This is a genomic window from Proteus myxofaciens ATCC 19692, from assembly GCF_001654855.1.
Classification (GTDB): domain Bacteria; phylum Pseudomonadota; class Gammaproteobacteria; order Enterobacterales; family Enterobacteriaceae; genus Proteus; species Proteus myxofaciens.
Genome location: NZ_LXEN01000038.1, coordinates 1 through 54283, shown reverse-complemented (window position 1 = coordinate 54283; position 54283 = coordinate 1). Strand labels below are relative to the sequence as shown.

The following is a 54283-nucleotide window of genomic DNA, read 5'->3' as shown; positions in this document are numbered from 1 at the left end:
AAAAGCATTATCTGAGCACGGTGTTGTTTTTGGTGCACCTAAAACCGATATTGATAAGATTCGTATCTGGAAAGATAAAGTTATTTCTCAGCTAACTGGCGGCTTAGCAGGTATGGCTAAAGGTCGTAAAGTAACAGTGGTTAATGGTGAGGCTCGTTTCACGGGTTCACACACTCTGTCAGTTGAAGGCACTGAAGGTGCAACAACAATTACTTTCGATAATGCTATCGTAGCCGCGGGTTCTCGCCCAATTGAATTACCCTTTATTCCTCATGAAGACCCACGCGTATGGGACTCAACAGATGCGCTAGAACTGAAAAATGTTCCTGAGCGTTTACTGATTATGGGGGGCGGTATCATCGGTCTAGAAATGGGGACTGTATACCATTCTCTGGGTTCTCAGATTGACGTTGTTGAAATGTTTGATCAAGTGATCCCAGCTGCCGATAAAGATGTTGTTAAAGTTTTCACTAAACGTATCAGCAAAAAATTCAACCTGATGCTAGAAACCAAAGTCACAGCAGTAGAAGCCAAAGAAGATGGTATCTATGTGACAATGGAAGGGAAAAAAGCACCAGCAGAACCACAACGTTACGATGCAGTCTTAGTTGCTATCGGTCGTGTACCAAATGGTAAGCTATTAGATGCAGGCCAAGCAGGTATTGAAGTTGACGATCGTGGTTTTATCCATGTTGATAAACAAATGCGTACTAACGTGCCTCACATCTTTGCTATTGGTGATATCGTTGGTCAACCAATGCTAGCACATAAAGGTGTTCATGAAGGTCACGTTGCTGCTGAAGTTATTGCAGGTAAGAAACATTACTTCGATCCTAAAGTTATTCCATCAATCGCTTATACTGAACCAGAAGTTGCATGGGTTGGTCTGACTGAAAAAGAAGCGAAAGAGAAGGGAATTAGCTATGAAGTGGCTTCTTTCCCATGGGCCGCATCAGGTCGTGCTATTGCTTCAGATTGTGCTGATGGTATGACTAAACTGATTTTCGACAAAGAATCTAACCGTGTTATCGGTGGTGCAATTGTTGGTTCTAACGGTGGTGAACTGTTAGGTGAAATCGGTCTTGCTATTGAAATGGGTTGTGATGCTGAAGATATCGCATTAACTATCCACGCTCACCCAACGTTATACGAATCAATCGGTATGGCTGCGGAAATATTTGAAGGTAGTATTACTGACCTGCCAAATCCAAAAGCGAAAAAGAAAAAATAATCTGTTTTTATAACTAAGACAGTTTAAATGATAAGGGCTAAGTTCTAGGAACTTAGCTTTTTTTTGCGAAATAAAAATATGTTTATTTTGCATTCAGTTTTTGGTGCTATCTTATACTCTTTTTTATTATTTGCTGATAAATTCTACTTTAGAGCAATAATAAACGCATAAATCAGTATTAAAAGTATGGTCTTTAGTTAAAATATTAGTTAAAAGTCCTTATTATATATTTTGTTTAAGTGATTTAGTCTGAATAAGTGGATATTTGAATCTGGTTAATGTTACTTTTATGTGAACGAATTAACATAGTGTTGAAGTTTTGCTATGCTGGTAAGCCTTAGCTGGGCATAATTTCGCAACCACATATCTATTATGCGAGCAAAAGATCCTCTGACCTGGCATCCAACTAGATAGGGTGCAGACAGCCGGGTTATACAAAATGACAAAGAAGCGAGGAGAAAGTCGTGCTAGAAGAATACCGTAAGCACGTAGCAGAGCGTGCAGCTGAAGGTGTCGTTCCAAAACCTCTTGATGCCACACAAACAGCGGCACTTGTTGAGCTATTAAAAAATCCCCCTACAAACGAAGAAGCATTTCTTCTTGATTTAATTACTAACCGTGTACCACCCGGTGTTGATGAAGCAGCCTATGTTAAGGCAGGTTTTTTAACTGCGCTCGCAAAAGGTGAAACATCATCACCGCTAATTTCGCCAGAAAAAGCCGTTGAATTATTAGGTACTATGCAAGGCGGTTATAACATCCATGCATTAATTGAAGCGCTAGATGACGAAAAGTTAGCGCCAATCGCCGCGAAAGCACTTTCACATACATTATTGATGTTTGATAATTTTTATGATGTGGAAGAAAAGGCGAAAGCAGGTAATGAATATGCCAAGCAAATTATGCAATCTTGGGCTGATGGACAGTGGTTTACACAGCGCCCTGAACTTGCAGAAAAGATAACTGTTACTGTATTTAAAGTCATTGGTGAAACTAACACCGATGATTTATCACCTGCACCTGATGCATGGTCTCGCCCTGATATCCCATTACATGCACTTGCTATGCTTAAAAATGAGCGAGAAGGCATTGAACCTGATCAACCTGGTAATGTTGGACCAATTAAACAAATCGAAGCATTAAGCCAAAAAGGTTTCCCTCTTGCTTATGTGGGTGATGTGGTGGGCACTGGTTCATCACGTAAATCAGCGACTAACTCTGTTTTATGGTTTATGGGTGATGATATTCCATTTGTACCTAATAAACGCGGTGGTGGTGTTGTTCTAGGTGGTAAAATTGCGCCTATCTTCTTTAATACAATGGAAGATGCGGGTGCATTACCAATAGAAGTAGATGTTTCTAAACTTAATATGGGTGATGTCATTGATATTTATCCGTATAAAGGTGAGATTCGCAATCACGAAACTGATGAGTTATTGGAAACATTCGAACTCAAAACCGAAGTACTGATTGATGAAGTACGCGCTGGTGGCCGTATACCTTTAATTATTGGTCGTGGTTTAACATCAAAAGCACGTGAAGCATTAGGATTACCGGTAAGCACGCTTTTCCGCCATGCGAAAACGGTAGAAGAAAGCAATCGCGGTTTCTCCCTTGCTCAAAAAATGGTAGGTCGAGCTTGCGGGCGTGCGGGTATTCGTCCTGGTGAATATTGCGAACCTAAAATGACATCTGTTGGCTCGCAGGATACAACAGGGCCAATGACTCGTGATGAGCTTAAAGATCTCGCCTGCCTTGGTTTCTCTGCTGATTTAGTCATGCAGTCATTTTGTCATACAGCAGCATATCCAAAACCTGTAGATGTGACAACGCATCACACATTACCTGATTTTATTATGAACCGTGGTGGAGTTTCACTACGTCCTGGTGATGGTATTATTCACTCTTGGTTAAACCGTATGTTATTGCCTGATACTGTTGGTACTGGCGGTGATTCTCATACTCGTTTCCCAATTGGTATATCATTTCCAGCAGGTTCTGGATTAGTCGCTTTTGCAGCCGCTACGGGTGTTATGCCACTGGATATGCCTGAATCTGTATTAGTGCGCTTTAAAGGTAAAATGCAACCTGGCGTAACATTACGCGATTTAGTCCACGCAATACCTTATTACGCAATTAAAGATGGCTTATTAACGGTAGAGAAAAAAGGTAAGAAAAATATTTTCTCTGGCCGTATTCTTGAAATTGAAGGTTTGCCTGATCTTAAAGTTGAACAAGCATTTGAACTTGCTGATGCATCAGCAGAGCGTTCAGCTGCGGGTTGTACTATCAAATTAGACCAAGCACCGATTATTGAATATCTCCAATCTAATATCACCTTACTAAAATGGATGATTGCAGAAGGCTATGGTGATCGTCGTACTATTGAGCGTCGTATTAAATCAATGGAAAATTGGTTAAATGATCCTCAATTACTTGAAGCAGATGCAGATGCAGATTATGCGGCAGTTATTGAAATTGACTTAAATGAAATTAAAGAGCCTATTTTATGTGCACCAAATGATCCAGATGATGCACGCTTATTATCAGATGTTGCGAATAGCAAAATTGATGAAGTCTTTATTGGTTCTTGTATGACGAATATTGGTCATTTTCGGGCTGCGGGTAAATTGCTAGATCAACATAAAGGCCAATTACCCACTCGTTTATGGGTTGCACCACCAACGAAGATGGATGCCGCGCAATTGACTGAAGAAGGTTATTACAGTGTCTTTGGTAAAAGTGGGGCTCGTATAGAAATACCCGGTTGTTCATTATGTATGGGTAACCAAGCTCGTGTTGCTGATGGTGCAACGGTTGTATCGACTTCAACACGTAACTTCCCAAATCGTTTAGGTAATGGTGCAAATGTTTATTTAGCATCAGCAGAACTGGCTGCTGTAGCATCTCTTTTAGGTCGTTTACCTGAACCACAAGAATATCTTGATTTCATTAATAAAGTAGATGAAACCGCAGAAGATACTTACCGTTATCTTAACTTTGACCAACTTGAACAATATACGGATAAAGCGGAACAAGTTATTTTTCAAACGATAGTTTAGTGATTAATCTTTAACGCGTATTGCCGTTAATATAAACAAACGGGAGGCAAAAGCCTCCCGTTTTTTGTTATTTTTGTCATAATATGGAAAGATAACTGTTCATTAAAGCAAAGCAAATAAAAGGCATATACCATGGATTATGAATTCAAACGAGATTTGACTGGCGGTATATTAGCTCGTTTTTCAATGGATCATGAAGCAATAGGTTATTGGCTAAATGATGAAGTGCAGGGTGATATCAGTCTTATTGATCAAATTTTAGAAGAAATGGACGCGATAAAAGGGAGTGAACGCCAATGGCAATTAATTGGTAAAGAATACAGCTTATCAATTGATGATGAAGAGATAATGATCAGAGCTAATACGCTTCATTTTGAAACGGAAGGGCTTGAAGAAGGGATGAGTTATTATGATAACGAAAGTATCTCTTTTTGTGGTCTAGATGATTTTGCTACTATGCTACAAAAATATCGGTTATTTATTCTGGAAAATTAAAGAAATTAACAAATCCTATATATTTTTAAAATGTATATGCCACAATATTATTGAATTGCTATTCTTATCATTATGTTTTAAAGCTTAAAAGGTGGTCTAATGAATGAATTACCCGCTAGTTTAGACGAAGCAACAGGCTGGTTCGTCAGTAATCAAGATCTTTTTATTCAATATGCGGTGAATATCGTTGCCGCCTTTTTGATCCTTTTTGTGGGACTTTTTGTTGCAAAGTTAGTTTCTAAAGGGGTTTCAAGAGTATTAACGTTACGTCATATTGATGAAACGGTTGTTTCTTTCTTATCCGTTTTAGCTCGTTATGCGGTTGTTGCTTTCACGCTAATTGCCGTTTTAGGACGACTCGGTGTTCAAACCGCGTCAGTCATTGCGGTATTAGGTGCTGCCGGTTTAGCGGTTGGTTTAGCATTACAAGGTTCTCTGTCTAACTTTGCGGCGGGTGTCCTTATTGTTATCTTCCGCCCTATTCGCGCTGAAGAGTATGTAATGATTGGTTCAGTAGAAGGTACAGTTAAAGATGTACAAATTTTCTCAACCACATTACGTTCAGCAGATGATCGCATTATTGTTATTCCAAATAGCAAAATCATCAGTAGTGATGTTATTAACTTAAGCCGTGAACCTAATCGTCGTACACAAATTATTGTTGGTGTTGCTTACGATGCAGATATTGATCAAGTTAAACAAGTACTTGGTGATGTTATTGCAAAAGACAAACGTATTCAGCATGAAAAAGGTGTGACTATTCGATTAAATGAAATGGCACCTTCATCACTGAACTTTGTTGTTCGTGTATGGACGACTAACGGTGATGCACTTCCCGTTTATTGGGATTTAATGGAAGATTTTAAACGCACATTAGATGCACATAACATTGGTATTCCATTCCCACAAATGGATGTTTATATGCATCAAGCGCCAAACGCGACAGCAAAAGCTGAATAAGCACATCAAATAAGCTAAAAATAATATAGCCACGTAAATAACGTGGCTTTTTTATCGCTATAATTTCTATTATTAGCCTTCCTTATTAACAATAAGAATCATTCATTTTATCTAATGGCAAAAAACACTTATTATTCATTCCATATTTATGAATAATTATGAAGGTGTTTTGCATGTTTTCGACATTTTTTCAGGGCTTTTTACTCAGCGCTGCGATGATATTACCTTTAGGCCCTCAAAATGCCTTTGTTTTACAACAAGGCAGTAAACGGCAATATCATTTGATGAGTGCATTTTTATGCGCATTAAGTGATGTTATTTTAATTGCAGGTGGTGTTTTTGGTGGTAGTGCACTGTTGAGTCAATCAGAAACGCTATTACTCATCATTACATGGAGTGGCGTTGCTTTTCTCTTATGGTATGGCTGGCAAGCTTTTAAGGGGGCTTTTGCAAAAGAGATTGTTCTATCTGAGATTGAAACCCAAGTACGCAGTCGCTGGCGTGTTGTTGTAACACTATTTGCGGTAACTTGGCTTAATCCTCATGTCTATCTTGACACCTTTGTGGTACTTGGCAGTATCGGTGGACAATTAACATCACACTTACGCCCTTGGTTTACTTTGGGTGCTATTTTTGCCTCAATGAGTTGGTTTTTTATATTAGCGCTTCTTGCTGCTTGGTTTTCACCGATATTAAGTAGGCCACGCTCGCAACGTATTATTAATTTATTTGTTGGCGGTGTTATGTGGTTTATTGCAGTACAATTAGCATCTCAAGGATGGAAAATACTTTTTCACTCTTAAAGATCTTTACAAGATATATGCTAATGTTCTTTCTAGCGATAAATTAAATGGTTTTCATCATTATTTTGTTAGGGGGTTTTTGTGAAATTAAAAACGATAGCATTAGCATCTGTACTCGCACTTGGGTTACCCTCAATTGCCTTAGCCGCTTCTGAACCAGAAGGGGCACATATTACCACATCAGGTAATTCAACAATAAAAGCAGTACCTGATATGGCAACCATCAATATTCAGGTGAGTGAAACGGCTAAGGATGCCGCTGGTGCAAAAAAACAAGTTGACGAACGCGTCGCAAAATACTTTGATTTCTTAAAAGAAAATGGAGTAGAGAAAGCCGATATTAATGCTGCGAATATTCGTACTCAACCTAACTATGAATATGACAAAAAATCAGAGCGTTCAGTTATTAAAGGTTATAGTGCAACGCGTACGGTTGATGTCAAAATTAAGAATCTAGATAAACTAAATACACTGCTTGATGGTGCACTTTCAGCAGGTTTAAATGAAATCACTAATGTTGAATTTGGCGTAAACAACCCAGAGCAATATAAAGCGAAAGCGCGAGAAGAAGCGATTAAAAATGCAATTACTCAAGCAAGCTCTGTGGCTAAAGGTTTTGGCTCTGATTTAGGTGCAGTTTATAGCATTAGCTATCGTGCTCCTGATGCAACGCCTTATCCAATAGCTAGAATGAAAGCGAATTTCATGGCAGCGCCAGCTGATGTCGCCGTGCAAGAAACTTATGAGCAACAAAGTATTGAATTTAAAGATAATGTTGACGTGGTTTTTGAATTAAAACGCGCAAAATAAAATCGATTCTTATTACTAATAAAAAGGCTCTCATTACGGAGCCTTTTTTGTGGATAATAACTCGGGTTTATTCACTCACCTTCATTTTGTTTTAACACTTTTCGACCAAAATCAATCAGTGCATCGGTAACTTTCCTCATTGTTCTGCTTTCAGGCGCAAAACGATGCCAATACAGCATACGGCGTTGATAAAGCCCAGGAGTTAAATCAATTAATTCACCATTTTCTAGTTCGTCTGCAATTTGTAGATGAGGGATCATACAACAGGTTGAGCCTTGCTTAGCTAATTGAACAAAGGCTTCAGATGAATTAACAATATGACAAGGTACGCTACCTGGTGATAGGCCAAAATTTTGTTGTAAAAAGGCTTGATGCATATCATCAAGATGGTCAAAGGCCACCGCAGGCGCTTTTAGTAGTGAGGATTTTGTGACGCCATTGGTAAAATAACGTTCAGCAAAATCAGGCGATGCCACAAAGAGATAATCTAACGCACCTAACTTATCAACTAGACAACTTGGCAATGCTTGAGGATGAATACTAATAGCACCGACCACTTCACCACGCCTTAAGCGTTCTTGTGTACGTGTTTCATCTTCTACTTGGATATTAAGGCGAATAGGTAATTGTGTTAAAACAGGGTGTAATGCAGGAAGTAACCACGTTGCCAAACTATCAGCATTAACAGCAAGAGAGAGTAATAACGGTGTAGAACCGCTATTTTCATCACCTAACCATTGTTCTTCTAGTAATTCAACTTGATGTAATAGTGCAAGTAATTTTTGGCCTTGCTCTGTAGGCTGAGGTGGTACTGTGCGTACTAATAAAGGTTGTCCAAACAAATTTTCTAATTGTTTGATTCGTTGAGAAACGGCAGATTGCGTAATACATAGCTTTTGCGCCGCTCTTTCAAAGCCTCGCTCACGTATAACGGCATCAAGGGCTTGTAATGCTCGATAATCAGGACGTTTCATTAAAGACTCTCTGTGATTTTATATTCTTCTATCTACTATGCCATAATTTTTGCTGTTATGAGTTAAAATGTTGCTTCTCAGTTTTTGATATGCCTCCTGCTAGTTTTAAAAGCAATATGCTATTCTTATTCCACTAATGTGATAATTAAGGTTTTTTTAAATGACTCAGGATGAATTAAAAAAAGCAGTAGGTTGGGCCGCCCTCGAATATGTCAAGCCAGACACAATTGTTGGTGTAGGAACAGGCTCTACCGCATCTCATTTTATTGATGCTTTAGCAACAATGAAAGGGAAAATTGAAGGTGCTGTTTCAAGCTCAGAAGCATCAACTGCAAAATTAAAAAGTTATGGTATTCCTGTTTTTGATTGTAATGAAGTCGATACATTAGATATTTATGTTGATGGTGCTGATGAAATTAACCATCAGATGCAAATGATCAAAGGCGGAGGTGCAGCACTAACTCGCGAGAAAATTATTGCGGGTGTGGCAAAAACCTTTATTTGTATCGTTGATGGGTCTAAGCAAGTCGATATTTTAGGTAAATTCCCTTTACCTATCGAAGTTATACCAATGGCTCGCTCTTATGTTGCTCGTGAATTAGTGAAATTAGGTGGATTACCTGAATATCGTGAAAATGTAGTTACCGATAATGGTAATGTTATTTTAGATATTTATAACCTGAATATTCTTGATCCTATTGCACTTGAAAACAAAATAAATGGCATCCCAGGTGTCGTTACAGTAGGTTTATTTGCTAACCGTGGTGCAGATATTGTACTAATGGGCACAGATAATGGTGTAAAAACTATAAAATAAAGAATAATAGATAGGTAGTTAAAACTACCTATTTTAAAATTATTTTAGAAACTGCAAATTCAGTGATATATATCACACGAAAGAATTATCTCTGACTAATATCCTGCTATTTTCCTCGTCAAAATCATTTTACTCGGTAGAAAATCACTTTATTTATTGCTTATTCTGCGGTTATTGCAATCGGTTGTATTGCTACAAACTCTATTTTTGTTATGTTGATGGAATAGGATGAATTTTTTATACATGTAACAATGATAGGGCAGGGTAAATGGTCAAGGTATCTTTGGAAAAAGAAAAAATAAAATTTCTACTATTAGAAGGTGTGCATCAAAGTGCAGTCGATAGTCTTAAAGCCGCTGGTTATACAAATATTGAATATCATAAAGGTGCATTATCGACAGAAGAATTAAAAGAAGCCATTCGTGATGCGCGTTTTGTAGGGCTTCGTTCCAGAACTCATTTAACAGAAGATGTTTTTGCAGCTGCTGAAAAATTAGTTGCTGTAGGTTGCTTTTGTATTGGTACAAATCAGGTTGATTTAGATGCTGCTTCTCGCCGTGGTATCCCTGTCTTTAATGCGCCATTTTCAAATACTCGTTCCGTAGCTGAAATGGTATTAGGGGAATTGCTTCTTCTACTACGTCGTATTCCTGAGGCAAATGCAAAAGCACACAGAGGTGTTTGGGATAAACAAGCCAAAGGTTGTTTTGAAGCAAGAGGTAAAAAACTGGGTATTATCGGTTATGGTCATATCGGTACTCAGTTAGGTATTTTGGCTGAAAATGTCGGTTTAGATGTTTATTTCTATGATATTGAGAACAAGCTCCCTTTAGGAAATGCAACACAAGTTCGTCATCTTTCAGAGCTTTTAAACATGTGCGATATTGTTAGCTTACATGTACCTGAAACACCATCAACAAAAAATATGATGGGCCCTAATGAAATTGAACGCATGAAACCAGGTGCTATTTTGGTTAATGCATCTCGTGGTACTGTTGTTGATATTCCAGCACTCGCAAAAGCATTAGAATCAAAACATTTATCAGGTGCTGCGGTTGATGTTTTTCCATCAGAGCCTGGTGCAAATAATGATCCTAATGATCCGTTTATTTCTGAGCTCATTCCTTTTGATAATGTTATTTTGACGCCACATATTGGCGGTTCTACTCAAGAAGCCCAAGAAAATATTGGTTATGAAGTTGCAGGTAAATTATCAAAATATTCTGATAATGGTTCTACATTATCAGCAGTGAACTTTCCTGAAGTTTCATTGCCAAGTCATGGAGACGATGTAAATCGTTTATTACATATTCATGAGAATCGTCCTGGTGTTATGAATAGCATTAATAACGTATTTACAGAAGAAGACATTAATGTTGCTGCTCAATATTTACGTACAGCGGGTAATGTCGGTTATGTTGTCATCGATATTATGGCGAAAAGCCCACAACAAGCCGAAATTGTCTTGCAAAAAATTAAAGCATTACCAGGAACAATTCGCGCTCGTATGCTGTATTAATGATTAATTTACGGTCTATATAAATAAATTAGGCTCGAATATTTCGAGCCTAATTTATTTTATTATTGGGTTTGTTGTTCCCATAATTTACGATAAAGTGAAGGTGTATTCAGCAATTCTTGATGAGAGCCTGTCTCGATTACACGGCCTTTATCAATAACATAAATATAATCTGAATGAACTAATGTATTAAGGCGATGTGCAATACTAATAACCGTTCTGTTTTTACATATCGCGGATAAATTCGTTAGAATATGAGCCTCAGATTCATAATCAAGGTAAGAATCAGATGATAAGAATTAATCGTGAAAATTAAACCTTTATTATCATGCTGTTATCAACCTTAGTTTTATGTTTTCTGACCTTTCATTTTGTGTCTGTGTCAAAATTGTGACTTGTTCGCTATATTTGCTTAAATGCTCACCACTTAGGTGGGCATATTTTTTAACCATCTCCAAGGTTTCCCAACCTCCCATTTCTTTAAGCGCCATAAGCGGAGTTCCTCTTTGAACATGCCAGCTAGCCCATGTATGCCTTAGGTCATGAAATGTAAAATCAGCCAATCCTGTTCTCTTTATGGCTCTACTAAAGTCCTCTCTGCTATATACTATCTTTCTATTTCCATTATTGGTGAAAATCAAATCATATAACCTTGGGATTGACCTTAATAGTGATACCGCTTCGTCATTTAATGGCACAGGCCTGGCTTTCTTTGATTTCGCATTATCTGCTGTTACATAAGCTAGTTTTCTATCTAGGTCTACATTTTTCCACGTAAGAGAAAGAAGCTCGCCTTTCCTCATCCCTGTAAGAAGAGCTAGTGAAACTAATTGCTTCATCCACTCAAGATTTAGGTTGTTAATTAATTCCTGAGCTTGCTCTAATTCTAGCCATCTAACCCTTATGATTGGTTCTCTCATTCTTGGGGTGAAATTTTGCGATTTAATCCAGCCCATTTTATACGCCAAAGAGAACGCCCTCATGATAAATGATCTGTACCTATTTTTTGTTGCGTTAGTTAATTTACATTTGGTTATCGGGCTATAATCAGGTAAAGAATTTGCAATATCTTCATTAGTTATAGATGATAATTTTCTACCTCCGAATACAGTAATAAAATATTTAGCGTATGTTTGTTTTATTTTATATGATGCCTGCCCTTGAGAATCCCTAAGAACCAGCACAATGATATCTTCAAATATTCTATCAACTTGTTTTCCTAGCCTTTCCTGTTGCCACAGGTCGTGCTTTAGTTTATCGTGATATTCTTGTGCTTTTGTTTTGTCTGAGGTGCCAGTAGAGCGTCTAATTCTCTCGCCAGTTGGGGAGGATACATCGACCCAATATTTTTTCCCTCTTTTGTAGATCGGCATTTTGAATTTCTCCTGCCACCGACCACAGCCAGCCGGTAAACATTATTGTCATTAAGCTGCGCCTGTTCAAACTTTTTCAGGCTTTCCTTGTTAGCTCGCCATGAACCACCTACACGAAACATAAAAAACTTAGCTGGGTTTCTGTAGATGGTCGATGGTGAGAGTTTCAGCTTCCTTGCATACTCTTTCAAAGTTAAGTAGTCGTCATCCATGCCTCTCTTCCTTTTGTAATTTACGTAGGTAATGCGATGCTATCCATTCTTCCGTTTATATTGTTCATGGTCATCACCACAATCTTTACTGCAATATGCGCTATTAGGTGCAACTGGTTCTTCATGACACCAAATACACATTCCGTTATATGATTTAATTGCTGGTGGTCTATTGGATAATGAAGCTTGAATATGTAATTGCTCTATTTCGCTTGCTGAGTCGATAATATCCATAATTTACCTATGCTATTTTCCATTTATTTAATATTTGACTGCCGATATTAATTATTAAACTCTATATCCTTTAACTGATATATTTTCGTTTTTCTTTCTTATTATCCAAACTTGCATGTTATTATGAGAGTAAGCGCACTCTTTATATTGAAGGTCAATAAAATTAGATAAACACCAATGTGAGTATGCAATCAATTCAACATCATCTTTATTTTTAACTGTTGTTGTTATTCTCATTATCCACATCCTTTACTTTAAATTTAATATCTAAATTTTTATTTATCGATATTCTTAAACACGTTTTATCGTGATAATAAGAAAGTAAAGCTTCTTCTTTTTGCAGGTCTATTGATGTTTCAAATCCTAGATATCTTAAATATCTAATTCGATACCAGCTATCACCAATCTTAATTACATCATTCGGATTTAATTCGCTTACTGGTTTATTCATTGATTAACTCCAGCTCATCTGCATCAAAACATTCATATACTTCTGGATTGTTTTTAATGCATGCATATAAAGGCGATTTTTCCCCAACTACATTAACGATATTGATAATCTCTAGGTTATCTCCCACATTAAAAACTCCAGTATAATTATGTGGATTTTTTATATATTTAACCTTGTCACCGACTTTAAATTTCATTATTCATCCACTAATATTTCATTAATAGTATTTCTGATATCAATTAAGTCTTGTTTTGTAACCTCCATATTCCAAGATGGAGTATTTAAAATAAAACAATCCTTTATTGTAGGTTCAATTTCAATACAATCTCTATAGTTTTCTAATCCAGCATAATATTTATCTTTCATTCCACACCTCACCACAAATAATATTTAAATCCCTCACTGACATTAAATATTCAGCACGTTTATTGCATTCCGATTGTGTATAGATATCTTCCGTTATAGGTACAGCAGAACCCTGTATTATCATGAGTAATGCATATCCGATTATTTGCATGGTTATTTAATCTAAACGGTAGAGTGGGATTACTTTAAATGGTGAGCCATGAGATTGAAAATGAATATCTATATTTTCAGATGTAACTGCATCAGTAGTGAATTGCATTTTATCATCATGAAATACAGGGTACATCCAAGCAGCAGGCTCCAAATTATTAATTAAACTCTCGCGTGATGCTTGCCACGTAATCCACATTAAATCAATGTCACGGTCAGCGTAATTTAATCCGTTATTGGCTGTTTCGAATTTATTATTTATTTCCGTATCATCCATGTAAAATTTAATAAACTCTTCAAATTGCTGTCTTGTTTTATTCATCACTCCACCTTATTTGCTGAAAAGACTGGGTCATACTCACGCTCAACTTCAAAAGTGCCAAGATATTGGTCGTCAATCCACAGCATGAATAACAACGGCCATCTATCTTCCCATCCGTCGCAGTCAGCGTGATAATATTCTGCGCATGCTTCAATGCATGAATCTAGGTCATCATCAGCACTGAAGTTATGATCATCTGGTAATTCATAGCGGAGATTATTAGTAATTTCTGATGGATTTTCGTCTTTACTGTTTGCTGTATAAAATTGAACTATTGCCATTATTCATTCCTCTTCATTGCATCCCTGCGAGTTACACTTGATTACCGTCTCTGCATCTTCAATGGTGTCGAATAGACCAGCCTCATATCCACAATTAAGGCATTGAATTATGAAACCATATGTATTTGACGTTTGATCATGAGATTGGATTATTTTTGTTTCATCTCCGCAGTCGTGGCATTGATACTGTTTTCCTTTCATATCTATCTCCTGTTTGCATCCTTGCACTGAGCTCTAATTCCAATTAGAGATTTCTTCTTCGATTAAGTCGTCTATTTCGTCGTTAGTAGCTTCTTCATTGAGAAACAAATGTGCTTCGGTAATATATTTTTCTCTGTTCTCATCAAAGAATTTTGAAAATTCAGGTGACCATCCGTGATATTCCCCATCAAAATCAAATTTGGCATTATTAAAAGCCATATCTTCAATCATTGCATCGGCAGTAATAACACCAGATTCACGACAGAATCCCTTCAAGTCGCGCTTTCTGAAATAAGATGAAACCTTTGAGTCGCAAATATCTTTAAATCGTAATTTCCAACGACGAATACAGCGTCCATGTAAAGTTTTCATGGTTATATCCTTTGGTTAAACGGGTAGGGTGGTCAAAACGGAATGTCGCCTGAGAAGTCCATCGGTGGTTCGTTTTGTGGTGCTTGCGGTTGCTGTGCTGGTTGTTGTGGCTTCTTGCTTCCTACCTGATTACCACCGTTACTGCCTAACATCTGCATCGAACCGCCGATATTAACCACCACTTCCGTTGTGTATCGGTCTTGCCCGCTTTGGTCTTGCCATTTACGAGTTTGAAGAGAGCCTTCGATATATACCTGACTTCCTTTTCTCAGATATTCACCTGCAATCTCAGCTAATTTTCCAAAGATACACACGCGATGCCACTCAGTTTTTTCCTTCATCTCTCCAGTCTGCTTATCACGCCACGATTCCGATGTGGCTAATGTGAGATTAGCTACTGCGCCACCACTCGGCATATAACGGATTTCAGGGTCTTGCCCTAAGTGACCAATGAGAATACATTTATTCACGCCTTTACTTGCCATTACGCCGCTTCCTTAAGTTCTTTAATCCGAATGCCCGTTACGTGTTCACATTCCTTTTGTGATTCAGTACCAGCCAATGCATTCCATGCTTTTTTATACTCATCCATGATTTGTGACTGATTCGTTGCTGTGCCAAGGAAGTTAGTGTAATCAGCTAATATCTGCTCTGCCGTCCGTGGCGCTACATTATGAACTTCCGCATCTGCATCAATTGCTGTTTCTTCTGTTGGAATACAAAACGCCTGAAATGCGGCATATTTATATGCAATAGACATGGCTTTGTTTGTGGCTTTATCTCCGCTATCCATAGCCTCACCATAAGTCACCACCGTGTGCTTACTGCCATCTTCCGTGGCAACAAAATCAAATTCAGCTTTAACCACAACGTAGAATAACTGACCACCTCTTTGCGTTTGCCTTTCCGTGACTGTGCGTTCAATGATCCGTGGAAGAATAAGCAATCCATGCTTAACCAAAGCCGGAGCAAGAGCGTTATATACCGCATCAATTCCTCTGAACATAAACCCTTGCTGTTGGTTTTTACTTCCTTTCTTTATTCCTGTTTCAGCCATTTCCTTGGCAACATTGCTAATCGCTTTGTATACATCACTCATCTTTTTTCTCCAGCCAGTATTTAATTGAAAACTCAACATCTGGATCTAAATCAGACTGACTCAGTAACCAACTCAAATAACCTGTGTTTTCTTGCTTAATTTCGGTGAATGTCATTCCTTTGTACTTACCGAAACGTAACTTACTTAATAGTGATGGCTGACTTGTTATTTCTAACATTTCCTTATCCGACCACCCTGAATCATCCTTGATTCGTTTGAATAATGACGCTGTCACAATGCAGTCATATAGTGCTCTGTGAGCGTGTAAACCATCTGGCACATGAACATCCAGTTTCAGTGCGTAACGTAGATATTGATTACTGTGACTCTCTAATTCTGGGTATAAGCGTCTCGCCAGCTTTAACGTGCAAAGAAACGGAACATCCATTTCCGGCATCATCCGTTTATCGAACTCTGCGTTATGTGCAACTAGATAATCAGAACCCTTGTAATTACCTATAACGTCATCAATGAGCGGAGAATCAACAACCATCTCATCAGTGATGTGATGAATAGCCATAGCGCTTATTGAGATTGGTTTCTGTGGGTTTACAAAGTGGGATTTCTGAGATGTGTAATCAATTTGATTGTTGTTAATGTCGATACTTGCAATCTCAACTATTCCACTGTCAAAATCACAAGTCTCTGTATCTACTACTCGATATGTCATATTAATCTCCCAAATACTGACCAGGTCGGTGATCACTTCCGTAGTAATCAATTTCAACCTTATCCCCAGATACAGAATTCCTTTCTGCATCACGTATTGCTTGAATGTGCGGTGGTAGAGGAGGGTGATTTTTCGATGCGTCCAAGTTCATGTGCAGCAGTTCCATTGCAAGTCGCTTTTCCCTATCTGGCACACATATATTTGGTAAATGACCGTCAATCATCGCAATTGCTTGAGCGAGAGCTTCTTCTCTATTTTTCTCTAGCTGTGATGTTAATCGAGGGTATTTTTTTGTTGGGTAAGAATTAGAAACGTTCATTGAAAATCTCCTGCAAATTCCCTTGTCGGCGCTGGCAATCCTTGCCTTCCTAATACTTCCCTTTGATATTCGATTTCCTTATCTTCCTTTTCCTGTATTTCTTTACGCTTCCTGCGTAATTCTTCTAACCATTGAAGATTATCTTTCACGCAACCCTCCTTAGCTTGGAAGCTCGTAATACCCTGTTAATAAAGGCTTCCTTTCCTATCGCTATCGCATTGATAATCCGTTCAAGCGATTCATCGTCACAATCGAGTACATATTCCATTGCCTCTACTGGGTCGATTTCCGTTAATTTAGCCAACTCAGAGAAACTTCCTGTTTCAATACTAAGCTTGCTACTTTCGTCAAACTCCATGACTGTTTTATCGTGTATTACTCGCGTTCCGTTCGAGTAGCTGAAGGATATTTTTTTCATAAATACTCCCGATAGCTTTCTTTGAGTAATTCCATAGCTAACCACCAGATATCTTCACATTTCTGGCGAATAGCGACCTGCGCCTGAGCTTGCGCCAGACGGAAAATATCTTGATTAATGCTCATGGTTTACCTTGCGATAATTAAGCCTAAAGAGATAATTACAAAGAGAAGTAGGGCGCTGAATATAGCGTCTATGTTCATGCGAAATTCTCACTATTGAGATAGCGATTGTTATTTGGTTTCTCTGGTGTTGGTGCGGTGGGTTACTGCTGAGCGAGGGTTGCCATACTCCCTCCGTTATTAACTAAATACGATGCTAGTTGCTGTTTGATAGGTCGTAAAACACGCCGTAGGTTATCTCTTCAAAGCAATCTGGAATGCTTGGTTGCTTATCCATGCCTCTTTCATGGTTTGGTATGGCGCAAATAAGAAAGCTTTTATCGTCTTGTGGATACCCGACAATCGTCTCTAGCATTTGCATTCCAGCACCACTGCCATGTTTGCTTATAGTGCAACATTGAATATCGAACTTATTGATGATGTAGTCTTTAAAGCATGGTAAATCTTTGAGCTTCTTATTGAGTTCATCTTTCGTTGCGTCTAACGTGGCGTTAAACTCTTTACCTTTCTTCGAGTTAGCTTTCGCTCGAATAACTTTTAACTCACTAGTTTGCTGAGATTCCTTAACTGCAAAATCAAATTCTTTATCTACGGCAAAAGCAAATGCTCTAATTGTCGTACCATTTTCCCCCCATGAATTACTAAAGCTAACGCCTTTACCCCCAACGCTTTCAATGGCCTCCTTGAGGAGTTCATGCCGTTTAGCTTGGATTTCATCAGTTTCTTTCATAATTTGCTCGGTGGCTTCTTTGCTAATTTTATAAAATCGATAATCCCTTGGTTCCATCTCTATCTCCTATCTATTAATCAACTCACCACAGCCCACTGAATGGACTGTAATTAGTTAACTGTGTCTAATTTAGGTAATAAAAAACCCCGCAGTTGCGAGGTCTTATAAATGGAAGTTATTTGCTGGGTAATTTACTTAACAAGTTGAAGGTTTGCTTGATATTTTCTTGTGGCATTTCCATCTCCCTTAATAGCTTCCATGAAAAATCCGTTATCAAAAGTAAATGCTCTCATTTCATCTACTGGTATATGTAGTTGATTAAGAACTTCCATTGGTTTAACACCAGAGCTTCTTAATGCTGAAAATACTTTATCAATAATTATTGATTTTTCTCTTGATTCAATGCCTTCTGGCTCAGAGGTTCTAAAACCTCTTTTACTAAGTTCTATACATAATTGCCTATGGTGCCATTCTGTGGATATCCCTAAATCAAAAGTCCTCCTAACTAAGGCTGCTAAGGATACTTTCCAATGTTTCTTTAGCTGAATTAATTGATCTAAAGAAGGCATAAATGGAATGATGGATTTAACGCTTTTTTCTGGCATTAAAAATGCTGAAGCAAACCTATCAGCGTCAACTTCCGCTTCTCTTCCGTTATTACTAGAATGCTTATGCAGAACTAGATGACCCAATTCATGGGCTGCGTCAAATCTACTTCTTTCTGGTGACTTCATGGTATTTAGTAGAACAAATGGCTTTTCGTTCATCCAAAATGAGAATGCATCCACTTCCTTGCAATTTTCAGCTAAAGAAAAAACTCTGACGCCGTTCATTTCTAACAGATGTACCATATTAGATATAGATAACTCTCCAATCATCCAATGCTCTCTAAGGGACATGGCTGCATCTTCTGGGCTGCATGTCGAGTCGAAGCTATAATCTGGTATATTTGGGGTTGGTAATTTAAATTTTGTCTCCATCCATTCAGTTATATCCTGAACTAGTACGCCAGCGCTTATGGCTGCGTTCTTTTTTTGTGCACTAAGTTTTGACATTGCTCTAAAGCTCACTGCTGAGTCTTCTAAGTCATGTCTGTTTTCACGCTCAAAAAATGACACTGGATAACCTAGCGCTACTGCTATTTTATTAATACTTTCATTTGCTACTTGCTCAAACTCACCAGATCTTTCATAGTTTTCATAAGTTGAAATTGTTCTACTTGTTAATCCAGTTTTTTCGGCCAATGCTTTTTGAGTTAAGCCCCGCCTTTCTCTTGCTAAGCGTAATCGTTCTGAATTAAGCATGATTCATAGTTAACCTGTTTTTAAAATATCGATATCAATCTCAGGCGTGAATTCGGGCTCCATCCCAAGATTAGTAATAGGATCTATTGGTTTAGTGTTGAGAATTAATCTTGTTGAAAAACCATTTATGAAGTTTTTTGAGTTGTGTGTGGTCGCTTTTGATAGCTCAGCTTTTACTTCCCACTGAAATTCACTTACTTGATAGACGTAATGCAAAAGACACCAAATGTCTAATTCATTTTCTTCGTCTTTTTTTTCGTCAATGACTGGAAAATTGAAGGCTATTTGATTGTCTTCATAATCTAGTTGAATTTGATTTAGGTTATTATCAAGAGATAAACCTAAAACATCTAAAGTCCATTCACCTTTTGCATTTTTTGATTGTGGGTAAGCATTTACAATGCCAGTATGTTCATTTCCACTACAAACGTAGATCGCAATCTTTCCATTCTCAGTTAACTCAAGGCCTTGACTGTATCGGCTTTTAAAGCCTTTATGCCTTAAAATATCTCTTGCAGAGCGTACAGCTTCTTGAAAAAAGAGGGTTCCTCTTGCATTCTTTACATCGTCACTTGTGGCAGATAGAAGTTTGCTTAATGCTTTAGATAAGATTAGGCATAATTCATCCTGAGTTAAATCAAGATGGTTTAAATGATAATCAACTTCACTTGTTTCGTGGAGGGTTAGTTTCTCAACTACATTCTCAGTATTATTCATATAATGTCCCTATTGTGATTTCCTGTTTTTATACCTCATTTGAGGAGGGAAAACAAGAAATATCAACTTCGGACTAAATAATCTTACCTCCTATTAATATTATTCTTGACCCATCCGTGGGCTTTACCTCGCCGTCACCCCGAACTCACGGCTCGGCTGTTTTGTTTTAACTCCTGAAAATACTGCTACATTAGGTAAGCAACAGTTATCTACCGATGGTTGGTATTTAGGTTCAATATTTCTAGTGACTGGTATATGACTTAATGACAGTGTTTTTTCTACTGGTGTAAGTCTTTTCTCCTGAGGAAATACTGATTCTAATTTCAATTCAATATTCTTTTTTGCAATAGCTTCTGCTCTCCGTCTGGCGTGACGTCTATTTGCAGATACTCCACGTAAAAACTCAGGCTTGCGTGACTTTTTGACTGTAATAGTTGCCATGTATCCTCCAAACAGTTGGCTTTTGTGAGCACAGGGATCGAAACCATGTTATTTCTGTTTATACATGGGATGTTCTCCATGTCGGGGCAAATCTCCCTATGGTGGGGGTGAATACCCTGTGCTCATTAAAACCTTCTGAGAAGGTTGACGCTTTATCAGCGTCACCGTTCTGATAGCTAATACACAGCTCGCCATCATCGTTGTTAAAGAACATCAACGTGCTGTGTTCCGTTGATGGATAGTATATTCACAAATTGTGATTTTAATGTCAACCACAAAATGTGTTTATTTGTTTGTTTTTAAATTAAGTTGATGATTTGAAATATAAAATAAATGACAAATAAACACGAAATGTGTTGCTGGTCACATAAGATTGGAATGCAGATCACTTCTTTGGAGGGGAGAGGGCACAAAAAAGCCCTCGTGGGGAGGGCTGGGGTTAGTGTTTATTTGGTAGCTCAGGTCTTCTCACTGCTTCAAGAAGTTCATTTATATTATTAAATTTCTTGCGTTTAAGGTATCCGGGTAGGTTTTCTATTGAGTAATTAGCATATAGCCATTTTCTAAATAAACCCAACGCTTCAATTGGATAAATCCATGGCTTTACAAAACTATTAGCAATGGACTGTCTATAATTACCAGGGAATGTGTGATCATATCGCACTCTTGGCCCATACTTTTTTTCTAATCCATTATCTTCCCAGTAGCGTCCCCATATCTGTCCAACGCTATTGTCAGGCATTGTTGTATCATCAATAGGAAGCCCTCCATTAATGAGGTGTATGATTAAATCGGCTACTTCTCTAAATACTGAAAAATAATTAGCTGGAAGTTGGTCGTTAAGCATCACCCTTTCTTGGTAGCTAATGAATGATGGATTGAGTTGTTGTTGTGGGTTATATCCAGTCTTCTCATAGATAAATCTAGTGAATGAGTCTCTAGCTAAAATTCTATAGTTTTCTCTGGCTTTGTTTTGATTGCCTGTGCCGGTTGCATCAAGGGCGTAATATTCAAGTATCGCCATACATACAGAGCCAGTATATGCGTGATTTTCACCACCAACACCCCAGATTCTAACTATTAAATCTTTATTTGTATAACCCTGAGCAACTAATGATTCCTGTATCTTTCTTCCTCTAGGTCGGTGTTTCTCCATCTGCCAGTTTGATGCAAGTCCTTGTATGACCGATGGCGCAACACCGCACATCATGGCTAAGCCTCGCATAGTTAAATAGGGTGTTCCATCGCTTAACACACCCATTTGGATACCTTCAATCTCAGCTTCTTTTACTGGTCTAAGTGGTAAATTTAACTGATCACCACTTGACGGTAAATTACCTCTATTCAATTGATTCTCCTAGTTATTTTATGTTCTCCAAATGGGTGTTCCCCACACCCTAAAACGTGTCGTCAGGCCATTGTGACTTGATTACCTTACCTATGATTGTGCAGTTCCCGTTAATAGGGATCAGCTCAAAACGGGGGTTTAATGGCTCTAGATATGATGTCCCACCATCTCTAATCAATCGCTTGAATGTGAACTCATCATTTAGCAAACGAGCAACACAGAAATCTCCGAACTCTACCTCTTCCTCTGGATCAACCAAGATAAGCATTCCTTCAGGAAAACTTGGTTTACCTCCTGGTGGTGCTGTCATAGATTGCCCCTCAACCTCTAACCAGAAGGCGCGCTCACTAGCTTTCTTAGCTGTTGGTATCCACGACACAGCATCTTTCTGAGTGTATGAGTTAAATTCTGTTGAGAAAGCGCCAGCTTGTACCTTTGTGAATAGAGGGTATTCATAATTCTTGATCACTTGATCACTTTGACTGCCAAACATTAATTCAGCAGGTGATATACCAAGGGCTTCACTTATAACAATTGCATCATCAGCGCTAATCTTACGCTCTCCAAGCTCATAGTTTCCTATTCTGGACGCAGCAGAGTAGCCACACAATTTAGCTAATTGAGCTTGACTTAACCCTCTTGATTCACGAATGGATTTTAACCTTTCGCCAATAACTTCATTTACTTTTTTCATGTATACCTTTTAACACAAACCGTGATAAATGTATTTAAACGTTTTGTGATTGACAGTTAATCACATATTGTGTGTAATAGGGGTATAAACAAGGAGGATACACACATGAATAACATCGCAGAACAGCGAAAAAAATTGGGAATTTCTCAAGCTGTTTTAGCTTCATCAATAGGGTGGGGGCAGTCACGCATTGCCAACTATGAGTTAAATATTAGAACTCCTAGCTTAAATGACTGCCGAGCCATTGTTGAAGCATTACAAAAATTAGGGGCAAATTGTTCTTTAGACGACGTTTTTCCTCCAAAAGTAGCTTAATTTCACCACGTTCTTTAACAACCGCAGGATTTTTGACTGCTACGGAGTCGCTGATAAAGCGACAGATTTACCCACTAAATAACAATCCGCTCATATGGAATGAGCCACGGATCATTACTGCTGTTCCCAATATGGGAAGTAATCACATAACGGAGTATGAACAATGGAATACACAAAAACACGCAAACAATTCATTTCAAATCACTTGATGGCTTCAGCATTACAAGCATTGAGAAGTAAGACTCAATCGGTAGTGGCTAAAACATTAGGTGTTCATGACTCAACTATCCTGCGCAGAACAGAAAAATATCCTGAAATATGCGAGACATTAGTCGCATCGGGAATAGTCGATTTTGTGATGGAGGGAGAGAGAAAAATATCAGAGGAAGAATATCGCTTTTTGTGGAAACAAATAGGTGAGCTTTCACAGATGAGAACAAAAGAAAACGCCCCGATTGTTGTAGCAACCGAGGCGCATTAATAAATGGACTTAACCATTTAACTTAACAAATATACTGTATCAATAACCAGTATTAAAGGGAAGCTGATTTTGAGCTTTCCTTTGGTCATTAATAAATCAATGAGGTCATTATGAATCAATTGAATAACTTAGTAAATACTGGCGAACCAACGATGAGTAGTTTAGAAATTTCAGAGTTGGTTGAGTCAAGGCATGACAAAGTTAAACAATCAATCGAACGCCTTGCAAAACGAGGTGTTATCAAACTCCCCCCAATGGGGGAAGTTAAAAATCACTTAAACCAAACAGTTTCTGTATATCAAGTAAACAAGAGAGATAGTTACGTTATCGTTGCTCAGTTATCACCTGAATTCACAGCAAGACTAGTTGATAGATGGCAAGAGCTAGAATCAAAACAGTCTTTCATTCCTCAATCCTTACCAGAAGCATTGCGCCTCGCCGCTGACTTAGCAGAGCAAAAGCAAATTGCAGAACAGAAATTAGCAATCGCAGCGCCTAAAGCTGAATTTGTTGATCGCTATGTTCAAGCAACTGGCTTACTGGGTTTTAGAGAGACAAGCAAATTATTAAAAGTGAAAGAGAACTTCTTTAGAGAGTTTCTACTTTCAAAACGAATTATGTACAAACTGGCTGGAAAATTAACACCTTATTCAGAGCACCTTGAAGCAGGACGTTTTGATGTAAAAACAGGTGAGAATCAAATCAACGGTCACGCTTACATACAAGTTAAATTCACACCCAAAGGAATTCAGTGGATCGCTGGGTTACTAGCTAGAGAGCAATTGGAGGCAGCATGAGCATGATATTAATGGCAAAAGCCATGCAGTTAAAAGTAGGTAATCCATCAAGAAAGCTCGTATTAATAAAATTAGCTGATAATGCCAACGATAAAGGCGAGTGCTTCCCATCTTATCAGCATGTAGCAGATCAGTGTGAAATTAGCAGAAGAAGCGTTATCAATCATATTGATGCGTTATGTGAACAAGGCTTGGTAAGAAAGGTTTACAGAAGCGGTGAAAAAGGTAATTCATCGAATATTTATATACTCAACTTAGATGGTGCAAAAACTTCACCCCATAGTGAAAAATCTGCACCAGAGGTAGTGAAACAGTTTCACCAACCTAGTGAAAAATCTGCACCATATAGTGAAAATATTGCACCAGCCCCTAGTGAAAAATCTGCACCCAGAACCAGTCACTCTTTTGAACCAGTCAATGAACCTATCATTGAACCTAACACCCAAGCCGAAAACACGGCTTGTCCTAGTGAGCCAGAAAATCAATCTGCAAGTATTCACCAAATGTCTAGCAAGTACGCATTCGAGGGAGAAGTGATCCGCTTAAACCACAAAGACTTTGCTGAATGGCAAGCGTTGTATTCAAATATCGACTTGGTGCATGAGCTAAAACGACTGGATATCGAATTCAGATCCGCTAAGCCTAAAAACTGGTTTATCACTGTAAGCCAGAAGTTAAATTACCAAAACAAAAACTCAGGTCATTCATGGAAAGCCACGCCACCTAAGCGAGCTGTAAACGAGAATTTTGCATCCAAGGACTACGGTAAAACGGATGCGCCAACATGGATGAATTAAATCATGAACCTATCAGACAAAATCGAGCAAATCGAAAGGCAACTTGAAAATCTAAGCAAACCGCCAGCAGAAATACCGAACACAGAAGTAACGATTGTTGAATTGACCTGCTCGAAGCATGGCGCATATCAAGCTAGAACTCGCTCAAGTAAAACCGTGATATCAATTCCATCACGACCAACACCTTGTCCACATTGCCTCATGGAAGAACTAGAAACCATGAAGCTGGAGCAACGTGATTCAGATATGCGTTTCAAAAAGAAACTCACTGAGAAACTCCTTGATGATTTGCATGTCCCAGAGCGCTTTAAATCTTGCACGCTGGATAACTACGAGGCTGTGAACAAGGACGCTCAATACAATCTCAATGTCTGCAAAGCCTACGTTAAAAAATGGGAAGATCGCCTAAAAAATGGCGGTGGTTTAGTGATGTGCGGAAAGCCTGGTACGGGTAAAAATCATCTGGCATTAGCTATTGCGAAAAGTGTCGTTGAGGATTATCAAAATTCTGCGTTGTTCACGACAGCCTTGCGAATTGCAAGAAAGTTTAAATCTACTTGGAGTAAGAACTCTACCGAAACAGAGTTTGAAGTTATTCGGATTTACACAAAACCAGATTTGTTAATCATTGATGAAGTTGGTGTGCAGTTTGGCACTGAGGCGGAAAAGTTGATCCTATTTGAAATCATCAACACTCGTTACGAGAAGATGAAGCCAACAATTCTAATCAGCAACCAAACCAGAGAGGAATTAGGCGCATTCATTGGAGAGCGAGTTATTGACAGGATGAATGACGGCGGTGGTTGTACGCTGGCTTTTACATGGGATAGCTACCGAACCAGAAAGCAAGTTGCTTAACACGCAAGAGGATTTTTAGATGAATGAACTTAAGAAATGCCCGTTTTGCGGGAGTAATAACGTAGAAGCTTTTTGTCAGTATGAAGAAGATTGCCCTGATCGTTCAGCGATAGTGCGTTGTCATAATTGCGATGCACAATCAGCTCAAATGATTGGGAAAGGTAAAATAGCTATGGCAATCGCGGCATGGAACAGGAGAGCTAACAGTGAGTGATAAGAAATGAGCATTTCAGCAATCACAACAATCAGATGTTTTTTCACTGGTCATAAATTCGAAAAGCAAGAAAACTGCTGTAATGACGGATCATATTTCTTTTGCTCTCGATGTGGCATGACACTGTGGAGATATAACATTAAATACAGGAGGTAACTTGGAAGCAGATTTCCTCTTCCACGAATCAACCAAAAATACCGCATGGCAACACCTCAAAGAAGTTCTAGCAACAAACCAACCACACAGAATCATTATCAAGCCTTGGAAAAACAAGCGTTCGCTATCTCAGAATTCCACTTTTCATTTGTGGTGCACAGAGATAAGCAAATACCTGTGTAAGAACAACGCCAATTATACACCAGAAACCGTTAAGGAAATGCTTAAGCATACATTCCTAGGTTATGAGGTGGTCGATATGGTTGACGTTACTACACAGCTTACAGAGCGCGTAAGAACACTTCGGAAAACATCAAAACTTGATACGGGTGAAATGTTCCACTTCATGGAACAGGTTGAACGCTGGGCGGTAGGTATAAATTGTTTCGTGACGATACCTGATAACTCTCAATATATGGAATTAAAAAGGAAACAAAATGAGTAAATACGACAGACCATGTAAAGGCGTAACAATCGATGTGTATGACGTTTTAAAAGCCTTTGAAGTAACTAACCCAGCATTACAGCATTTAATCAAGAAAGCTCTCTGCGCTGGATTGAGAGGGCACAAAGACAAAGAACAAGATTTATGTGAAGTGCTGGCATCAGCAAAACGGGCTATTGAATTGGAGGCTGAAAAATGACTGAAGAACAATATAAAACTTATGCGCAAGTGATAGTGGTTGGTCGTGAATATATCTCATTTAATCACAACACCATTTCAGCGGTAACAGGATTAACACCCGCGAGAGTCGGAACTATTTTAAGAAAGTTACTTGCATTTAAGTGTGTAGAACATGTTGAAACAAAGAGCCGTAAACGCACTCGCCCAATCAATAACTACGCCGTTACAGACGATGCAATTACTCGACTGAGAAGCCAGTTTGAAAAAGAGCGCCTGGCTAACCTTCCGCTCTTTCCAAAAGCTAAAAAGGTTGAAGAAAAGAAACCTAGAAAAATAATGAATGATTTCTTATGCGGTCCAGTGTTTGTCAAAAAGGCGAATACAGCAGGCATGGGTAATCCGATGTTGATGAAGCTTGATTCTTTATTAAGTGGGGTGAGAGTGTGAAAACAAAGTCAACAAAAATGGAACTGGTTAAGTTTGAAAGAAACGAAAACCTATTTCTTAAGGAATATAACGTTACTTACAATAGTGAGAATACAAAGTTAGAACAGAAAATATCTATCGCCAGAGATAACTTTGGAAAGTTTGAGGTAGATATTGAAATGGATGGATTCCCTCGCATTGGTGATGAAACCGAAGCACTGCTCAAATACGGAGAGTGGCTAGAGCGATTAGGTATTGCCATTAAACGTGAAGCTAAACGTGCGGTAAAGCGAGGCGTTCAATGAACTGCATGTCATGCAATAGACAGCTAACGGATGAGGAAATTTACGTATGCGATGAGTGTGTAAATGAATATCCGCATCTTGAGGTGATGGAAATAGTGAAAGGAGAGGGAGATGGCGAACTTACGCAAAGAAGCTCGAGGCCGTGAATGCCAAATAAGAATACCGGGTGTATGTAATGGTAATTCTAAAACTGTCGTCTTAGCTCATTATCGAATGTCTGGCATTTGCGGTACTGGAATAAAACCTAATGATGCCTTTGGCGCTTGGTCGTGTAGTTCCTGTCATGATGAAGCAGATAGGCGTACTCATTATGTTGATGCTGAATACGCAAAACAATGCCATCTAGAAGGCGTTATTCGCACCCAGGATATTCTCATCAAGGAGGGTAAGATTAAGGTATGAACGAGTATCATTTAAAACTACCGTGGCCGCCGCAAACAAATCATCTATACACAATAGCAAGAGGGAGAAAAGTAAAAAGCACGAAAGGTAGAGATTTCAACAATGCAGTAATCAATCAAATCACCAAAGCAAATCAGCAGTACAACCTATCTGGCAAGTTAAAAATCAAGATTGTTGCCAACCCTCCAGACCGAAGAAAACGTGACTTAGACAACCTCCTTAAAGCCCCATTAGACGCACTGACGCAAAGCGGTGTAATTGCTGATGACAGTATGTTTAAAAGCATAAAGATTGGCTGGGGTGAAAAAGTTAAAGACGGCTCATTAGATATCAGGATATGGGAGATAGATGATGTTTACTGACTTAATCTCAGCTATTGAAGAAGCAAGATATTTAAAATCTCAATCGGGTGGTCGAGTTAACTTTTGCATAATTCAGATTGCTGAATGCATGGAAATATTATGCGGATTAATGGATGGCGTCAGAGTTCTATATACAACGGCTAATGATAGTTATCACACAGTATTACCGGAGGTGAGATGAGCTATATCGGAGAAAAGGAATTAACAGATGAGCAATTTCGCTGGCTTGATGGTTGGTTAAATTTGTGGGGTGCTTGGGTATATTCTGGCCGTATCGATATTCGCATGATCAACATGATTTATAAATTCATGCAAACAGTAGAGCCAAGTAAAAACCCATCAAGACCTATGTGCAATGACGATGAAGGAATGTTGATTTCTCAGGTCGTAGATTCAATCATCGCCACTGACGAACAGGCTTATGGAATATTACTCAGTTATTACGCTCATGGCTCATCTAAGTTGTCGATTGCATCTTACTATCACCGAGTTGCAAAACCACGCAAAATGAATACAAGGTCGGGAGGGAAGCTAAAGAAACCTGCGTTAATTACATTAAGGCGAGAGGTTGATGAAAAACTCAAAGCTACACAGTGGTTATTGCATGAACCTCTGCGAAATGCAATGAATAATCGTAAACGTGTAGCTAAAGTGAAGAAAATAACTGAACTTTGCTATTGACATAAATGAGCAAATGAGCAACAATTATAAGGTAAGTTGCTTTACGTGACTCTTAAGTTTACTTACCTAATTCAAGACCTCGCTTCGGCGGGGTTTTTTGTTATCTAGCGCACTCTTGATTTTGGAGAGTTGTGTGATTAGGGACACCAGATGATGTTTTGGTCGACGGATATCTGGTGTCCCTTTCTATTTTAATTACCTCGAATTCGAGGGAGTAATCTATTGATATTATTCCGTTATGGGGATTCCCATAACGCTAATTAAACATGTAAGTAGTCATTACAAGTTCACATGTTCGGTTATTCCGAACAACTCATTTTGAAGATCGCTTAGGCGGTCTTTTTTCGTATATGCCGACCACAGAACAATTACCCTCGTTATCACGTTCATATAAGAGCTGTGAGTCGGCACCTTATTAACTAAATTCCTCCAGAAAGGAGGCGGTATGACACGAATGGATGAAAACAATAAATTCAGTGCCACCGCATGGGGTGTCATATTCGCTATCTCCCTATACGGCGGATTGGCTAGGTATATTATCGACAATAAACGCAATGGTTATCGGTGGAGTTGGGTAGGGGCAATTATGCAAATGTTCGTATCTGGCTTTGCTGGAATGATGGGAGGGCTTATATCAATAGAGCTTAACGCCTCATTCTACTACACATTATTTACGGCTGGCTTATGTGGTTCTGCTGGCTCTTTAGCATTGGATTTCTTCTGGGATAAATTTACAGGAGGTAAAAGGTGACTAATTTTAAATTCAGTCAGCGCAGTGAAAATAATCTCAAGGATGTTAATTCTGACTTAGTGAGAGTTATTCGTAGAGCTTTAGAAATAACGCCTGTCGATTTTATTGTTATTGAGGGATTGCGAACTCAAGCGCGACAAAAAGAAATGGTTGCTACGGGTAAATCACAAACGATGAGCAGTCGTCACATAACAGGTCATGCAGTCGATATTATTCCCGTCAATACAAAGTGGCAGATTGAAGAGTTCAAGCCTTTACTGGAAGCAGTTAAACAAGCCTCTGACGAGTTAGGTGTTAAGTTACGTTTCGGTATTAATTGGAAGAATGATCCATCATTACCAATTGAAACTAAATTTATAGACTGTCCACATGTTGAGATACCCGCATGACAATAATGGCTAAGGTATTGGCTGGACTATTGGCAATATCGGCATTCTGGCTCTGGTGGGTAATAGATGATTACAACAAATTAAGCAAAGACTACAACACAGCAACCCTTCAGTTATCACAACAAGTCGACATCAACAAAGACTACCAAGCCCGTATCACTCGATTAAACCAACTCGATATTAAATACACTCAGGAGTTAGCCAGTGCAAAGAATGAAATCAATACTCTTCGTGATGCTGTTAACACTGGTTCTAAGCGGGTGTACGTCAAAGCCGAGTGTCCAGCAGTCACCGAGAATCCCACCGAAAGCGGAAGCAATGAAACCTCCGCACGACTTAACAAAGCAGTTGAACAAGATTATCTACGTCTCAGAGAAATGATAGTAGAGAACGAACAGCAAACTTTGTATTTGCAGAATTACATTAACACTGAATGCCTCGTTCAATAGCGGGGCTTTTTTATACGCATTTCACTGGCGCATTCACCGCGCAATCAAAAACACTCACAGAACCTTACAGAAAGTCGAGCCTGAGAAAAACCGTTAATGGTGTTTTCTGTGGGGCGGTTATTTCTGGTGAACAGGTTCGCTTTTCTATAAGGAAATACACCATGAGCAAATCATTAGTTTTTAAAGGTAACGAAATTACTCCATTTGATAATGGTGATGGAAAGATTTGGTTTACCAGTTCTCAGATGGCAAAGCTTCTTGAATACAAAAATGAGAAGTCAGTAACCAATCTATATAACGCAAATAAAGATGAATTTTCTGATGACATGACAATGGTCACTGAAACAATGACCAATGGAATAAACAACAACTTACGTAAGAAAAAGGTCAGGATCTTCTCTGTTAGAGGTGCGCATTTAATCGGAATGCTAGCTAATACAGATGTAGCGAAAGCCTTGCGTCGCTGGTTGCTCGATCTGGCAGAGAAAGAAGCTAAGCCTCAAACAGGGCTAGCAAACCTTGATATGGATGAACTTAAAAGTCTAACTATCAATGAAATGCAAAATAGACTTGTGGTGGCTGACAATTGGTCATTTGAGAATTTTGGCAAAAAAGGTAGTGACTTAATGAACTTACGCAAGCGTCACTTAAAGAAAATACGAAAGGCAAAGAAAGCCATTATTGATTTGTCACAGCTAACCTTACCTGATATGGGCGAATTTCCAGATGGAGAAGAACCCGCATGAACCACGAACAATTCATAGAACAGAACGTACAGGCCGAGTTAAAAAAGCTCGGCTTTTCTTTGCCTGTCTGTCGTAGTGCAAGTTACATGGCGGTAGATCATTATCGCAGAAGTTCACAAGCGAGTAAGAAAGGCCGAATGTTTGACGACTGCTTACATATCGCCAAAGTGTGGGCGAGTAAGTTCGCCAAGGACAAGGTGTGACCAAACTAGAAAAAGTCCGTGTTTAAAAAAACTTAAGGAATGGATATGGGACAACAATCTAAGCAGGTTGGTTGCCCTAGCAAGCTGACTAATGAGCTAATCGCTAAGGCAAAGGAATACCTGTACGGCGGTTACAAAGAAAACGAAGGTCAGGTCATACCTAGTATTGCAGGTTTGGCGTGTTATTTAGGAATAGCTCGCTCAACAGTTTATGAGTACGGAAAGCAAGATAGTGAGTTAGGCCGTGAGTTTTCGGACACGTTAGATGGAATTATGGCATTTCAGGAAATGAAGTTAATTAATAGCGGATTGGCTGGCGACTTTAACGCAACAATCACAAAGCTAATGCTGGCTAATCATGGTTACTCTGAAAAGCAAGAAGTTGATCATCAATCATCTGACGGTTCGATGTCACAAGCGCCCACAAAAATAGTTCTGGTTGCCGGGGGTAATAATGACGGTAGCAAGGATTGAAATACCGCCTAAATTAATTCCAGTTTTCAGTGGTAATTACCGATATCGAGGCTCAAAGGGTGGGAGAGGATCAGGGAAAACGAGAACATTCGCCAAGATGACCGCTGTACGAGGGGTTATGTTTGCAGAGTCTGGAGTGGAGGGTGTAATTCTCTGCGGTCGTGAATATATGAACTCACTTTCCGATTCTTCGATGGAAGAAGTTAAGCAGGCTATCCGCTCAGAGCCGTGGCTAGATAATTACTACGAAATTGGTGATAACTTCATTCGAGCCAAGAATCGCAAAGTCTGGTATGTATTCTCTGGCTTGCGTCATAACTTAGACAGCATCAAATCTAAGGCAAGAATACTGATAGCTTGGATTGATGAGGCTGAATCAGTATCTGAAATAGCATGGTCAAAGCTGATCCCGACTGTTCGTGAGGAAGGTTCTGAAATATGGGTAACATGGAACCCTGAGCGTGACGGTAGCGCCACTGATAAGCGTTTCTGTAAAAGCCCACCAGATAACTCAATGATTGTTGAAATGAATTATGACGATAATCCGTGGTTTCCGTCAGTGCTTGAAGAGGAACGTTTGAGCGATCAATCACGCTTAGATCCAAACACTTACGCATGGATATGGGAAGGCGCTTATCTTGAAAACTCCGACAAGCAAGTGTTGGCGAATAAATACGTAGTTCAATCATTCCCTGATGATTTATGGCAGAAAGCAGACAGATTGCTATTCGGTGCAGATTTCGGTTTTGCCAAAGACCCGAATACATTATTACGCCAGTTTATTCTAAATGACTGCTTGTATATCGAATATGAGGTTTATGGTGTAGGCGTTGAGCTTGACCATATGCCAGCGTTTTACGACAAGATACCAGAATCCCGTAAGTGGCCGATTAAAGCAGACTCCGCGCGACCTGAAACAATCAGTTATTTAAAACGCCAAGGTTTCAATATCTCTGCTGCCAAGAAATGGCAAGGTAGCGTAGAAGATGGCATCACACATCTACGCGGATTCAAGCAGATAATCATTCATCCTCGCTGTAAAGAAACAGCAAAAGAAGCCCGTCTTTACTCGTATAAAACAGACCGGATTACAGGTGAGGTTCTTCCCGTTATTGAGGATAAGAACAACCACTGCTGGGATGCAGTTAGATATGGGCTGGATGGGTATATCACACAAAAATCTGTAGTTGGAATGTTAGTTAGAAAACGTTAATGAGGGCAAAAATGGAAGTAAATCAACAACGGCTGTCATTAGCGGTTAATAACGCATTGAAAGCCGTACAAAGAGCTAGAATGTCTTACGTTCAGTCGCTAGGCACTGGCAACACTAAAAGGCCTCGAATATGGAATGAGTTTGGCTGGCCTGAAAATCTAAACTTTGATGATTTTTACAGGCTATATGATCGAAATGCGCTAGGCGGTGCTGCGGTTGATAGATACATATCTGGATGTTGGATTGATTACCCTGAAATATTCGAAGGGGACGAAGAGGCAGACCAAGACGGCTCAACTGAATGGGATAAAGGCCTTAATAAGCTACTCAAAAAACACTGGGAACAGGTTGTAGAGGCTGATAAGCGCAATTTAATTGGTAGATATTCTGGCTTAATCATTCAGATTAAAGATAACAGACCCTGGAATGAGCCAGTAGATGCTAGTATTGTTAAAAAACTAAAAGATAAGGCTATTGTTCGTTTAATCCCCGCATGGGAAGCACAGCTTGATGTTAAAACTTGGGATGAAGACCAAGAAAGCGAAAACTACTCCATGCCAACGATGTATTCGTTTACTGAAATGGCAGTGGGAGATGATAGTGACGGGTCACCATCTCGAATAATTGATATTCATCCTGATAGAGTTATAACACTTATTGAAGGTGCTGCTGATGGTAAAATGGCATCCGGCGTATCTTTACTGAGAAAAGGCTACAACAAACTACTCGACATAGAAAAGGTTTCTGGTGGTAGTGCAGAGGGATTTCTTAAAAATGCCAGCAGACAACTTAACTACGCATTCAGTAAAGAAACGGATTTTAATGCACTAGCAGAGGCGTTAGGAACGAATATAGAAGGGCTTCCAGATGCGCTTGATGAGCAGGTTCGACGGCTAAATCAAAGCATTGATGCCTCAGTATTAATGCAAGAAGGCTCGGCAAGCGTGCTTTCTGTTGCTGCTGCCGATCCCGAACCAACATGGCGTACATTGTTAGCTGAGTTTGCGGCATCAATCAACATGCCTGTTAAGGTGCTTATTGGTCAGATTACAGGTGAACGCGCTTCAACTGAGGACATGAAAGATTGGGCTAGAACCTGTAAATCAAGGCGTGAAGGGTTTCTCTCAAAAGTCATTACTGGCCTGATCCACCAATTTGGAAAACTTGGCATTATTGAGCAAAAAGATGAGATAACAGTAAGTTGGTCTGATTTGCTCGCGCCTAGCCAATCTGAAAAGCTGGATAACATGAGTAAGGCTGCTGATGTTGCAATGAAGACGCAAAACTCATTCGGGCGCTCAGTTCTAATGGAGAACGAGATTAGGGCACTTGGCGAGTATCCAACATTGCCAGAATTTGAGAACAGCGAGCCGCCAGAGTCAGGCACCAAAGGAGACCCGTTAGTCGATGATGAAGAATCAAAAGATAGGGTCGCCGATAATACCAAGGAATAAGGCCGACCCAACACAATCAGGACGGCAAGTTAGAAAGATGTTCCGTGATATTGATAATCGGTATTACGAACTCAAGAAAGCACTCAAGCAACTCTTCGACCTGTCATTTGTTGGCAGAGAGAAAACGCAATCACCCACTCAAAGCTACATACTCTCTAAAAACTCACAGGATGATCCTGACACGATTTTTAAGGTTAATGCGGGCGTTTATGTATATGACCTAGCGGAGCGACCCACAGAGTACGCTAGATTCCTTGAAAGACTGCAATCAATACTTGATGACTACCTACTCGAAGGTGGCGACGAGCGATTGTGGGCGTTTGGGTATGTATCTGATGAGTATGAGCGTGGCACCTTGAATGCTTACACTAACTTATCCGTTCAATCCGAAGTCTATGCACAGCAAACAACACTTACTTACCTACTGTCACAGCCTGCCTATCAAAATCAGGTTGCAGCGGCGTTTATCTCTACATATAGCGATTGGCGCGGTCTGTCTGATGCTGCACGCACTGACTTGGCTAATGTTATCGGTACATCGATAGCTAGAGGCATAAATCCACGCGAAACAGCGCGGATAGTTAGTCAGCGGTTAGATGTATCGATGACCCGAGCAAAGGCTATAGCGCAAACAGAGCAAGTAGGCGCACTTCGTAGAGCAAACTGGAACGAAACGACATGGGCTAGTGAAAGGTTAGGGCTGAAAACTGGCATCTTATGGATATCAGCACTTAAGCCAACCACCAGGCCAAGCCATGCAGCACGTAGCGGGAAGATATTTTCTGTTGAGGAAGTGGAGTACTTCTACTCAATCAATGGCAATCGTTATAACTGCTACTGTGCTAATCAACCAGTATTGCTTAATGAAGATGGCACGCTGCATAACCCTAGCATTTTAGACAGGCTCATTCAGTCGCGTGATGAGTGGGAAGAAAAGCTAACAAACAAAGAGGCTGAATAATGGCTGACATTATTAAGAATCAAATAGTTAATGGATTAATCCCTATCTCACATAACGGTCGAATTACCGCCTGCACATCTGATGGAAAAGTTATCGGAGGTATCATTAGCTGTAGCGTTGAAAGCGATTGCCGCGACATTGTGAGAATGACGTTGACTGTCGAAGTTCAAAATCGTGAAGGTAACTTGGTAATAGGTCGATTTAGTAAGGTAGAAAAGCAGGAAATCGAAACAAACTTTTCTTTGAAGTAATCCATAAGAGGCCAACACATGAAGCTATCCAGCATTCATGTTAAATCACTGGCTGTCAATTCCTCCAATATCTCAACTGAAACTATCGATGGTGATGAGCATATCGTCATTCGCGGCGTTGTGCCTGTCATCGATGATGTTGTGATGAATGGGGGCTTATATCCAGCCAGTGAAATTAACAGTAGTTTTAAATCGATGGAGGGGCGGCAGTGTCCATATGGTCATCCTAAAATCGGCACTGATTATGTATCGGCAGACATGCCGCGGGCAGTAAACCAATATCACATTGGGGCATGGGCCGAAAACGTCCGTAAGGATGGCGAAAAGGTCATCATGGATGTGAAAGTAAATCGTCGATTTGCTGATGGCTGCGAGAAAGGGAAGGAATTCTTATCCCGAATCGATGGCATTGTCGCAGGAAACAGTGCTGACCCCATTCATGTATCAACGGGGTTATTGCTACAGCGCGAACAGAACAAAGGCAAGTCAAAGGGTAAAGCCTATACATGGGTAGCCCGAAACATGCAATTTGATCACATCGCTATTTTGCCCGCTTCGGAACCAGGAGCAGCTACGCCAGAAGATGGCGTGGGAATGTTCGTGAATAGTGAGGGTGAGAAGTTAGAAACTGAAGCGACAGAACTCATTGATGCGGCAAACTGCACACAAGAAGGTTTAATCAACAAAGCTAAGTTCTTTTTCGCTAACAGCTCACTTTCGTTTGATGAAATACATTCTGCATTACGTACTGCTTTAAAAGAAGTATACCCAAAAGACGAATGGCCTTATCCAGAGAGCGTCTGGCCTGACAAATTCATCTACTACACGTCAGGGAAAACATACCAACAAAAATATCTCATTGACGAAAACGGCCTAGCCGAACTCGTTGGTGAGCCTATCGAAGTTGTGCGCAAGCCAACAGAGTACGAAGTTAAAACCAATAAGGAAACTAACCCGATGAAAGAAATCATCACGAATGCGCTGAAGGCGAAAGGCATCGAAATAGAAGGTAAATCTGATGCTGAATTACTGGATGCGTACAACCAAATGAACGCCGAAGAAAAGAAAGAGGAAACGCCAGAAGAAAAAGCTGCGCGTGAGAAAAAAGAGAAAGTGGAAAAGGATAAATCCGACACTGCGAACAACAGTGAACTACAGCAACAAATCACAGCCGCTGTAAATGCCGCAATCGCTCCACTTCAAGCGCAGTTAAACGCCAGCGCAGACAAAGAAGTAAATGCTATGCGTGATGCTGTGAAAGCTAAATTCGCCATGTCAGATATCGCGGTTAACGCACTAAGTGGCGACCCACTGAAAGAACTATACGCTCAATGCAATGTATCTCATGGTCTGAATGGTTCATTCCAACAAGCCAATTCATCTCAATCAGTTTCAGATATGCCGGAGTAAAACATGGCGAATAAAAAACGTGTAATTCATGCGGGTGGTGTATTCACTAACCCATTGCTACACCGTGAAGGTGCGGCTGCGGCTGACACTAAAGCGGGTGTTATCGGTTTCTATGATGAGACCACTGCTAAATTCACGCCATCGGTTGATGGTAAAGAAGCGAGCATTTTGTATGTGGCCAACTTTGATTATCTGCGCTGCCAGACGGTTGATGATGCAATCAAAGCGGGTGATTGGGTGGTGGCAATTCAACCAATGCAAGGCCTGTTCTTAAATGTGCGTGCCGCTGCTGGTACCTACAAGAAAGGCCAAGCGGTTATTGTTGCTAATGGTCAAATCACACTGGCAACGGGTGCAGAAGGTGAAGCAGTATTTGCCTATGTCGAAGAAGATTCAGCATTAACTGTGAAAGACGGTGAGCTGGTTCGTGTTGTGTTCAAGTAAGGGGAACTGAATGTTTTATTTTTCAACTAAGAAGGCAACCGAAACCGGAAACCTTGAAGCCAACCAAGCGCAATTCGGTGCGTTGAGTTTAGAGCGTAATTCATCTGCTCAGGCTGTGGCTGACTTTATTTCTCGCGCTCGTAATGTGCCAGTTTTAGATGCCGCTAATGCGGTAGACGATATCAAACGCCTGTACAAAGCGTATGACCAGACTGTGTTAGCTGAATTCCAGCCAAACACTGAATTCACTTTGTTAAACGACCTTATGGGATTATCTCGCTCAGTTCGTATTGATGAGTCGGTCTATGAGTATGCACGTAAAGGTGGCGGCGGTGTGGCTCACACGTCAATGAGTGGGCAGGTCGGTGCATTACTTGAAGCTAGCGCTTATAGCTTCGATGGAACAATGGTGCCAATTCATGATACTGGCTTTAAGTTCACATGGCGTGATCCGATTTTCGGTAAAGGCTCTGCGCTGGCCTCGCTATCTGATGCACAGAAAGACTCTGTTGATACGGTTCGTCGTAAATACCTCGACTTTATTTGGAATGGTTTCCGTGATGCTGCTGGCAACTTTATTGCGTTTGATGAGAAAACCTTTAAAGGCTTGCGTAGTGATGAGCGTGTAGCTCAAGTGACATTGAATATCAATTTCGCAACTGAGCAAGATGGTAAAAAAATCCGCACCGAGATCATCAAACTGCGTGATGTTCTGAAGCTGCAAAACCTGCAATACGGCGAGCAAACTTGGTATGTCTCAGGCGAAATTCTGTCTAACTGGGAATCTGTCTACTTTGATGTTAACCAAACCCGCACCATTCTTGAGGAAATCAAGAAAATCACGGGCATTAAAGACATCAAAGAAGACTATGAGCTGAAAGGTAACGAAGTTCTGATTGTTCCGCTTGGTGCTGGTGTTATCGCTCCTATCGTCGGTCAGGCATTCGGTACTGTTGCAGACCCTCGTCAGTTCTACAACTCAGACTACGTATGGCGCACGTGGGGTGCTGCTGGCCTAATGGTTAAGCAAGACATCGCGGGTCACTTCTCAGTTATCCACGCTAAAGGCGCATAAGGGGGATTCATGGCACTGGTAAAGGTTATTTCAAGTAACTTCTTTGCTGGTGCCGACCTCAAAAAACAAGAGGTTGGCGCTCAGCTGGATGTCTCAGAAGAAACCGCTGAAACATGGCTACGGGCTGGTCTGGTAGAGCGAGTTGAAGAACGAAAACTCGAAGTCGCCACGCCAGAGAAGAAAAAGGGTAAAGGTAAGCCAGATGGTGATAACACTTGATGACGTAAAGCCAATGATAGCCGAGCTTGGGTTTACATTGCCTGATTCCGTGCTGTTGTTGCTACTGGATCAAGTGAATGCAAAATCTGAATGCTTGGCGGCTAACTATGATGAGTCGCTGCAAAAGCTGCTTCTAGTTTACGCAATGGTTCGCCTCGCCTCATTATCTGGCGCTCGAAAGATATCATCACAAGGCGCTCCTAACGGGGCGTCTCGTTCTTTTGCGTATGACTCTGCCGGTACTGATTATCTATTGAACCAGATCCGCACATGGGATAGTGCCGGATGCCTTGCTAATTTGCCATTATCTAGTAAAACGGTGGGCTTTTTTCGGGTGATTGGAGGTGTCTAATGAGTTCAGTTGCAAATTGGGCTTACACCTCATGGGCTACTTTATGGCGGCCAAACGGAAAAGATAAATACGGCAAAGTTACATTCTCTGAGCCGGTTCATTTCCTTTGTGGTTATGGTAGCGAGCTTAAATCTGGAAAGTTGGATATTGGCTCTGAAATCACCATCAAGCTAGTTTTCTGGACTGAATATGCAGATGCTAAAAAAGGTGACTTTATCGCTATCGGTAGGCGCTCAGGCGATCCGTTATCTACTGGTGCTGACGAAATCAAATTCATCAAACGTGATGAAGACTTATTCGAGCATATTGCGGATGACTACACTCTGATAACGGCGGTGTGATATGGGAGCAAAAGTAAGGGGCATTTCTCAGGCTAACGCAAACCTTAGAGCACTTGTTGGTGACATACAAGGTAAGAAAGTGATGAGAGCTATTCAGTCAGCTTTATTGATTGGTAGTGAGCTATCATTCTTATACACGCCGATTGGTGACACTTCAACCCTGATAAACTCACAATTCAGAGAGGTTAAGGTTAACGGAACATTAGTTACTGGTAGAGTTGGTTACTCCGCTAACTATGCAGTTTACGTTCATGATCCTAGAGTTAAACAAAAATTCAGACGCTCAACGGCAAAGAAAGAGTTTCTAAAACTGTCCTTCGAGGAGGCGAGAGCTGATATAGACAGAGCAGTTAAACGGGAGCTTCAAATATGATACATGAGAAGTTTGAAAGCTACTTAAACAGAGGCAACTTACTTGATGGTTTCATTGTTCAATATCTAACGTGGAATGAGCAACCAGACGAAAAGACGCAGCAATATGCTGTTATTCAGCCTGATGATGGTAGCGGTCGATTTGCTGATTTGGGTGCTGATGATTTCGTGACGCTTATTTTGGTATCTGCACAGTATGATCCCGAGCCTGCATTGGTAAGAGCTAATGAAATTCTAAACTTTGTTGCTGAATTCCCCAATGATTGCGAACTCAATTCAATCTACAACTTAGGTGGTCTACCAAGTCCTATACCGACAGAAGAAGGCCGGTTTATTCTTAAACTCTCTTTTCGCTGTACATCTTAAATTAAACACATCTCAACAGGTCGCATAAGCGGCCTTTTTTATTTGCAAATAAAGAGGTTATAACATGGCACAATGCCCTGATGATAAAGGCCTAGTGATGGGTAACGCAGGTATTCTGCGCATTGCAAAAGGTTGTTCTAATCAAAGACCATTACAAAACCAATATATGCGACTAGGTGCGCTGACAAGTAAGTCTACAGACTTTGGTATGGAAACAGTGACATCTAACGCCGATGATACAAAAGGATTGTCGGAGTCCATTGTTACCGGTGCTGATGTGACAATTAGCTTTGATGGTGAATTGAAAAAAGCTGGTGTAACAGGCTCTACTTCTGCTTTTGATATTGCTAAAGAAATCCTTGATGAAGTTAAAGCTGGTCGTCAGCCGTCATATTGGGTGCAGTTAGATATGAAGGGTGATGGAACTGACGTAATCGAAGGTTATATGACTTTCACATCATGGTCTATGGAGTTTCCAACCAAAGAAATTTCCACTTACTCAGGTGAACTGAAAGTTGCTGATGCAGAAACGGTTGAATGGCTACAAGAAGAAATCGTTGTTGAAAGCGTTGCCGTTGAGCCAGCAACTCTGTCTGTGAAAGTGGGTGAAACCAAAACATTTACTGTCAAATTTACACCAACCGATGCGACGAACAAAAACTACACTGCTGTGAGCGATAAGCCGAACTTTGCAACAGTTACTCAGCTTGTGAATGTAGTGACTGTTCGTGGTGTTGCCGAAGGGACTGCAAATGTCACCGTCAAATCAGAAGATGGCGGTAAAACTGCAAAATGCGTGGTCAATGTTACCACTGCTTAATATTACAAAGGGTACTCTCGAGTGCCCTTGATAATATTCAGGAGGGGTTATGACGCCTATTTTAGAAATCGGTGAGATAGTTATCTCTACTGATAAAAAAGATTACTTATTTAGACCATCGTTCATCAATATGATAAGAATTGGTGAGCCTAAACAGATTGTGAGCGCATATGGTCAATTAAATGGCGCAGAGGTACAAGATTTAATTACTCGTGCCGTAATGAATTACAGGGTTATTCCTGAGTGGTTAATAAAGTCCATTAGTAAGCCGACATACGGACGCAATATCCTACAAATGGCAATGATAGTGATGCAGGCGTGTTGTGATGATGACTGTTCTGAAATAATTGGCGAATGGCAATCAGGCAAGCGCGGTATCGTCTATAAAAACGGCAAGATGCTAATCGCTGATATTATCGTTATTGCCAGAGAGTTGTTCACTCACGGAATTATCGGTAAAGCGAAGATCCGCAAGCTTCAACGTAATGAAGGCAAAAACGAATTCTCAGATGAGTTTATGGCAATTGACTATATTAGTTCGGCTCGTGCTCACTTTGGTATGAATCGTGATGAAGCCGAACAATTAACCATGACTGAGTTTCAGATGATGCTTAAAGCTAAATATCCAGATGAGAAAGGCTTCACTAAAGAAGAATACGACAACATCATGAAGCAAGATGATAAGCGCAATGATGAACTTATCAGTGGTAAACGCCGATTGGTTAGCAGGAAGAGAAAGTAACCAAGGGCATCCGTGCCCTTTGTTTTGTGGGTCATTTTTTCTCTTTACTTATTTTTATGTCATATAGATTTTCTAGTAATGAATTATCTCCATCACCTAATTCATCTCTTTTTTTAAGAGCATCTAACAATGAGTTAACAGCTAGCTCTTTTATTTTTTCTTTGTTTTGAAATACAACCATACTAGAGATCATGTCAAACGAGCCCATTAAACTAGCTTCTATGGCATCCTCACTCAAGTCAGGTTGACTATTTTTTATGGCGCTAACTATTCCTTCGCTATCATCAAGAACAGATGCTTTAGTCAGGCTTTTGTTTCTAAGAGACCTTTCCATCAAAGTTATAGCTTCAGCATTTATTGAACGGTTATTTTTTCTCGCTGACTCTTCTATTTTATCTTTAAGCTCTTGAGTTATACGTATATTCAGCTGAACGTCTTTTTTGCTCATTTTGTTTGTCCAAGTTTTAAACCATTGACATGCTAACATTATGCTACTATGCTATCAATGTTAGCAAAATGCTAGTGTATGATAGCAAGGAGATAAGTATGGATTTAGAAGTTATAAAACAGAAGCAGGTACGTATGCCAGAAGATTTGATCTGGAAAATAAAAGAGGCAGCAGTAAGAAATAGACGATCTGAGAATCAGGAAATGTTAATCAGGCTTGAAGGCAGCTTTGATGAGAGAGTAGAAAAGGTAATGAGAGAATGTTTATAAAAAAGAAAACCCCAGTTGCGCTAACAACTGAGGCTTAACATCAAATAAACTCTTTGGGCGAGAATAAATGACATGAATAGTATAACCAAGAATGAACTTACCTTCCAGAATTTCACATTTAATCCAATCGTTGAAAATGGTCAGGTGTGGTTAACATCAACTGAAATTGCACAGGTACTAGGTTATAGCCGTACTGACAATGTAAGTAAATTGTACTCACGTAATTCAGATGAGTTTACTGACTCAATGACAATGACCGTCAATATGACGTTCAACGGAATAAACAATAGCTTACGCAATAAAGTGGTCAGAGTTTACTCACTTCGTGGCGCTCACCTGATTGCAATGTTTGCATCGACTCCAGTGGCTAAAGAGTTCCGTAAATGGGTGCTGGATATTTTGGATAGAAAAGTGGCTGACAAGAAAGATTTACCAGTCGAAAAAGATAGCTCAGTAAGTGCAAACGGATTGTTAGCAAGATTAAGTCTGATTTGTACAACGTGGGATGAAGCTAGAAAGGATATGGAAAACTTCGATCCGAAAATGGCGAAACATCTCAATTCAACAATGAGTATGTTCTTAATGTATTCACAACATATGAAAGGAATAGCTAAGACAAAACAAGTTAGGAGATTAACACATTGATAGGCACTAAAAACAGAAAAGCCAATAGCTGTAACTATCGGCTCATCTTAAACTAAAATATAGGACGTATATTTATGAGTAATAGTATTAGAGTTTTTAACTACAAGTCAAGCAAAGACCAGTTAATCACTGTTTCAGGATTGAAATATAAAGGTAAGCCAGTGTTTCTTGCTGTTGAATTGGCGACTTCGTTAGGGTACACAAATCCATCAAAAGCGTTAAAAGACCATTGTAAGTCACTGATTAAACTTAATTATAACGAATCGTTAGAATTAGGGTTTGATAATCCTAAAGGCGTTATTTTGGCTGGTCAGTCTGATATGTTCCGCTTAATTATGCGTAGCAATCTGCCATCTGCTGAAAATGTTCAAGATTGGGTTTGTGAGCAAGTTTTACCTGAAATTATGGAAACAGGTAGTTACTCAATTAAGAAAAGCCAATCAGGTTTACCTGAATACCGCCAAGCAAGAACGCTGAAAATGTCAGTTGATGCCATTACTAACTTATTCGACTTAATGCCTAACTTGAGTGATGAAGCAAAGCAATGTGTAGCAGCTAATATCGTCAATCCGATTGTTGGGTTTGAAGCCGTTCCTTTGCCAGCACTTGAACAAAAGTATTATACCGCTGGCGAAGTTGGCGAAATGCTTGAAGTATCTGCCAATAAAATCGGACGCATGGCTAATAAACACGGATTAAAAACAGAGGAATATGGGAAATATTTCTTAGATAAATCTGCTTATTCATCAAAACAGGTTGAAGCATTCAGATATAACGACAATGGAGTAAAAGCATTACGACACGCCATTCATGGTGTTGAAGTAGCTTAATCACCCAAGCCAAGGACGGCTTGCTTGAGATCACATATCACGCCTCTTAACTGAGGCTTTTTGCTTTTCTTTGCACCACAAACAGCTAAACTAATAACAAATTAACTAACGAGGATGGTGTTGTGAGGAAAGTGCTGCTTATACTTTTGTCTATATTGGCGGTTATTGCTCTTGCGGGCATTTCGGTTAATTTGATGCCACAAAAGGAAGCTGATAATTTTTATGCGGTTTCTTTTTGTTCAGAGATGACTAAGGTATTAATGAAGAATCCATCTTCTTATAAAATGGATGATTTCCGATATGAAATTACTAAGCTACCTGACGATATTACTACTAAAAAAATAAACAACATGCCTGAACCCGTTAAGGAACTAATGAAAGATGGTCTTGTTAAGTTTGATTCACAAAAAGTATTCATAAATTATGTTGCAAAAAATACATTAGGACAAAATATTAACGGTCATTCTATTTGTTATTTTGACAGAGACTATAATTATGGACAGGAAAGTATAAAAAGAATTGAGCCATACTATTTTAAAATAAATGACCAAATAGTTGGTGATGATGTTGTTTTTTATTCTTACATATCTACTCGTTCCAAAGGTATCCCAGGAGTGTACGAAAGAAAGATAAAATATCTATTTTATAAGATTTTTTAATTAACGATTTATGCATAAGACCCGTCAATTTTGGCGGGTTTTCTTTTTTTAGGAGACTTTAAAATGTCAGAGCAAAATGTTGGCGGTATTGTCTATCAAGTTTCAATGGATATAAAGCCCTTGTTACAAGGTGAAAAAGATGTAAGTAAAGCTTTATCAGAACTAGAGGGTGCAACAGAAAAAACAACGGACTCCTTTAATAAATTAGATAAAACAGCTTCAAGTGTGGGAACATCCTTAAAAATGCCTGAGGTTAATAAGTTATCTAGACAAATGTCAGAATTAACAGGAAGCATTGGTGCGCAATCTGCAAAAACAGAAAAAGCCTCTCAGGTAAATAATAGATTTGCTGGTGTTTTAAGTACTGTATCTGGAACATTTGGTGCGGGTTATGTTAGCAATATCGGCAGTGCCACTAGTCAGCTCGTTCAGCATGCCAAGGCGGCTATTTTAGCCACGCAAGCTGAGCTAGAACACGCTAAGGCGGCTCAGAAAGAAGCGAAGGCACTTCAAGCTGCTGCTTCTCAGCAAGTATTAAATGCGAAAGCTGCAAAAGATGAAGCTCAGAGTAAGCTAGCTTCTGTTAACGTCGAAAAAAGCGCTATCACTGAGATAGAACGCTCTACAGATGCAAAAATTCAGGATTTAGAAGCATTAAGAAAGCGTCAGGCGATGATTGTTAAAGACGCCGAAGAGACTTATCAGATAGCGGCAACTGAAAAGAATTTGATATCCGTAAATAAGGCGAAAAACGCGCTCTATGCCACAGAAAATAAAATAAAGACACAGTTGTCAGTTACTGGCAAAGAGATAGCTGCAATAGAAACTCGTATTGCCGCAGCAAAAGAGGCAGAGGCACTAGCAACTCAAAAACTAAATGCAGCAATCGCATTAGAGCAAAAAGGCAAGGCGACGCTAAAATCCGCAAATGAGGCCGTTGCGACAGCATCAGCAAAAGTAACGCTGGCTACGCAAGCTCAAAGTGTTGCTATGAACGGGTTAAAAAGTGCAATGGCATTGTTAGGTGGTCCTGCTGGTTTGTTTATGCTAGCGGCTGCTGGTGTGTATGCTCTTTATCAGTCAATGAGTAATAATTCATCTATTGATGATTATAAATCAAAGATTAATGAGGCTATTGAAAAACTAGATGAGTTAAATTCAAAACAGATAGTTGCTAGCGCTACAAAGACAGAAATAGTCATTAAAACAAACACAAAAGAAATAGATTCTCTTTCGGAGAAAATAAGATCTACCCTAGCTCAAATTGAGTACATGAAAAAAAATCCAATCAAATGGCGAGAGGATAATTTTGGGAGAGATTACAACACAGTTCTTGAGGAACAACAGCAAAGACTAAAAACCTTACAAGGCAGTCAAGCTGATTTAGAAAATGAAAATAAACGTTACTCTCGCTCACTTGAATTATTAAATAAAACTGAAAAGGAAAGAACAGGTAAGACCGATGAGCAGATAGAAGCTAATGCTTTATATCTAAAATCCGTTGGTGGTTTGAATGAAGCTAATGAGTTATTGCTACAGACATTAGAATCAGGTTCGCCAGTCATTGCTGATATGGAAATCCAAATAGACAAGCTTAAAAAGGCGCTAGAGGAAGCTAAAACCCCTCCTGAAGAAGCCGAAATTGCTATTTCCAATCTTAGAAATGCTTTGAGTGTTAAGTTAGACAATGGTTTTGAGGTTATGCTTCAAAGCATCGAGAACAATGTTACCGCATTAAAAATTGAAATGGAGCAAGGAAAGGATGCGGCAATAAAGTATCGAGCAGAAATTGCTGCCACTCAAATGGGAATGACCGATGAAGGACAAAGAAAACGTTACATACAATTACTAAAAGAAGAAGCAACAGCAAGAGAAAATCTCACTAATAAAAATAAGTCATTAAAATCAAATAATAAAGAAAATAATCACATTGAAGATGCTATTAGAAAGCAACGGCAACAGACTGAATCTCTAAGAAAGGAATTTGAACTACTGAACTCTGGTATGTTTGACATTACCCGAGAGATGGCTGTGTATAATGCCGTGCAGAGTTTAGGTGAGAAAGCAACTAATAAGCAGAAAGAAGCTATTGCTAAAGAAGCATCTGAAATTTTCAATCTCAAGCAGAAAGTTGATGACTTTATCAAGTCGCAAGAAGTTACCCCAGAACTCAAGCTTTCAAGGGCATTCAGACAAGAAGCTGAAGAGCTTAAGCGTATGTTTGATAATGATTTCATTGATGAGGAAACGTTTAAGGCGTTAGGCAATAAAGCAATGAAGGCTTTTGATATCGGCATGGCTGAAATAAAAATAAATGCTACTGTCGATCCTATCGATGAAGTCAAAGGACAATATGACCCTATTCAAGAATTAGCTAATCAGCATGCAAAGCAACTTGAAATGATCCGCCAATTTGAGACCGAAAAAGGTGCTATCACTCAGCGTGGCTTAGAGTTAATGAATGCCGCTAATACCCAGTACGAGCAAGACCGCATGAATGCTCAATGGGAGATATGGCGCAATCAGAGTCAAGCCAATCAATTCTTAGCCGATGGACTAGACGCATTAGGGCAACGTTCTTCTAACGTGCTCACAGGGCTATTAACTGGTACTCAAAACTTAAATGATGCGTTTAAAAATGTAGCCTCAACAATTGTTGATCAAGCGGTTAGTGCTCTGGTTGAAATGGGTATGCAACAAGTTAAGAATATGGTTACTGAAATTGCTATGCGCAAGGCTTCAAATATTCAAGCTGTAGCGGAGGCAACAACTACTGGTGCGGCTATTACAAATGCTATGGCTCCAGCGGCAGCAACAACCAGTATTGCTACTATGGGTTCTGCTGCTACATGGGGTATGGCGGCAATGGCAACAGCAATACCCGCTATGATTGCGCTAGCAGGTGCTCGTAAAAATGGTGGTCCCGTAAATGCTGGTTCAATGTATCGAGTTGGTGAGGGCGGTAAGCCTGAGATATTCAAAGCATCAAACGGTAATCAATACATGATACCTGGTGACAATGGTCGAGTTATTAGTAATCGGCAAATGGGTAAAGGCGGTAACGGTGTCAGCATGGGGGATATGCACTTCACATTCCAAGTTCAGGCACCTAATGGCATCACACAAAAGGAAGCACAACAGATACAGCAAATGGTAAGAGGTACGGTTTATGACGTGCTAGGAACCGAAATGCGTAGTGGTGGTGCTTTGGAAAAATCAAGAAGTTGGTAATTAAGAGAGGTAGTTATGAGTAATCAAGAAAATATGTTAATGATGGATGGTAATGGAGTAATGAAAGATAGCAACGGGAACGTAATAGCTAAAGCAGTAGTGATTAAATCCGCATTAATATCATCTGCGCCATCGATGGAAGATTTAGTAAAAAGAATTGAAGCATTGGAAAAACAGCTCGCTGATATGCAAAAGGCAACGAGCTGTGAAAAAGAGAAGTTACTAAAATTATATGAATGTAAAACTGGTGTTGACGAGGCTTTTTTTAATTCACAAACAACCGTAAGCGATTAAATATTATCCATAAATAATTCAAAGCATTTTTCTATCTCCTCTGAATATATATTGCTAAGAATTTCAGTGTTTGCCGCTTTATCTCTTTGTTTAGAACTATCAATTAACCTTCTTATTATTTCTTTATCATCCTGATTTAGGTTCTTTTTAGCTAATACAAATAACACGGTTTTATGGAATGCAGTCTCTGCTCGTAAAGCTGTAAGATACTGCAACATTGAATCTTCATATGATCCTTTATTATTTTCTGACATTTTAAAATCCTCACACCGAAGTAAGTCAGCCATTCCTTCGGCAAGTTTCTCTGGACTGAATACATAAAATAACCTAATGGATATTTATTAATATCCTGATATTTGATCAGGCGGCTTTGTGTCGCCTTTTTTATTGGAGTAACCAATGGAAGAGTTTAAGTGGCGACCTGAAACGGCTTATCAGGTAGGTAATGAGCCTAAGGTGAAGGTGGCTAAGTTTGGTAACGGCTACGAACAACGAGCTAAAGACGGGATTAACAACCAATTAAAGACCTATCAGCTTTCATTTATTAAACGGGCTGATATTGGAAAACAGATTGATGGGTTTCTTAAGTCTCGAGGCGCGGTTGAATCATTCTTATGGCTAACCAGTGATGATAATTTTAAACGTAAATTTGTCTGTCGTGGCTGGCAGGTAACACCTAGAGCATCGGCATGGCAGATAGATTGCATATTTGAGGAGGTTGTTGCATGAGGGATATACCTCAAGAAATGCGTATAGATGTTGCAGACCTACAGCAAAATGCAATGTTAGATCTGTATGAGGTCGATTTAAGCCGTTTTGGTGGAGATGTTTACCGATTTCATGATGGCATGAATGGCTTATTAAAACCTATTATCTGGCAAGGATTGCGCTATGAGCCTTATCCAGTTCAGGTTACAGGGTTTAGTGTAACAGCTCAGGGTGCATCAGACAGACCAAAAATGACGTTTGCTAACTTTGACGGAATGTTAACTGCTATTAATAACGATTACGATGATGCGCTAGGTGCTATCGTTACTCGCAGGCAGGTTCTAGAACAATATCTAGATGCTGTCAATTTTCCTAACGGAAACCCACAGGCAGATCCAACTAGAGAAGCCGTGCAAAAATACGTTATCGAACAACGAGAAAGTTCAGACTCAGACTTTGTGACATATATATTAGCGCTTCCAACAGAAACAGATAACGCCCTGATACCTAGAAGAGTTATTCAGGCCGATATTTGTTCTTGGCGATACCGAGGATTTGATTGTGGGTATGACGGCCCTCCTGTTGCAGATGAAAAAGACCAGCTGACAACCGACCCATTAAAAGATAAATGCTCTCATAAATACAGCGGGTGCAAATTAAGACATAAGGGAAAAATGCCCTTTGGTGGGTATTTAGGTTCAAATAAATTAGGTTAATCCATGATTGAAAAAGACATAATCGCTCACGCGAAAGCGGAGGGTGCGAGGGAGTCGTGTGGTTTAATTTCGGGCGACAGATACTTCCCTTGCAGAAATATACATTCAGATCCACAAAACTACTTTGAAATAAATCCAAGTGATTGGATGACGGCGGAGTGTTATTCAGACGTTAAAGCCATTGTTCACAGCCACCCTGACGGAAGTCCTTTCTTAAGTTCTGGTGATATATCCATGCAAAGGAAAACAAACTTACCTTGGTGGTTGGTATGTAATGGTGTAATCCATAAGTTCAGGCCAATAGCGCCACTGTTAGGTAGAGAGTTTAAGCATGGTGAGCAGGATTGCTATTCCATTATACGCGATGCTTATCATCTTTCAGGTATTCAGCTAGATGATTTCATTCGCCCTGATGAATGGTGGTACACAGAGCAAAATCTCTATCTTGATAACACCGTTAAGCAGGGTTTCTATCAAGTTGAGGAAGCTCAAGCAGGCGACATGATATTAATTTGTTTAGGCACTTCAAAGCCTTGTCATGCAGCTTTGTACTTGGGTAATCAAGAGATACTGCATCACAGACCAGACCGACTGAGTAAGCGCGATACTTACGGTGGTTACTGGTTTAAATACACGCACAGTATTTGGAGACATAAACAATGGTCAAACTACAGTTTGCAGGCTATTTACGCAAATTTGGACGCAGATTTGAACTTGAAGTAAGCAATGCTGGTGAAGCTTTGCGCTGTCTTTGTTACCAAATTAATGGGTTGAAAAAAGAGATTAACCAAGGTCAATTTCGTGTTCGTATTGCCGGTAATGATATGACCGATAATAATATTTCCGCTGGATTAAATACGATATTAAATGACGGTGATGTTATTACGATCGTTCCTATTGTTGGTGGTGCAAAGTCAGGTGGTTGGTTAGGCATTATTGGTGGTGCCGCTTTAATTGGTGCATCGCTTTTAATACCAGGCGGATTTTTGGCAACAATGACATCGACCGCATTATTTGCCGCAGGTGTAGGTGTGGCCGCAGCAGGATTGGCAACCATGCTAACTAAAACACCGTCAGCACCAAGTATAGAGGGAAGAAACTCTGAAAGTAACCAGTATTTCAGCTCATTATCAAATAGAGTCGGGCAAGGTTATCCAGTTCCTATTTGTTATGGCGAGATGGTTGTGGGTTCAAATGTAATATCACAAGGCTTGGAGACTGTTTAATGGGTAAAGGTGGCGGTGGAGGCAGCACTCCAAGATTGCTCGATGACAACTTAAAAAATAAACAATTTCTTAATGTCATTGATTTAGTTTCAGAAGGGCCAATAGAAGGCCCCGTCGGTGGTATGTCAGGCTTTTTATTGAATGGCACACCTGTTGTAGATAAAGATGGAAATCCTAATATTCATGGTGTTGAGGTTCAATGGCGAGCAGGAACACCAACACAAGAGCCATTAGAGGACTTTCCCTTTGTAGAAAAAGAAATTCCTGTCAATGTAGAGGTAAAAAAAAGCACACCAATTTTACGCACCATTTCAGATCAAGAAACCGACCGAGTTCGGTTTACTTTGGGTGTTTCTGCTCTTTTTAGTCAAGATGATAAGGGAAACCAGTACAATACTACTGTGGAAATGCTTATTGAAGTTAATGATGGTTCTGGTTGGGTGTATGCAGAAACAGCAAAAATAACTGGTAAAATCAGTGGTCAATATTTAGAGTCATATATCATCGATGCCCCTAAAAAGAAACCTTTTCAAATTAGAGTTTCTCGATTAACTGACGATAGTAAGAGTGATTCACTGAAGAATGGCACAGTATGGGCGAGTTACACAGAAATAACGGATGCTAAATTTTCTTATCCTAACTCTGCTGTTGTCGGGATGAAAATTGATAAATCCCAATACGGTGATACGCCAAATCGCACCTATCATATTAAAGGGATGATTATCCAAGTTCCTGATAATTATGATCCAGAAACGCGAGCTTACACTGGCATTTGGACTGGCCGTTTCAAGCCAGCATGGACTAATAACCCTGCATGGGTTTTTTACGATTTAGTGACTAATGAGCGATACGGCATAGGAGAAATGATTGGGTCATTTGGTGTCGATAAATTCGCACTATATGCCATCGCCCGTTACTGTGATGAATTGATTGATGATGGGTTTGGCAACAAAGAGCCTCGCTTTACTTTCAATGCTTATATTACCTCTCAACGAAAAGCCAAAGAAGTGCTTGATGACTTGGCGTCTGTATTTCGTGGCATGCCTTTATGGGACGGGCAGCAGTTAACGTGCTTTCAAGACAGACCGTCAGATCCCGTATGGACGTACACAAACTCAAACGTTATTAATGGCAAATTTAAATATACATCAACAGCGAAATCAGCTCGTCACAACGCTATTGAGGTGTCATGGATAAACCCGAGCAATGGTTGGGGGGAAGAGAGAGAATTTATTCAAGATGACGATCTTATTCAGCGCTTCGGTGCTGTAAATGTCAAGAAAGTCACTGCTTTTGGTTGCACTAGTCGCGGACAAGCTCACAGAGTGGGTAAGTGGATATTACAGACAGAAAAGCTGGAGAAAGATAGCGTTACATTCTCAACAGGAAAAGAGGGAATTAACTGCATCTCTGGCGACATTATTGAAATTGCAGATGATAGCTTTGCGGGAGTGAAAGTAGGAGGTCGGGTTTTATCAGTCAATGGTAGCACTGTTACTATTGATGCGCCTGTAGATTGGGAATATGACGATAAAGGGACATTCTCGTTCTTAGGAACTTCTGGTAAGTTCGAGAAAATAGATATTCAGTCTATCGATAGTAATGTTGTCACTTTGCGTAATATACCTCATGGATTGAAGCAGTATGGTGTATTTTCTGTTTCCAAGAGCGCATTAACTACTAGACTATTTCGTGTGATTTCTATTTCTGAAGATAGTGATGGAAATTATCTATACAACTGCATTCAACATGAACCACAAAAAGAGCGCATTGTTGATGATGGTGCTGATTTTACTGGAATCCCTCCAACACAGAATATTATTCGAATTCCTAATATAGAACGCCTTTCAGTCGCTTATGTTGATGACAGCTCACAGGTTCAGGCTAGAGCCATGTGGATGACGACAACTATCAACAGAAACATTTCATTTAATGTCACTCTCTATCGAAATAACAAGGTAGTGTCTACTGGCAACACAACTGATTTAGAGTATTACTTTAATGGGCTTGCGGCGGGCGACTATCTTGTAGGAGTAAGAGGTAGAGATACCAATGGAATGCTTGGTAATGAATCAAAAGTGCAGATGGTTATTGGTACACCAAACGCGCCTAACTCAATAACTGTTGAATCTGGTTTTTTTGAAATAAAACTCACTCCTCGTATTACCGCACCACACACTATCAGCACTGAGTTTGAGTTCTGGTTTTCTGGTGAAAATAGAATAGCCAATATAAACGAGATAGAGTCAAAGTCTGAATTTTTAGGCCGTGCCAAATTTTGGACTAAAGGGCAACTAAAGGCGGGGCATGATTATTGGTTTTATGTGCGAAGTGTTAATGAATACGGTAAGTCTCATTTTGTAGAAGTTAAAGGACAAGCTGACGACAATACTGAAGCCATTCTTGACGAGTTGAGTGATAAATTCCTGACCGTAGAAGCAGGCAAACAACTCGACCAAAAGCTCGACTGGAATACTGAGTCTATCGCTGAGCTAGTGAATGCCACTTATCAGCTGTCTACTGATTTATTAGTGAGAGATGGTAATGCTCAGGCAGGAATTTCCCACCTTCAACAACTGCGAGTCTCTGATAACGAGGCATGGGCGCAGGAAATGAAACGTGTCTATTCAGCTGTTGGTGATAATAAGTCAGCCATTGAAGAGGCACAAATTTCAATCACTAAGCTTGATGAAGCCTTTGGTCAGCGTTTTACGGCAATTCGTACTGAGATGGATAAAGCCCAAGCGGATATCATTTCAAACTCTCAAGCTATCTCTAAAACCGACAAAGCATTTGCTGAAAATAAGACACAGGTTCAGGCTAAGTTTGATAAACAAGAGGGCATGATACAGGAGAAAATGCAGGCCACGTTTGAGCAATCAGGTGACGGTGTTGTGACCCACTCGATTAATATCACCATTAAACACAATGGCGTGAGTTATAACGCAGCGGGACAGGTGATTAGTGCTCAGGTTAAGAACGGGAAATTAGAATCCTATATCGGCTATAACGCCAATAATTTTGCGTGGTATAACCCTGTAAATGGCAAGATGGAACTGTTTATGTATGCCAAAAATGGGCAACTCTTTATCCGTGATTTATTTATCGAAGATGGGTCTATCACAAACGCCAAAATAGGAAATGTTATTCAATCAAATAATTATGTAGCAGGAAAATCAGGCTGGATAATTAATAAAAATGGATATGTTGAACTTCAAAATATAAAAGCGAGAGGGGAAATAGAAGCAACTTCTGGGCGATTAAAAAACGTTGTTATTGAAGAGAGTTGCGACATTCTCGGTAAGCTAAAG

The 54283-nt window shown here is 39.7% G+C and carries 78 protein-coding genes (1 of these 78 cut by a window edge); 54 read left to right on the top strand and 24 right to left on the bottom strand.

Features of this window, described 5'->3' with window-relative positions:
* The 6 genes from lpdA to M983_RS04440 form a co-directional block, all read left to right on the top strand.
* On the top strand, window positions 1-1231 hold the 3' portion of the coding sequence (gene lpdA / locus M983_RS04465; RefSeq protein WP_066747647.1) for a dihydrolipoyl dehydrogenase. It extends 197 nt beyond the left edge of the window; 1231 of the gene's 1428 nt are visible here — the last part of the coding sequence; its start codon lies off the left edge, out of view; the stop codon is at window positions 1229-1231.
* 464 nt (window positions 1232-1695) lie between these two features.
* The gene (gene acnB, locus M983_RS04460; RefSeq protein ID WP_066747644.1) at window positions 1696-4293 is read left to right on the top strand and encodes a bifunctional aconitate hydratase 2/2-methylisocitrate dehydratase; all 2598 of its coding nucleotides are present in this window, start codon (window positions 1696-1698) and stop codon (window positions 4291-4293) included.
* A gap of 132 nt (window positions 4294-4425) precedes the next feature.
* On the top strand, window positions 4426-4788 hold the full coding sequence (locus tag M983_RS04455) for a YacL family protein (protein WP_066747641.1): 363 nt from the start codon (window positions 4426-4428) through the stop codon (window positions 4786-4788).
* A gap of 99 nt (window positions 4789-4887) precedes the next feature.
* Window positions 4888-5748 carry a small-conductance mechanosensitive channel MscS gene (gene mscS / locus M983_RS04450; protein ID WP_066747638.1) on the top strand — a complete coding sequence of 287 codons (861 nt, stop codon included), beginning with the start codon at window positions 4888-4890 and terminating at the stop codon, window positions 5746-5748.
* Between the two features lie 173 nt (window positions 5749-5921).
* Window positions 5922-6551 (top strand): arginine exporter ArgO, encoded by a 630-nt coding sequence (argO, locus tag M983_RS04445; protein ID WP_066747635.1) that lies wholly within the window; start codon window positions 5922-5924, stop codon window positions 6549-6551.
* 81 nt (window positions 6552-6632) lie between these two features.
* Window positions 6633-7361, top strand: a complete 729-nt coding sequence (locus M983_RS04440; RefSeq protein WP_066747632.1) for an oxidative stress defense protein — start codon at window positions 6633-6635, stop codon at window positions 7359-7361.
* 71 nt (window positions 7362-7432) lie between these two features.
* Here M983_RS04440 and M983_RS04435 read toward each other — a convergent pair whose 3' ends face one another.
* Entirely contained in the window at window positions 7433-8335 is a 903-nt protein-coding gene (locus tag M983_RS04435; RefSeq protein WP_066747629.1) for a LysR family transcriptional regulator ArgP, read from the bottom strand.
* Between the two features lie 160 nt (window positions 8336-8495).
* Here M983_RS04435 and rpiA point away from each other — a divergent pair, with 160 nt between their 5' ends.
* Window positions 8496-9152, top strand: coding sequence for a ribose-5-phosphate isomerase RpiA (rpiA, locus tag M983_RS04430; protein ID WP_066747628.1), 657 nt, complete (start codon window positions 8496-8498; stop codon window positions 9150-9152).
* 268 nt (window positions 9153-9420) lie between these two features.
* Entirely contained in the window at window positions 9421-10671 is a 1251-nt protein-coding gene (serA, locus tag M983_RS04425) for a phosphoglycerate dehydrogenase (RefSeq protein WP_066747626.1), read from the top strand.
* Window positions 10672-10997: 326 nt separating this feature from the next.
* On the opposite strand, the gene M983_RS04420 is transcribed toward serA, so the two are convergent.
* From M983_RS04420 to M983_RS04325, 21 genes are all read right to left on the bottom strand, one after another.
* Window positions 10998-12044, bottom strand: a complete 1047-nt coding sequence (locus M983_RS04420) for a tyrosine-type recombinase/integrase (RefSeq protein WP_066747624.1) — start codon at window positions 12042-12044, stop codon at window positions 10998-11000.
* Window positions 12045-12295: 251 nt separating this feature from the next.
* Window positions 12296-12490, bottom strand: a complete 195-nt coding sequence (locus tag M983_RS04415) for a hypothetical protein (protein ID WP_066747622.1) — start codon at window positions 12488-12490, stop codon at window positions 12296-12298.
* Window positions 12491-12704: 214 nt separating this feature from the next.
* Window positions 12705-12941, bottom strand: a complete 237-nt coding sequence (locus M983_RS04405) for a hypothetical protein (RefSeq protein WP_066747616.1) — start codon at window positions 12939-12941, stop codon at window positions 12705-12707.
* Window positions 12934-13137 (bottom strand): hypothetical protein, encoded by a 204-nt coding sequence (locus M983_RS04400; RefSeq protein ID WP_066747613.1) that lies wholly within the window; start codon window positions 13135-13137, stop codon window positions 12934-12936. The genes M983_RS04405 and M983_RS04400 overlap by 8 nt, the downstream gene beginning before the upstream one ends.
* A complete protein-coding gene (locus M983_RS17495; RefSeq protein ID WP_167348671.1) occupies window positions 13137-13307 on the bottom strand; it encodes a hypothetical protein in 171 nt (56 codons plus the stop codon). The genes M983_RS04400 and M983_RS17495 overlap by 1 nt, the downstream gene beginning before the upstream one ends.
* A 157-nt stretch (window positions 13308-13464) precedes the next feature.
* Window positions 13465-13779, bottom strand: coding sequence for a phiTE_015 family protein (locus tag M983_RS04395; RefSeq protein WP_066747611.1), 315 nt, complete (start codon window positions 13777-13779; stop codon window positions 13465-13467).
* The gene (locus M983_RS04390) at window positions 13779-14060 is read right to left on the bottom strand and encodes a hypothetical protein (protein WP_066747609.1); all 282 of its coding nucleotides are present in this window, start codon (window positions 14058-14060) and stop codon (window positions 13779-13781) included. Before M983_RS04390 ends, M983_RS04395 begins: the two co-directional genes overlap by 1 nt.
* A 234-nt stretch (window positions 14061-14294) precedes the next feature.
* Complete coding sequence (locus tag M983_RS04380; RefSeq protein ID WP_066747605.1) at window positions 14295-14633, bottom strand: hypothetical protein; 339 nt, start codon at window positions 14631-14633, stop codon at window positions 14295-14297.
* A 32-nt stretch (window positions 14634-14665) separates the two neighbouring features.
* A complete protein-coding gene (locus tag M983_RS04375; RefSeq protein ID WP_066747603.1) occupies window positions 14666-15118 on the bottom strand; it encodes a single-stranded DNA-binding protein in 453 nt (150 codons plus the stop codon).
* A complete protein-coding gene (locus M983_RS04370) occupies window positions 15118-15732 on the bottom strand; it encodes an ERF family protein (RefSeq protein WP_066747600.1) in 615 nt (204 codons plus the stop codon). Before M983_RS04370 ends, M983_RS04375 begins: the two co-directional genes overlap by 1 nt.
* Window positions 15725-16402 (bottom strand): exodeoxyribonuclease X, encoded by a 678-nt coding sequence (exoX, locus tag M983_RS04365; RefSeq protein WP_066747597.1) that lies wholly within the window; start codon window positions 16400-16402, stop codon window positions 15725-15727. The genes M983_RS04370 and exoX overlap by 8 nt, the downstream gene beginning before the upstream one ends.
* Before the next feature lies 1 nt (window position 16403).
* Complete coding sequence (locus M983_RS04360) at window positions 16404-16721, bottom strand: hypothetical protein (RefSeq protein ID WP_066747581.1); 318 nt, start codon at window positions 16719-16721, stop codon at window positions 16404-16406.
* Window positions 16718-16870, bottom strand: a complete 153-nt coding sequence (locus M983_RS17490) for a hypothetical protein (RefSeq protein ID WP_167348670.1) — start codon at window positions 16868-16870, stop codon at window positions 16718-16720. The genes M983_RS04360 and M983_RS17490 overlap by 4 nt, the downstream gene beginning before the upstream one ends.
* A complete protein-coding gene (locus M983_RS04355; RefSeq protein ID WP_066747578.1) occupies window positions 16867-17139 on the bottom strand; it encodes a hypothetical protein in 273 nt (90 codons plus the stop codon). Before M983_RS04355 ends, M983_RS17490 begins: the two co-directional genes overlap by 4 nt.
* Window positions 17136-17264, bottom strand: coding sequence for a hypothetical protein (locus tag M983_RS17985; RefSeq protein WP_281180090.1), 129 nt, complete (start codon window positions 17262-17264; stop codon window positions 17136-17138). Before M983_RS17985 ends, M983_RS04355 begins: the two co-directional genes overlap by 4 nt.
* A gap of 193 nt (window positions 17265-17457) precedes the next feature.
* A complete protein-coding gene (locus M983_RS04350; RefSeq protein ID WP_066747575.1) occupies window positions 17458-18048 on the bottom strand; it encodes a DUF5420 family protein in 591 nt (196 codons plus the stop codon).
* A gap of 134 nt (window positions 18049-18182) precedes the next feature.
* The gene (locus tag M983_RS04345) at window positions 18183-19295 is read right to left on the bottom strand and encodes an ImmA/IrrE family metallo-endopeptidase (RefSeq protein WP_066747572.1); all 1113 of its coding nucleotides are present in this window, start codon (window positions 19293-19295) and stop codon (window positions 18183-18185) included.
* Window positions 19296-19304: 9 nt separating this feature from the next.
* Window positions 19305-20012, bottom strand: a complete 708-nt coding sequence (locus tag M983_RS04340; RefSeq protein WP_066747569.1) for a hypothetical protein — start codon at window positions 20010-20012, stop codon at window positions 19305-19307.
* A gap of 123 nt (window positions 20013-20135) precedes the next feature.
* Window positions 20136-20453 carry a transcriptional antitermination N peptide gene (locus M983_RS04335; protein ID WP_066747566.1) on the bottom strand — a complete coding sequence of 106 codons (318 nt, stop codon included), beginning with the start codon at window positions 20451-20453 and terminating at the stop codon, window positions 20136-20138.
* 439 nt (window positions 20454-20892) lie between these two features.
* Window positions 20893-21801, bottom strand: a complete 909-nt coding sequence (locus M983_RS04330; protein WP_066747563.1) for a BstA C-terminal domain-containing protein — start codon at window positions 21799-21801, stop codon at window positions 20893-20895.
* Between the two features lie 49 nt (window positions 21802-21850).
* Entirely contained in the window at window positions 21851-22495 is a 645-nt protein-coding gene (locus M983_RS04325; RefSeq protein WP_066747560.1) for a LexA family protein, read from the bottom strand.
* Between the two features lie 105 nt (window positions 22496-22600).
* Between M983_RS04325 and M983_RS04320 the strand changes: the two genes are divergently transcribed.
* The 35 genes from M983_RS04320 (at window position 22601) to M983_RS04155 (ending at window position 41946) form a co-directional block, all read left to right on the top strand.
* The gene (locus tag M983_RS04320; RefSeq protein WP_004247477.1) at window positions 22601-22810 is read left to right on the top strand and encodes a helix-turn-helix transcriptional regulator; all 210 of its coding nucleotides are present in this window, start codon (window positions 22601-22603) and stop codon (window positions 22808-22810) included.
* Window positions 22811-22973: 163 nt separating this feature from the next.
* On the top strand, window positions 22974-23291 hold the full coding sequence (locus tag M983_RS04315) for a hypothetical protein (RefSeq protein WP_066747558.1): 318 nt from the start codon (window positions 22974-22976) through the stop codon (window positions 23289-23291).
* A gap of 110 nt (window positions 23292-23401) precedes the next feature.
* Complete coding sequence (locus M983_RS04310) at window positions 23402-24088, top strand: phage antirepressor KilAC domain-containing protein (protein WP_066747556.1); 687 nt, start codon at window positions 23402-23404, stop codon at window positions 24086-24088.
* The gene (locus M983_RS17870) at window positions 24085-24885 is read left to right on the top strand and encodes a helix-turn-helix domain-containing protein (RefSeq protein ID WP_066747554.1); all 801 of its coding nucleotides are present in this window, start codon (window positions 24085-24087) and stop codon (window positions 24883-24885) included. Before M983_RS04310 ends, M983_RS17870 begins: the two co-directional genes overlap by 4 nt.
* 3 nt (window positions 24886-24888) lie before the next feature.
* On the top strand, window positions 24889-25743 hold the full coding sequence (locus M983_RS04300; protein WP_066747545.1) for an ATP-binding protein: 855 nt from the start codon (window positions 24889-24891) through the stop codon (window positions 25741-25743).
* 19 nt (window positions 25744-25762) lie between these two features.
* Window positions 25763-25957, top strand: a complete 195-nt coding sequence (locus tag M983_RS04295; RefSeq protein ID WP_066747541.1) for a Lar family restriction alleviation protein — start codon at window positions 25763-25765, stop codon at window positions 25955-25957.
* A 157-nt stretch (window positions 25958-26114) separates the two neighbouring features.
* Window positions 26115-26558: a YbcN family protein gene (locus M983_RS04290; RefSeq protein WP_036976915.1), complete on the top strand. Its 444-nt coding sequence runs from the start codon at window positions 26115-26117 to the stop codon at window positions 26556-26558.
* On the top strand, window positions 26551-26757 hold the full coding sequence (locus M983_RS04285) for a hypothetical protein (protein WP_066747538.1): 207 nt from the start codon (window positions 26551-26553) through the stop codon (window positions 26755-26757). Before M983_RS04290 ends, M983_RS04285 begins: the two co-directional genes overlap by 8 nt.
* Window positions 26754-27185, top strand: coding sequence for a hypothetical protein (locus tag M983_RS04280; protein WP_066747535.1), 432 nt, complete (start codon window positions 26754-26756; stop codon window positions 27183-27185). Before M983_RS04285 ends, M983_RS04280 begins: the two co-directional genes overlap by 4 nt.
* A complete protein-coding gene (locus M983_RS04275) occupies window positions 27182-27469 on the top strand; it encodes a hypothetical protein (RefSeq protein ID WP_083954547.1) in 288 nt (95 codons plus the stop codon). Before M983_RS04280 ends, M983_RS04275 begins: the two co-directional genes overlap by 4 nt.
* Window positions 27466-27615, top strand: a complete 150-nt coding sequence (locus tag M983_RS18100) for a protein NinF (RefSeq protein ID WP_157091927.1) — start codon at window positions 27466-27468, stop codon at window positions 27613-27615. The genes M983_RS04275 and M983_RS18100 overlap by 4 nt, the downstream gene beginning before the upstream one ends.
* Window positions 27581-27871 (top strand): DUF1364 domain-containing protein, encoded by a 291-nt coding sequence (locus tag M983_RS04270; RefSeq protein WP_066747532.1) that lies wholly within the window; start codon window positions 27581-27583, stop codon window positions 27869-27871. Before M983_RS18100 ends, M983_RS04270 begins: the two co-directional genes overlap by 35 nt.
* A complete protein-coding gene (locus tag M983_RS04265; protein ID WP_066747529.1) occupies window positions 27868-28233 on the top strand; it encodes a RusA family crossover junction endodeoxyribonuclease in 366 nt (121 codons plus the stop codon). Before M983_RS04270 ends, M983_RS04265 begins: the two co-directional genes overlap by 4 nt.
* On the top strand, window positions 28223-28414 hold the full coding sequence (locus M983_RS04260) for a hypothetical protein (RefSeq protein WP_066747526.1): 192 nt from the start codon (window positions 28223-28225) through the stop codon (window positions 28412-28414). Before M983_RS04265 ends, M983_RS04260 begins: the two co-directional genes overlap by 11 nt.
* The gene (locus M983_RS04255; protein WP_066747524.1) at window positions 28411-28914 is read left to right on the top strand and encodes an antiterminator Q family protein; all 504 of its coding nucleotides are present in this window, start codon (window positions 28411-28413) and stop codon (window positions 28912-28914) included. The genes M983_RS04260 and M983_RS04255 overlap by 4 nt, the downstream gene beginning before the upstream one ends.
* Window positions 28915-29359: 445 nt before the next feature.
* Window positions 29360-29665, top strand: coding sequence for a phage holin family protein (locus M983_RS04250; protein ID WP_066747522.1), 306 nt, complete (start codon window positions 29360-29362; stop codon window positions 29663-29665).
* The gene (locus tag M983_RS04245; RefSeq protein ID WP_066747518.1) at window positions 29662-30054 is read left to right on the top strand and encodes a M15 family metallopeptidase; all 393 of its coding nucleotides are present in this window, start codon (window positions 29662-29664) and stop codon (window positions 30052-30054) included. Before M983_RS04250 ends, M983_RS04245 begins: the two co-directional genes overlap by 4 nt.
* Window positions 30051-30503 carry a lysis protein gene (locus tag M983_RS04240; protein ID WP_066747515.1) on the top strand — a complete coding sequence of 151 codons (453 nt, stop codon included), beginning with the start codon at window positions 30051-30053 and terminating at the stop codon, window positions 30501-30503. Before M983_RS04245 ends, M983_RS04240 begins: the two co-directional genes overlap by 4 nt.
* Window positions 30504-30664: 161 nt before the next feature.
* Window positions 30665-31249, top strand: coding sequence for a BRO-N domain-containing protein (locus tag M983_RS04235; RefSeq protein WP_066747513.1), 585 nt, complete (start codon window positions 30665-30667; stop codon window positions 31247-31249).
* Window positions 31246-31452, top strand: coding sequence for a hypothetical protein (locus M983_RS04230; protein ID WP_066747511.1), 207 nt, complete (start codon window positions 31246-31248; stop codon window positions 31450-31452). Before M983_RS04235 ends, M983_RS04230 begins: the two co-directional genes overlap by 4 nt.
* A gap of 45 nt (window positions 31453-31497) precedes the next feature.
* A complete protein-coding gene (locus tag M983_RS04225; protein ID WP_066747509.1) occupies window positions 31498-31926 on the top strand; it encodes a DNA-packaging protein in 429 nt (142 codons plus the stop codon).
* Window positions 31907-33139: a PBSX family phage terminase large subunit gene (locus tag M983_RS04220; protein WP_066747507.1), complete on the top strand. Its 1233-nt coding sequence runs from the start codon at window positions 31907-31909 to the stop codon at window positions 33137-33139. Before M983_RS04225 ends, M983_RS04220 begins: the two co-directional genes overlap by 20 nt.
* A gap of 11 nt (window positions 33140-33150) precedes the next feature.
* Window positions 33151-34593 carry an anti-CBASS protein Acb1 family protein gene (locus tag M983_RS04215; RefSeq protein WP_066747663.1) on the top strand — a complete coding sequence of 481 codons (1443 nt, stop codon included), beginning with the start codon at window positions 33151-33153 and terminating at the stop codon, window positions 34591-34593.
* Window positions 34547-35554, top strand: a complete 1008-nt coding sequence (locus M983_RS04210; protein ID WP_066747504.1) for a phage minor head protein — start codon at window positions 34547-34549, stop codon at window positions 35552-35554. Before M983_RS04215 ends, M983_RS04210 begins: the two co-directional genes overlap by 47 nt.
* Entirely contained in the window at window positions 35554-35805 is a 252-nt protein-coding gene (locus M983_RS04205) for a hypothetical protein (protein ID WP_066747496.1), read from the top strand. Before M983_RS04210 ends, M983_RS04205 begins: the two co-directional genes overlap by 1 nt.
* 18 nt (window positions 35806-35823) lie before the next feature.
* Window positions 35824-37215, top strand: coding sequence for a DUF2213 domain-containing protein (locus M983_RS04200; protein WP_066747494.1), 1392 nt, complete (start codon window positions 35824-35826; stop codon window positions 37213-37215).
* A gap of 3 nt (window positions 37216-37218) precedes the next feature.
* Window positions 37219-37659, top strand: coding sequence for a hypothetical protein (locus M983_RS04195; RefSeq protein ID WP_066747491.1), 441 nt, complete (start codon window positions 37219-37221; stop codon window positions 37657-37659).
* Window positions 37660-37669: 10 nt separating this feature from the next.
* Window positions 37670-38734 (top strand): major capsid protein, encoded by a 1065-nt coding sequence (locus M983_RS04190; RefSeq protein ID WP_066747488.1) that lies wholly within the window; start codon window positions 37670-37672, stop codon window positions 38732-38734.
* Between the two features lie 9 nt (window positions 38735-38743).
* Window positions 38744-38953: a hypothetical protein gene (locus tag M983_RS04185; RefSeq protein WP_066747486.1), complete on the top strand. Its 210-nt coding sequence runs from the start codon at window positions 38744-38746 to the stop codon at window positions 38951-38953.
* Window positions 38937-39305: a DUF7370 family protein gene (locus M983_RS04180; protein ID WP_066747483.1), complete on the top strand. Its 369-nt coding sequence runs from the start codon at window positions 38937-38939 to the stop codon at window positions 39303-39305. The genes M983_RS04185 and M983_RS04180 overlap by 17 nt, the downstream gene beginning before the upstream one ends.
* Window positions 39305-39646 (top strand): hypothetical protein, encoded by a 342-nt coding sequence (locus tag M983_RS04175; RefSeq protein ID WP_066747480.1) that lies wholly within the window; start codon window positions 39305-39307, stop codon window positions 39644-39646. The genes M983_RS04180 and M983_RS04175 overlap by 1 nt, the downstream gene beginning before the upstream one ends.
* Before the next feature lies 1 nt (window position 39647).
* The gene (locus M983_RS04170; protein ID WP_066747477.1) at window positions 39648-40019 is read left to right on the top strand and encodes a hypothetical protein; all 372 of its coding nucleotides are present in this window, start codon (window positions 39648-39650) and stop codon (window positions 40017-40019) included.
* The gene (locus M983_RS04165) at window positions 40016-40384 is read left to right on the top strand and encodes a phage tail termination protein (protein ID WP_066747475.1); all 369 of its coding nucleotides are present in this window, start codon (window positions 40016-40018) and stop codon (window positions 40382-40384) included. The genes M983_RS04170 and M983_RS04165 overlap by 4 nt, the downstream gene beginning before the upstream one ends.
* A 64-nt stretch (window positions 40385-40448) precedes the next feature.
* Window positions 40449-41204 (top strand): Ig-like domain-containing protein, encoded by a 756-nt coding sequence (locus M983_RS04160; protein WP_066747472.1) that lies wholly within the window; start codon window positions 40449-40451, stop codon window positions 41202-41204.
* Between the two features lie 49 nt (window positions 41205-41253).
* A complete protein-coding gene (locus M983_RS04155) occupies window positions 41254-41946 on the top strand; it encodes a DUF6246 family protein (RefSeq protein WP_066747470.1) in 693 nt (230 codons plus the stop codon).
* Window positions 41947-41977: 31 nt separating this feature from the next.
* Here M983_RS04155 and M983_RS04150 read toward each other — a convergent pair whose 3' ends face one another.
* Entirely contained in the window at window positions 41978-42394 is a 417-nt protein-coding gene (locus tag M983_RS04150; protein ID WP_157091925.1) for an Arc family DNA-binding protein, read from the bottom strand.
* Between the two features lie 98 nt (window positions 42395-42492).
* Here M983_RS04150 and M983_RS17265 point away from each other — a divergent pair, with 98 nt between their 5' ends.
* The 6 genes from M983_RS17265 to M983_RS04125 all read left to right on the top strand — a co-directional run bounded on the left by M983_RS17265 (window position 42493) and on the right by M983_RS04125 (window position 48322).
* Complete coding sequence (locus M983_RS17265) at window positions 42493-42663, top strand: Arc family DNA-binding protein (protein WP_167348669.1); 171 nt, start codon at window positions 42493-42495, stop codon at window positions 42661-42663.
* 72 nt (window positions 42664-42735) lie between these two features.
* Window positions 42736-43308 carry a BRO-N domain-containing protein gene (locus tag M983_RS17260; protein WP_083954542.1) on the top strand — a complete coding sequence of 191 codons (573 nt, stop codon included), beginning with the start codon at window positions 42736-42738 and terminating at the stop codon, window positions 43306-43308.
* A gap of 74 nt (window positions 43309-43382) precedes the next feature.
* The gene (locus tag M983_RS04140) at window positions 43383-44138 is read left to right on the top strand and encodes a BRO-N domain-containing protein (protein ID WP_066747466.1); all 756 of its coding nucleotides are present in this window, start codon (window positions 43383-43385) and stop codon (window positions 44136-44138) included.
* A 122-nt stretch (window positions 44139-44260) separates the two neighbouring features.
* A complete protein-coding gene (locus M983_RS04135; RefSeq protein WP_066747463.1) occupies window positions 44261-44797 on the top strand; it encodes a hypothetical protein in 537 nt (178 codons plus the stop codon).
* 63 nt (window positions 44798-44860) lie between these two features.
* Complete coding sequence (locus M983_RS04130) at window positions 44861-48028, top strand: hypothetical protein (RefSeq protein ID WP_066747460.1); 3168 nt, start codon at window positions 44861-44863, stop codon at window positions 48026-48028.
* Window positions 48029-48043: 15 nt separating this feature from the next.
* Window positions 48044-48322, top strand: coding sequence for a mediator of RNA polymerase II transcription subunit 21 (locus tag M983_RS04125; RefSeq protein ID WP_066747457.1), 279 nt, complete (start codon window positions 48044-48046; stop codon window positions 48320-48322).
* On the opposite strand, the gene M983_RS04120 is transcribed toward M983_RS04125, so the two are convergent.
* A complete protein-coding gene (locus tag M983_RS04120; protein ID WP_066747454.1) occupies window positions 48319-48576 on the bottom strand; it encodes a hypothetical protein in 258 nt (85 codons plus the stop codon). The genes M983_RS04125 and M983_RS04120 overlap by 4 nt on opposite strands.
* A gap of 145 nt (window positions 48577-48721) precedes the next feature.
* On the opposite strand from M983_RS04120, the gene M983_RS04115 reads away from it, so the two are divergent.
* From M983_RS04115 to M983_RS04095, 5 genes are all read left to right on the top strand, one after another.
* Window positions 48722-49051: a phage tail protein gene (locus tag M983_RS04115; RefSeq protein WP_066747445.1), complete on the top strand. Its 330-nt coding sequence runs from the start codon at window positions 48722-48724 to the stop codon at window positions 49049-49051.
* Window positions 49048-49746, top strand: a complete 699-nt coding sequence (locus M983_RS04110) for a phage minor tail protein L (RefSeq protein ID WP_066747443.1) — start codon at window positions 49048-49050, stop codon at window positions 49744-49746. The genes M983_RS04115 and M983_RS04110 overlap by 4 nt, the downstream gene beginning before the upstream one ends.
* Before the next feature lie 3 nt (window positions 49747-49749).
* Window positions 49750-50469 carry a C40 family peptidase gene (locus M983_RS04105; protein ID WP_066747440.1) on the top strand — a complete coding sequence of 240 codons (720 nt, stop codon included), beginning with the start codon at window positions 49750-49752 and terminating at the stop codon, window positions 50467-50469.
* A complete protein-coding gene (locus M983_RS04100) occupies window positions 50406-50972 on the top strand; it encodes a tail assembly protein (protein ID WP_066747437.1) in 567 nt (188 codons plus the stop codon). The genes M983_RS04105 and M983_RS04100 overlap by 64 nt, the downstream gene beginning before the upstream one ends.
* On the top strand, window positions 50972-54283 hold a 3312-nt coding region (locus M983_RS04095), incomplete at its 3' end, for a TipJ family phage tail tip protein (RefSeq protein WP_066747433.1). The genes M983_RS04100 and M983_RS04095, both read left to right, overlap by 1 nt.

Excerpts from the sequence above, each read along its gene's own strand:
- exoX (WP_066747597.1), bottom strand. The coding sequence starts at position 16,402 with ATGACATATCGAGTAGTAGATACAGAGACTTGTGATTTTGACAGTGGA.
- M983_RS04285 (WP_066747538.1), top strand. The coding sequence starts at position 26,551 with ATGAGTAAATACGACAGACCATGTAAAGGCGTAACAATCGATGTGTAT.
- M983_RS04350 (WP_066747575.1), bottom strand. The coding sequence starts at position 18,048 with ATGGAACCAAGGGATTATCGATTTTATAAAATTAGCAAAGAAGCCACC.
- mscS (WP_066747638.1), top strand. The coding sequence starts at position 4,888 with ATGAATGAATTACCCGCTAGTTTAGACGAAGCAACAGGCTGGTTCGTC.
- M983_RS04115 (WP_066747445.1), top strand. The coding sequence starts at position 48,722 with ATGGAAGAGTTTAAGTGGCGACCTGAAACGGCTTATCAGGTAGGTAAT.
- M983_RS18100 (WP_157091927.1), top strand. The coding sequence starts at position 27,466 with ATGAACTGCATGTCATGCAATAGACAGCTAACGGATGAGGAAATTTAC.
- M983_RS04420 (WP_066747624.1), bottom strand. The coding sequence starts at position 12,044 with ATGCCGATCTACAAAAGAGGGAAAAAATATTGGGTCGATGTATCCTCC.
- M983_RS04270 (WP_066747532.1), top strand. The coding sequence starts at position 27,581 with ATGGCGAACTTACGCAAAGAAGCTCGAGGCCGTGAATGCCAAATAAGA.
- M983_RS04260 (WP_066747526.1), top strand. The coding sequence starts at position 28,223 with ATGTTTACTGACTTAATCTCAGCTATTGAAGAAGCAAGATATTTAAAA.
- M983_RS04415 (WP_066747622.1), bottom strand. The coding sequence starts at position 12,490 with ATGGATATTATCGACTCAGCAAGCGAAATAGAGCAATTACATATTCAA.
- M983_RS04375 (WP_066747603.1), bottom strand. The coding sequence starts at position 15,118 with ATGGCAAGTAAAGGCGTGAATAAATGTATTCTCATTGGTCACTTAGGG.
- M983_RS04160 (WP_066747472.1), top strand. The coding sequence starts at position 40,449 with ATGGCACAATGCCCTGATGATAAAGGCCTAGTGATGGGTAACGCAGGT.
- M983_RS04315 (WP_066747558.1), top strand. The coding sequence starts at position 22,974 with ATGGAATACACAAAAACACGCAAACAATTCATTTCAAATCACTTGATG.
- M983_RS04390 (WP_066747609.1), bottom strand. The coding sequence starts at position 14,060 with ATGGCAATAGTTCAATTTTATACAGCAAACAGTAAAGACGAAAATCCA.
- M983_RS04380 (WP_066747605.1), bottom strand. The coding sequence starts at position 14,633 with ATGAAAACTTTACATGGACGCTGTATTCGTCGTTGGAAATTACGATTT.
- M983_RS04165 (WP_066747475.1), top strand. The coding sequence starts at position 40,016 with ATGATACATGAGAAGTTTGAAAGCTACTTAAACAGAGGCAACTTACTT.
- M983_RS04255 (WP_066747524.1), top strand. The coding sequence starts at position 28,411 with ATGAGCTATATCGGAGAAAAGGAATTAACAGATGAGCAATTTCGCTGG.
- M983_RS04175 (WP_066747480.1), top strand. The coding sequence starts at position 39,305 with ATGAGTTCAGTTGCAAATTGGGCTTACACCTCATGGGCTACTTTATGG.
- M983_RS04150 (WP_157091925.1), bottom strand. The coding sequence starts at position 42,394 with ATGAGCAAAAAAGACGTTCAGCTGAATATACGTATAACTCAAGAGCTT.
- serA (WP_066747626.1), top strand. The coding sequence starts at position 9,421 with ATGGTCAAGGTATCTTTGGAAAAAGAAAAAATAAAATTTCTACTATTA.
- M983_RS04435 (WP_066747629.1), bottom strand. The coding sequence starts at position 8,335 with ATGAAACGTCCTGATTATCGAGCATTACAAGCCCTTGATGCCGTTATA.
- M983_RS17265 (WP_167348669.1), top strand. The coding sequence starts at position 42,493 with ATGGATTTAGAAGTTATAAAACAGAAGCAGGTACGTATGCCAGAAGAT.
- M983_RS04230 (WP_066747511.1), top strand. The coding sequence starts at position 31,246 with ATGAACCACGAACAATTCATAGAACAGAACGTACAGGCCGAGTTAAAA.
- M983_RS04170 (WP_066747477.1), top strand. The coding sequence starts at position 39,648 with ATGGGAGCAAAAGTAAGGGGCATTTCTCAGGCTAACGCAAACCTTAGA.
- M983_RS17870 (WP_066747554.1), top strand. The coding sequence starts at position 24,085 with ATGAGCATGATATTAATGGCAAAAGCCATGCAGTTAAAAGTAGGTAAT.
- M983_RS04155 (WP_066747470.1), top strand. The coding sequence starts at position 41,254 with ATGACGCCTATTTTAGAAATCGGTGAGATAGTTATCTCTACTGATAAA.
- M983_RS04210 (WP_066747504.1), top strand. The coding sequence starts at position 34,547 with ATGATGAAGAATCAAAAGATAGGGTCGCCGATAATACCAAGGAATAAG.
- M983_RS04180 (WP_066747483.1), top strand. The coding sequence starts at position 38,937 with ATGGTGATAACACTTGATGACGTAAAGCCAATGATAGCCGAGCTTGGG.
- M983_RS04295 (WP_066747541.1), top strand. The coding sequence starts at position 25,763 with ATGAATGAACTTAAGAAATGCCCGTTTTGCGGGAGTAATAACGTAGAA.
- M983_RS04120 (WP_066747454.1), bottom strand. The coding sequence starts at position 48,576 with ATGTCAGAAAATAATAAAGGATCATATGAAGATTCAATGTTGCAGTAT.
- M983_RS04215 (WP_066747663.1), top strand. The coding sequence starts at position 33,151 with ATGGAAGTAAATCAACAACGGCTGTCATTAGCGGTTAATAACGCATTG.
- M983_RS04355 (WP_066747578.1), bottom strand. The coding sequence starts at position 17,139 with ATGAAAAAAATATCCTTCAGCTACTCGAACGGAACGCGAGTAATACAC.
- M983_RS04250 (WP_066747522.1), top strand. The coding sequence starts at position 29,360 with ATGACACGAATGGATGAAAACAATAAATTCAGTGCCACCGCATGGGGT.
- M983_RS04395 (WP_066747611.1), bottom strand. The coding sequence starts at position 13,779 with ATGAATAAAACAAGACAGCAATTTGAAGAGTTTATTAAATTTTACATG.
- M983_RS04400 (WP_066747613.1), bottom strand. The coding sequence starts at position 13,137 with ATGAAATTTAAAGTCGGTGACAAGGTTAAATATATAAAAAATCCACAT.
- M983_RS04345 (WP_066747572.1), bottom strand. The coding sequence starts at position 19,295 with ATGCTTAATTCAGAACGATTACGCTTAGCAAGAGAAAGGCGGGGCTTA.
- M983_RS04310 (WP_066747556.1), top strand. The coding sequence starts at position 23,402 with ATGAATCAATTGAATAACTTAGTAAATACTGGCGAACCAACGATGAGT.
- M983_RS04105 (WP_066747440.1), top strand. The coding sequence starts at position 49,750 with ATGATTGAAAAAGACATAATCGCTCACGCGAAAGCGGAGGGTGCGAGG.
- M983_RS04335 (WP_066747566.1), bottom strand. The coding sequence starts at position 20,453 with ATGGCAACTATTACAGTCAAAAAGTCACGCAAGCCTGAGTTTTTACGT.
- M983_RS04320 (WP_004247477.1), top strand. The coding sequence starts at position 22,601 with ATGAATAACATCGCAGAACAGCGAAAAAAATTGGGAATTTCTCAAGCT.
- M983_RS04240 (WP_066747515.1), top strand. The coding sequence starts at position 30,051 with ATGACAATAATGGCTAAGGTATTGGCTGGACTATTGGCAATATCGGCA.
- M983_RS04405 (WP_066747616.1), bottom strand. The coding sequence starts at position 12,941 with ATGAATAAACCAGTAAGCGAATTAAATCCGAATGATGTAATTAAGATT.
- M983_RS04100 (WP_066747437.1), top strand. The coding sequence starts at position 50,406 with ATGGTCAAACTACAGTTTGCAGGCTATTTACGCAAATTTGGACGCAGA.
- M983_RS04370 (WP_066747600.1), bottom strand. The coding sequence starts at position 15,732 with ATGAGTGATGTATACAAAGCGATTAGCAATGTTGCCAAGGAAATGGCT.
- M983_RS04195 (WP_066747491.1), top strand. The coding sequence starts at position 37,219 with ATGGCGAATAAAAAACGTGTAATTCATGCGGGTGGTGTATTCACTAAC.
- M983_RS17985 (WP_281180090.1), bottom strand. The coding sequence starts at position 17,264 with ATGAGCATTAATCAAGATATTTTCCGTCTGGCGCAAGCTCAGGCGCAG.
- M983_RS04300 (WP_066747545.1), top strand. The coding sequence starts at position 24,889 with ATGAACCTATCAGACAAAATCGAGCAAATCGAAAGGCAACTTGAAAAT.
- M983_RS04130 (WP_066747460.1), top strand. The coding sequence starts at position 44,861 with ATGTCAGAGCAAAATGTTGGCGGTATTGTCTATCAAGTTTCAATGGAT.
- M983_RS17260 (WP_083954542.1), top strand. The coding sequence starts at position 42,736 with ATGAATAGTATAACCAAGAATGAACTTACCTTCCAGAATTTCACATTT.
- rpiA (WP_066747628.1), top strand. The coding sequence starts at position 8,496 with ATGACTCAGGATGAATTAAAAAAAGCAGTAGGTTGGGCCGCCCTCGAA.
- M983_RS04140 (WP_066747466.1), top strand. The coding sequence starts at position 43,383 with ATGAGTAATAGTATTAGAGTTTTTAACTACAAGTCAAGCAAAGACCAG.
- M983_RS04265 (WP_066747529.1), top strand. The coding sequence starts at position 27,868 with ATGAACGAGTATCATTTAAAACTACCGTGGCCGCCGCAAACAAATCAT.
- M983_RS04455 (WP_066747641.1), top strand. The coding sequence starts at position 4,426 with ATGGATTATGAATTCAAACGAGATTTGACTGGCGGTATATTAGCTCGT.
- M983_RS04205 (WP_066747496.1), top strand. The coding sequence starts at position 35,554 with ATGGCTGACATTATTAAGAATCAAATAGTTAATGGATTAATCCCTATC.
- argO (WP_066747635.1), top strand. The coding sequence starts at position 5,922 with ATGTTTTCGACATTTTTTCAGGGCTTTTTACTCAGCGCTGCGATGATA.
- M983_RS04190 (WP_066747488.1), top strand. The coding sequence starts at position 37,670 with ATGTTTTATTTTTCAACTAAGAAGGCAACCGAAACCGGAAACCTTGAA.
- M983_RS04125 (WP_066747457.1), top strand. The coding sequence starts at position 48,044 with ATGAGTAATCAAGAAAATATGTTAATGATGGATGGTAATGGAGTAATG.
- M983_RS04360 (WP_066747581.1), bottom strand. The coding sequence starts at position 16,721 with ATGAACGTTTCTAATTCTTACCCAACAAAAAAATACCCTCGATTAACA.
- M983_RS04185 (WP_066747486.1), top strand. The coding sequence starts at position 38,744 with ATGGCACTGGTAAAGGTTATTTCAAGTAACTTCTTTGCTGGTGCCGAC.
- M983_RS17495 (WP_167348671.1), bottom strand. The coding sequence starts at position 13,307 with ATGAAAGATAAATATTATGCTGGATTAGAAAACTATAGAGATTGTATT.
- M983_RS04325 (WP_066747560.1), bottom strand. The coding sequence starts at position 22,495 with ATGAAAAAAGTAAATGAAGTTATTGGCGAAAGGTTAAAATCCATTCGT.
- M983_RS04110 (WP_066747443.1), top strand. The coding sequence starts at position 49,048 with ATGAGGGATATACCTCAAGAAATGCGTATAGATGTTGCAGACCTACAG.
- M983_RS04340 (WP_066747569.1), bottom strand. The coding sequence starts at position 20,012 with ATGAATAATACTGAGAATGTAGTTGAGAAACTAACCCTCCACGAAACA.
- M983_RS04235 (WP_066747513.1), top strand. The coding sequence starts at position 30,665 with ATGAGCAAATCATTAGTTTTTAAAGGTAACGAAATTACTCCATTTGAT.
- M983_RS04225 (WP_066747509.1), top strand. The coding sequence starts at position 31,498 with ATGGGACAACAATCTAAGCAGGTTGGTTGCCCTAGCAAGCTGACTAAT.
- M983_RS04280 (WP_066747535.1), top strand. The coding sequence starts at position 26,754 with ATGACTGAAGAACAATATAAAACTTATGCGCAAGTGATAGTGGTTGGT.
- M983_RS04200 (WP_066747494.1), top strand. The coding sequence starts at position 35,824 with ATGAAGCTATCCAGCATTCATGTTAAATCACTGGCTGTCAATTCCTCC.
- M983_RS04220 (WP_066747507.1), top strand. The coding sequence starts at position 31,907 with ATGACGGTAGCAAGGATTGAAATACCGCCTAAATTAATTCCAGTTTTC.